General features: G+C 62.1%; 57 protein-coding genes and 2 tRNA genes (2 of these 59 cut by a window edge). 25 read left to right on the forward strand and 34 right to left on the reverse strand.

Annotated features, from left to right (window positions below):
- The 7 genes from BM019_RS06035 to BM019_RS06065 form a co-directional block, all read left to right on the forward strand.
- Window positions 1–212, forward strand: the final stretch of a protein-coding gene (locus BM019_RS06035; protein ID WP_092417837.1) for a glutathione binding-like protein. The gene continues 433 nt to the left of window position 1, outside the view; 212 of the gene's 645 nt are visible here — the last part of the coding sequence; its start codon lies off the left edge, out of view; the stop codon is at window positions 210–212.
- Between the two features lie 183 nt (window positions 213–395).
- Complete coding sequence (locus BM019_RS06040) at window positions 396–2,819, forward strand: penicillin acylase family protein (protein ID WP_092417838.1); 2,424 nt, start codon at window positions 396–398, stop codon at window positions 2,817–2,819.
- Between the two features lie 319 nt (window positions 2,820–3,138).
- Complete coding sequence (locus BM019_RS06045) at window positions 3,139–3,921, forward strand: transporter substrate-binding domain-containing protein (protein ID WP_062823488.1); 783 nt, start codon at window positions 3,139–3,141, stop codon at window positions 3,919–3,921.
- A 56-nt stretch (window positions 3,922–3,977) separates the two neighbouring features.
- Entirely contained in the window at window positions 3,978–4,706 is a 729-nt protein-coding gene (locus BM019_RS06050) for an ABC transporter permease (RefSeq protein ID WP_009042461.1), read from the forward strand.
- Window positions 4,703–5,413 (forward strand): ABC transporter permease, encoded by a 711-nt coding sequence (locus tag BM019_RS06055; protein WP_009042460.1) that lies wholly within the window; start codon window positions 4,703–4,705, stop codon window positions 5,411–5,413. The genes BM019_RS06050 and BM019_RS06055 overlap by 4 nt, the downstream gene beginning before the upstream one ends.
- 20 nt (window positions 5,414–5,433) lie before the next feature.
- Complete coding sequence (locus tag BM019_RS06060; RefSeq protein WP_092417839.1) at window positions 5,434–6,552, forward strand: succinylglutamate desuccinylase/aspartoacylase family protein; 1,119 nt, start codon at window positions 5,434–5,436, stop codon at window positions 6,550–6,552.
- A 13-nt stretch (window positions 6,553–6,565) separates the two neighbouring features.
- On the forward strand, window positions 6,566–7,330 hold the full coding sequence (locus BM019_RS06065) for an ABC transporter ATP-binding protein (protein ID WP_009042458.1): 765 nt from the start codon (window positions 6,566–6,568) through the stop codon (window positions 7,328–7,330).
- A 77-nt stretch (window positions 7,331–7,407) separates the two neighbouring features.
- Here the strand turns inward: BM019_RS06065 and BM019_RS06070 are convergent, their stop codons facing one another.
- Together BM019_RS06070 and dcd are read right to left on the reverse strand one after the other, a co-directional pair.
- Window positions 7,408–7,614: a hypothetical protein gene (locus tag BM019_RS06070; protein ID WP_007923905.1), complete on the reverse strand. Its 207-nt coding sequence runs from the start codon at window positions 7,612–7,614 to the stop codon at window positions 7,408–7,410.
- 105 nt (window positions 7,615–7,719) lie between these two features.
- Window positions 7,720–8,286 (reverse strand): dCTP deaminase, encoded by a 567-nt coding sequence (gene dcd, locus BM019_RS06075; protein ID WP_062823490.1) that lies wholly within the window; start codon window positions 8,284–8,286, stop codon window positions 7,720–7,722.
- A 352-nt stretch (window positions 8,287–8,638) separates the two neighbouring features.
- On the opposite strand from dcd, the gene BM019_RS06080 reads away from it, so the two are divergent.
- Together BM019_RS06080 and BM019_RS06085 are read left to right on the forward strand one after the other, a co-directional pair.
- A complete protein-coding gene (locus BM019_RS06080) occupies window positions 8,639–8,848 on the forward strand; it encodes a cold-shock protein (protein WP_002554837.1) in 210 nt (69 codons plus the stop codon).
- Window positions 8,849–9,008: 160 nt separating this feature from the next.
- Window positions 9,009–10,391: a toxin-antitoxin system YwqK family antitoxin gene (locus BM019_RS06085; RefSeq protein ID WP_239691048.1), complete on the forward strand. Its 1,383-nt coding sequence runs from the start codon at window positions 9,009–9,011 to the stop codon at window positions 10,389–10,391.
- A gap of 105 nt (window positions 10,392–10,496) precedes the next feature.
- On the opposite strand, the gene BM019_RS06090 is transcribed toward BM019_RS06085, so the two are convergent.
- Window positions 10,497–11,504 (reverse strand): DUF481 domain-containing protein, encoded by a 1,008-nt coding sequence (locus tag BM019_RS06090; protein WP_009042456.1) that lies wholly within the window; start codon window positions 11,502–11,504, stop codon window positions 10,497–10,499.
- Window positions 11,505–11,668: 164 nt separating this feature from the next.
- On the opposite strand from BM019_RS06090, the gene BM019_RS06095 reads away from it, so the two are divergent.
- The 4 genes from BM019_RS06095 (at window position 11,669) to BM019_RS06110 (ending at window position 16,460) form a co-directional block, all read left to right on the forward strand.
- A complete protein-coding gene (locus BM019_RS06095; protein ID WP_009042455.1) occupies window positions 11,669–12,022 on the forward strand; it encodes an MGMT family protein in 354 nt (117 codons plus the stop codon).
- Between the two features lie 44 nt (window positions 12,023–12,066).
- Window positions 12,067–13,644, forward strand: a complete 1,578-nt coding sequence (locus BM019_RS06100) for an AmpG family muropeptide MFS transporter (protein ID WP_062823492.1) — start codon at window positions 12,067–12,069, stop codon at window positions 13,642–13,644.
- A 129-nt stretch (window positions 13,645–13,773) separates the two neighbouring features.
- On the forward strand, window positions 13,774–15,489 hold the full coding sequence (locus tag BM019_RS06105) for a proline--tRNA ligase (RefSeq protein ID WP_009042453.1): 1,716 nt from the start codon (window positions 13,774–13,776) through the stop codon (window positions 15,487–15,489).
- Between the two features lie 17 nt (window positions 15,490–15,506).
- Complete coding sequence (locus BM019_RS06110) at window positions 15,507–16,460, forward strand: hypothetical protein (RefSeq protein ID WP_085529987.1); 954 nt, start codon at window positions 15,507–15,509, stop codon at window positions 16,458–16,460.
- Between the two features lie 65 nt (window positions 16,461–16,525).
- Here BM019_RS06110 and dinB read toward each other — a convergent pair whose 3' ends face one another.
- The gene (gene dinB / locus BM019_RS06115) at window positions 16,526–17,590 is read right to left on the reverse strand and encodes a DNA polymerase IV (RefSeq protein ID WP_085529986.1); all 1,065 of its coding nucleotides are present in this window, start codon (window positions 17,588–17,590) and stop codon (window positions 16,526–16,528) included.
- 299 nt (window positions 17,591–17,889) lie between these two features.
- Between dinB and BM019_RS06120 the strand changes: the two genes are divergently transcribed.
- From BM019_RS06120 to BM019_RS06135, 4 genes are all read left to right on the forward strand, one after another.
- Window positions 17,890–17,966: transfer RNA gene (locus BM019_RS06120), tRNA-Met, on the forward strand.
- Between the two features lie 187 nt (window positions 17,967–18,153).
- Window positions 18,154–18,230, forward strand: a tRNA-Met gene (locus tag BM019_RS06125).
- A gap of 279 nt (window positions 18,231–18,509) precedes the next feature.
- Window positions 18,510–21,158 (forward strand): bifunctional lysylphosphatidylglycerol flippase/synthetase MprF, encoded by a 2,649-nt coding sequence (gene mprF, locus BM019_RS06130; RefSeq protein WP_009042450.1) that lies wholly within the window; start codon window positions 18,510–18,512, stop codon window positions 21,156–21,158.
- Complete coding sequence (locus BM019_RS06135; protein WP_062823494.1) at window positions 21,158–22,453, forward strand: virulence factor family protein; 1,296 nt, start codon at window positions 21,158–21,160, stop codon at window positions 22,451–22,453. Before mprF ends, BM019_RS06135 begins: the two co-directional genes overlap by 1 nt.
- 200 nt (window positions 22,454–22,653) lie before the next feature.
- Here BM019_RS06135 and BM019_RS06140 read toward each other — a convergent pair whose 3' ends face one another.
- Complete coding sequence (locus BM019_RS06140) at window positions 22,654–24,555, reverse strand: potassium transporter Kup (protein ID WP_009042448.1); 1,902 nt, start codon at window positions 24,553–24,555, stop codon at window positions 22,654–22,656.
- Between the two features lie 331 nt (window positions 24,556–24,886).
- Here BM019_RS06140 and rimO point away from each other — a divergent pair, with 331 nt between their 5' ends.
- The 5 genes from rimO (at window position 24,887) to tsaA (ending at window position 28,884) form a co-directional block, all read left to right on the forward strand.
- Complete coding sequence (gene rimO / locus BM019_RS06150; protein ID WP_007923924.1) at window positions 24,887–26,224, forward strand: 30S ribosomal protein S12 methylthiotransferase RimO; 1,338 nt, start codon at window positions 24,887–24,889, stop codon at window positions 26,222–26,224.
- Between the two features lie 106 nt (window positions 26,225–26,330).
- Window positions 26,331–26,804 (forward strand): GNAT family N-acetyltransferase, encoded by a 474-nt coding sequence (locus BM019_RS06155; RefSeq protein ID WP_085529982.1) that lies wholly within the window; start codon window positions 26,331–26,333, stop codon window positions 26,802–26,804.
- An 82-nt stretch (window positions 26,805–26,886) separates the two neighbouring features.
- On the forward strand, window positions 26,887–27,597 hold the full coding sequence (locus BM019_RS06160) for an rRNA pseudouridine synthase (protein WP_025806691.1): 711 nt from the start codon (window positions 26,887–26,889) through the stop codon (window positions 27,595–27,597).
- 67 nt (window positions 27,598–27,664) lie between these two features.
- Window positions 27,665–28,126 carry a YehS family protein gene (locus BM019_RS06165; RefSeq protein WP_092417841.1) on the forward strand — a complete coding sequence of 154 codons (462 nt, stop codon included), beginning with the start codon at window positions 27,665–27,667 and terminating at the stop codon, window positions 28,124–28,126.
- Between the two features lie 62 nt (window positions 28,127–28,188).
- Complete coding sequence (gene tsaA, locus BM019_RS06170; protein ID WP_092417842.1) at window positions 28,189–28,884, forward strand: tRNA (N6-threonylcarbamoyladenosine(37)-N6)-methyltransferase TrmO; 696 nt, start codon at window positions 28,189–28,191, stop codon at window positions 28,882–28,884.
- 72 nt (window positions 28,885–28,956) lie between these two features.
- Here tsaA and fpr read toward each other — a convergent pair whose 3' ends face one another.
- Window positions 28,957–29,736: a ferredoxin-NADP reductase gene (fpr, locus tag BM019_RS06175; protein ID WP_007923929.1), complete on the reverse strand. Its 780-nt coding sequence runs from the start codon at window positions 29,734–29,736 to the stop codon at window positions 28,957–28,959.
- Between the two features lie 135 nt (window positions 29,737–29,871).
- On the opposite strand from fpr, the gene BM019_RS06180 reads away from it, so the two are divergent.
- Window positions 29,872–30,798: a LysR family transcriptional regulator gene (locus tag BM019_RS06180; protein WP_007923931.1), complete on the forward strand. Its 927-nt coding sequence runs from the start codon at window positions 29,872–29,874 to the stop codon at window positions 30,796–30,798.
- Here the strand turns inward: BM019_RS06180 and BM019_RS06185 are convergent.
- The 3 genes from BM019_RS06185 to BM019_RS06195 form a co-directional block, all read right to left on the reverse strand.
- Window positions 30,795–31,157 carry a diacylglycerol kinase gene (locus BM019_RS06185; protein WP_009042443.1) on the reverse strand — a complete coding sequence of 121 codons (363 nt, stop codon included), beginning with the start codon at window positions 31,155–31,157 and terminating at the stop codon, window positions 30,795–30,797. The two genes, BM019_RS06180 and BM019_RS06185, sit on opposite strands and share 4 nt — an antisense overlap.
- 75 nt (window positions 31,158–31,232) lie before the next feature.
- Window positions 31,233–31,883 carry a response regulator transcription factor ErdR gene (erdR, locus tag BM019_RS06190; RefSeq protein WP_007923933.1) on the reverse strand — a complete coding sequence of 217 codons (651 nt, stop codon included), beginning with the start codon at window positions 31,881–31,883 and terminating at the stop codon, window positions 31,233–31,235.
- Between the two features lie 332 nt (window positions 31,884–32,215).
- Window positions 32,216–32,926: a tRNA-uridine aminocarboxypropyltransferase gene (locus BM019_RS06195; RefSeq protein ID WP_009042442.1), complete on the reverse strand. Its 711-nt coding sequence runs from the start codon at window positions 32,924–32,926 to the stop codon at window positions 32,216–32,218.
- A 189-nt stretch (window positions 32,927–33,115) separates the two neighbouring features.
- Here BM019_RS06195 and BM019_RS06200 point away from each other — a divergent pair, with 189 nt between their 5' ends.
- On the forward strand, window positions 33,116–33,538 hold the full coding sequence (locus tag BM019_RS06200) for a PA3611 family quorum-sensing-regulated virulence factor (protein WP_009042441.1): 423 nt from the start codon (window positions 33,116–33,118) through the stop codon (window positions 33,536–33,538).
- Window position 33,539: 1 nt separating this feature from the next.
- Here BM019_RS06200 and BM019_RS06205 read toward each other — a convergent pair whose 3' ends face one another.
- Entirely contained in the window at window positions 33,540–33,734 is a 195-nt protein-coding gene (locus tag BM019_RS06205; protein ID WP_007923939.1) for a hypothetical protein, read from the reverse strand.
- Window positions 33,735–34,216: 482 nt separating this feature from the next.
- Between BM019_RS06205 and BM019_RS06210 the strand changes: the two genes are divergently transcribed.
- Window positions 34,217–35,332 (forward strand): LOG family protein, encoded by a 1,116-nt coding sequence (locus BM019_RS06210; RefSeq protein ID WP_062823502.1) that lies wholly within the window; start codon window positions 34,217–34,219, stop codon window positions 35,330–35,332.
- A 45-nt stretch (window positions 35,333–35,377) separates the two neighbouring features.
- On the opposite strand, the gene recX is transcribed toward BM019_RS06210, so the two are convergent.
- The 24 genes from recX to BM019_RS06330 all read right to left on the reverse strand — a co-directional run.
- Window positions 35,378–35,845 carry a recombination regulator RecX gene (gene recX, locus BM019_RS06215; RefSeq protein ID WP_007923941.1) on the reverse strand — a complete coding sequence of 156 codons (468 nt, stop codon included), beginning with the start codon at window positions 35,843–35,845 and terminating at the stop codon, window positions 35,378–35,380.
- Window positions 35,846–35,853: 8 nt separating this feature from the next.
- The gene (gene recA, locus BM019_RS06220) at window positions 35,854–36,906 is read right to left on the reverse strand and encodes a recombinase RecA (protein ID WP_007923942.1); all 1,053 of its coding nucleotides are present in this window, start codon (window positions 36,904–36,906) and stop codon (window positions 35,854–35,856) included.
- Between the two features lie 83 nt (window positions 36,907–36,989).
- Window positions 36,990–37,490 carry a CinA family protein gene (locus tag BM019_RS06225; RefSeq protein ID WP_007923943.1) on the reverse strand — a complete coding sequence of 167 codons (501 nt, stop codon included), beginning with the start codon at window positions 37,488–37,490 and terminating at the stop codon, window positions 36,990–36,992.
- 82 nt (window positions 37,491–37,572) lie between these two features.
- Complete coding sequence (locus BM019_RS06230) at window positions 37,573–38,109, reverse strand: lysis system spanin subunit (RefSeq protein ID WP_092417843.1); 537 nt, start codon at window positions 38,107–38,109, stop codon at window positions 37,573–37,575.
- The gene (locus tag BM019_RS06235; RefSeq protein ID WP_053259832.1) at window positions 38,091–38,654 is read right to left on the reverse strand and encodes a glycoside hydrolase family 19 protein; all 564 of its coding nucleotides are present in this window, start codon (window positions 38,652–38,654) and stop codon (window positions 38,091–38,093) included. Before BM019_RS06235 ends, BM019_RS06230 begins: the two co-directional genes overlap by 19 nt.
- A gap of 21 nt (window positions 38,655–38,675) precedes the next feature.
- The gene (locus BM019_RS06240; RefSeq protein WP_306299206.1) at window positions 38,676–39,275 is read right to left on the reverse strand and encodes a tail fiber assembly protein; all 600 of its coding nucleotides are present in this window, start codon (window positions 39,273–39,275) and stop codon (window positions 38,676–38,678) included.
- A 9-nt stretch (window positions 39,276–39,284) separates the two neighbouring features.
- On the reverse strand, window positions 39,285–40,349 hold the full coding sequence (locus BM019_RS06245) for a phage tail protein (protein ID WP_092417844.1): 1,065 nt from the start codon (window positions 40,347–40,349) through the stop codon (window positions 39,285–39,287).
- Window positions 40,350–40,743: 394 nt separating this feature from the next.
- Complete coding sequence (locus tag BM019_RS06250; protein ID WP_275668612.1) at window positions 40,744–41,214, reverse strand: tail fiber assembly protein; 471 nt, start codon at window positions 41,212–41,214, stop codon at window positions 40,744–40,746.
- 1 nt (window position 41,215) lies between these two features.
- Window positions 41,216–42,583 carry a phage tail protein gene (locus BM019_RS06255; protein WP_092417845.1) on the reverse strand — a complete coding sequence of 456 codons (1,368 nt, stop codon included), beginning with the start codon at window positions 42,581–42,583 and terminating at the stop codon, window positions 41,216–41,218.
- Window positions 42,584–42,885: 302 nt separating this feature from the next.
- On the reverse strand, window positions 42,886–43,527 hold the full coding sequence (locus BM019_RS06260; RefSeq protein WP_092417846.1) for a hypothetical protein: 642 nt from the start codon (window positions 43,525–43,527) through the stop codon (window positions 42,886–42,888).
- A gap of 4 nt (window positions 43,528–43,531) precedes the next feature.
- The gene (locus tag BM019_RS06265) at window positions 43,532–44,386 is read right to left on the reverse strand and encodes a glycine-rich domain-containing protein (RefSeq protein ID WP_092417847.1); all 855 of its coding nucleotides are present in this window, start codon (window positions 44,384–44,386) and stop codon (window positions 43,532–43,534) included.
- A gap of 11 nt (window positions 44,387–44,397) precedes the next feature.
- On the reverse strand, window positions 44,398–44,997 hold the full coding sequence (locus BM019_RS06270) for a YmfQ family protein (protein ID WP_092417848.1): 600 nt from the start codon (window positions 44,995–44,997) through the stop codon (window positions 44,398–44,400).
- Window positions 44,985–46,025, reverse strand: a complete 1,041-nt coding sequence (locus tag BM019_RS06275) for a baseplate J/gp47 family protein (protein WP_092417849.1) — start codon at window positions 46,023–46,025, stop codon at window positions 44,985–44,987. The genes BM019_RS06270 and BM019_RS06275 overlap by 13 nt, the downstream gene beginning before the upstream one ends.
- Window positions 46,015–46,413, reverse strand: a complete 399-nt coding sequence (locus tag BM019_RS06280) for a phage GP46 family protein (RefSeq protein ID WP_009047315.1) — start codon at window positions 46,411–46,413, stop codon at window positions 46,015–46,017. The genes BM019_RS06275 and BM019_RS06280 overlap by 11 nt, the downstream gene beginning before the upstream one ends.
- Window positions 46,413–46,922, reverse strand: a complete 510-nt coding sequence (locus BM019_RS06285) for a phage baseplate assembly protein V (RefSeq protein ID WP_092417850.1) — start codon at window positions 46,920–46,922, stop codon at window positions 46,413–46,415. The genes BM019_RS06280 and BM019_RS06285 overlap by 1 nt, the downstream gene beginning before the upstream one ends.
- 111 nt (window positions 46,923–47,033) lie before the next feature.
- Window positions 47,034–48,074 carry a phage baseplate assembly protein gene (locus BM019_RS06290; protein WP_087091406.1) on the reverse strand — a complete coding sequence of 347 codons (1,041 nt, stop codon included), beginning with the start codon at window positions 48,072–48,074 and terminating at the stop codon, window positions 47,034–47,036.
- A gap of 3 nt (window positions 48,075–48,077) precedes the next feature.
- Window positions 48,078–49,316, reverse strand: coding sequence for a DNA circularization protein (locus BM019_RS06295; RefSeq protein WP_092417851.1), 1,239 nt, complete (start codon window positions 49,314–49,316; stop codon window positions 48,078–48,080).
- Window positions 49,303–51,255, reverse strand: a complete 1,953-nt coding sequence (locus BM019_RS06300) for a phage tail family protein (RefSeq protein ID WP_092417852.1) — start codon at window positions 51,253–51,255, stop codon at window positions 49,303–49,305. The genes BM019_RS06295 and BM019_RS06300 overlap by 14 nt, the downstream gene beginning before the upstream one ends.
- 130 nt (window positions 51,256–51,385) lie before the next feature.
- Window positions 51,386–51,682: a phage tail assembly protein gene (locus BM019_RS06305; protein ID WP_007923972.1), complete on the reverse strand. Its 297-nt coding sequence runs from the start codon at window positions 51,680–51,682 to the stop codon at window positions 51,386–51,388.
- Window positions 51,679–52,026 (reverse strand): phage tail tube protein, encoded by a 348-nt coding sequence (locus tag BM019_RS06310; protein WP_007923973.1) that lies wholly within the window; start codon window positions 52,024–52,026, stop codon window positions 51,679–51,681. Before BM019_RS06310 ends, BM019_RS06305 begins: the two co-directional genes overlap by 4 nt.
- A gap of 66 nt (window positions 52,027–52,092) precedes the next feature.
- The gene (locus BM019_RS06315; RefSeq protein ID WP_092417853.1) at window positions 52,093–53,589 is read right to left on the reverse strand and encodes a phage tail sheath subtilisin-like domain-containing protein; all 1,497 of its coding nucleotides are present in this window, start codon (window positions 53,587–53,589) and stop codon (window positions 52,093–52,095) included.
- Complete coding sequence (locus tag BM019_RS06320) at window positions 53,589–53,771, reverse strand: DUF2635 domain-containing protein (RefSeq protein ID WP_007923975.1); 183 nt, start codon at window positions 53,769–53,771, stop codon at window positions 53,589–53,591. The genes BM019_RS06315 and BM019_RS06320 overlap by 1 nt, the downstream gene beginning before the upstream one ends.
- Window positions 53,768–54,352, reverse strand: coding sequence for a phage tail terminator protein (locus BM019_RS06325; RefSeq protein ID WP_092417854.1), 585 nt, complete (start codon window positions 54,350–54,352; stop codon window positions 53,768–53,770). Before BM019_RS06325 ends, BM019_RS06320 begins: the two co-directional genes overlap by 4 nt.
- A 178-nt stretch (window positions 54,353–54,530) precedes the next feature.
- A protein-coding gene (locus BM019_RS06330) for a contractile injection system protein, VgrG/Pvc8 family (RefSeq protein WP_092417855.1) crosses the window boundary here: on the reverse strand, window positions 54,531–55,222 show its 3' portion. It continues 328 nt past the right edge of the window; the window shows 692 of its 1,020 coding nt (coding positions 329–1,020); its start codon lies beyond the right edge, outside the window — the gene reads right to left on this strand; it ends in the stop codon at window positions 54,531–54,533.

The following is a 55,222-nucleotide window of genomic DNA, read 5'->3' on the forward strand; positions in this document are numbered from 1 at the left end:
ACCGGCGCCTGGCGGACCGGGATTTCGTCGCTGGCAGCGAATACAGCATTGCCGACATGGCGATCTATCCGTGGATCGTGTCCCACAAGTGGCAAAGCCAGAACCTGGAAGACTTCCCCAACCTGCACCGCTGGTTCAACCACATCCTCGATCGCCCGGCGACCGCGCGCGCCTACGCCATCGCCGCCCGTATCAACCCACCCAAATCCTGAGGCCCGACAGCCCATCGCCGGCCGAAAACCCCGATGACTGCTCCGTTTCGGGCAGCCACCGGGCAGCCGGTGCGGGCTATTTATCCGGCAACGCAGAAATACTCTCGACCCCCGCTTGCGCGGCACTCGCCTGCTCACTAACGTAGCGCCTTTATCGACGCTACCCCCCGCAGGAGCTTTGCCATGGCCTCGCCAGCCTTCTCACATTTTCTTCCCCGGTTCGGCGTTGCCGCGGCAGTGGCCGGCGTTCTCAGCCTGGCCGGTTGCCAGTCATGGAACACCCAGGACAGCCTGCCGCCGACCTCCGGCGTGCAGCCGCTCAAGGGCCTGGCCCAGAACGTTTCGGTGCGGCGCAATGCCATGGGCATGCCGCTGATCGAAAGCAACACCTTCCACGATGCGTTGTTCGCCCTGGGTTACGTGCACGCCAGCGACCGGATCAACCAGATGGTGACCCTGCGCCTGCTGGCCCAGGGCCGGCTGGCCGAGATGTCCGGCGCCGATGCGCTGGACGTCGACCACTACATGCGCGCGGTCAACCTGAAGAACAGTGCCGGCGAGCTGTACAAGGCCTCGTCCCCACGGATCAAGCGCTTCTTCGAGGTCTACGCCCGCGGGGTCAACGCCTACCTGTTCCGCTACCGCGACAAGCTGCCACCGGACCTGGCCGCCACCGGCTACAAGCCCGAATACTGGAAACCGGAAGATTCGGCGCTGATTTTCTGCCTGTTGAACTTCAGCCAGTCGGCCAACCTGCCGGAAGAAATCAACGCCCTGGTGCTGGCGCAGAAAGTCGGCGCCGACAAGCTCGCCTGGCTGACCCCGAGCTACCCGGACGAAGCACTGCCACTGGCCGAGAGCGACAAACTCAAGGGTCTCAACCTGAATGTCCCGGGCCTGAGCGAAATCAGCAGCGCCGCCGGCAAGCTCGGCGAACTCAACCCGCTGAGCGTGGCCGGCGCCAGCAACTGGGCCATCGCGCCACAGCGCAGCCGCAGCGGCAGAAGCCTGCTGGCCGCCGACAGCCACTCGCCGGCGTGGAACCTGGTGCAGATCCGCGCGCCCAAGTACCAGGCCGCGGGCGCTTCGATCGCCGGCCTGCCGATGATTGTCCAGGGCTTCAACGGCAAGGTGGCCTGGAGCATGACCTCGGTCGCCGGCGACAACCAGGACCTGTTCCTGGAAAAACTCAAGCGCCAGGGCAATGCGCTGTATTACGAAGCCAACGGCAAATGGCTGCCGGCCGTGGTGCGCAACGAAACCTACTTCGTCAAAGGCCAGCGGCCGATTCGCGAGGCGGTCTATGAAACCCGTCATGGCGCCCTGCTCAACAGCTCGAGCAACCTCAACGCCGGCTACGGCCTGGCCCTGCAACAGCCGAACCTTGCGGACGACAAGAGCCTGGATGCGTTCTTCGACCTGACGCGGGCGCAAAACGTGGAACGAGCCTCCGACGCCAGCCGCGAGATCCGCGCCATCGGCCTGAACATGCTGTTCGCCGATGCCAGCCATATCGGCTGGCAGGTCACCGGCCGCTTCCCCAACCGCCGTGAAGGCGAAGGCCTGTTGCCATCGCCGGGCTGGGAAGGCCGCTACGACTGGGACGGTTATGCCGACCCGATGCTCCACCCCTATGACCAGGACCCGGCCCAGGGCTGGCTGGGCACCGCCAACCAGCGGATCATCCCCCACGGTTATGGCATGCAGCTGTCCAACTCCTGGTACTACCCCGAGCGTGGCGAACGCCTGGCCGAGCTGGCCGGCAGCGGCAAGCACGACGGGCGCAGCATGATCGCCATGCAGTACGACCAGACCACTCCCTTCGCCGCCAAGCTGAAGAAGATGTTCGAAGCCCCCGGCATGGCGCAGCCCCTGAAGAAAGCCATCGATGCCCTGCCCGAAGCCGAGCGCAGCAAGGCCCGCGAGGCCTACAGCCGCCTGATGGCGTTCGACGGCAAACTTAGCCCGGTGTCGGCCGATGCGGCGATCTATGAGCTGTTCCTGCAGGAAAGCGCCCGGCAGATCTTCCTCGACAAACTGGGCCCGGAGTCGAGCCCGGCCTGGAAAGCCCTGGTGGCCAACGGCGCGCTGTCCTACTCGGCCCAGGCCGACCACCTGCTGGGCCAGGAAGACAGCCCGTTCTGGGATGACAGCCGCACCCCGCAGAAAGAAGACAAGGCGGCGATCCTCGCCCGCAGCCTGGCCGCCGCCATCAGCGCCGGTGAAAGCCAGCTGGGTGGCGACCGCCGGGCCTGGCAATGGGGCAAGCTGCACAGCTACAGCTGGAAGAACGCCAGTGGCCAGGTGATTCGCGGGCCATTGCAGGCCGGTGGCGATCACAGCACCCTGAACAGTTCGCCGTACCGCTGGGGCCAGGACTTCAATGTGACCCAGGCTCCGGCGCTACGGCTGATCGTCGATTTCGGCCAGAGCGAACCGCTGAGCGTGATGAACAGCAGCGGCCAGTCCGGCAACCCGGCCAGCCCGAACTACCTGAACGGCATCGACGCCTGGCTCAAGGGCCAGTACCTGAGCCTGCCGCTGCAACCGCAAAACTTCGACCGCCTCTACGGCAAGACCCGCCTGACCCTCGCGCCAGGCAAGTAACACCGGCCAGCCCGCCTCTCTCCACAAGGGGCGGGCCTGAGCCCGGTAACGCTTCAATCCCCTCGCCGATCCGGCCCTGCCACGCTCCCGGCAACCGCGCCCTTTCCTGCCCGAAATCGCCCACGCGCCCTATTGATGCAAGGCCTTGCGCACGCTCTTTTTTGGGGCGCTACCGACCCACGGCAGACTCTCGCACCACCTTTTAAAACACTTGTTCGGGACTCTGGTTCGGAAATTGCTACTTTCATTGAGTCTGACGCTTTGCAGTAACAGTACTAATGCGCCACAAGCGCTCATATTGGTTTTTAGGGATTGAATAATGAAAAAAGCATTGCTGACCCTTTCTGCACTGGCTCTCTGCTTGGCCGCCGGTTCCGCGCTGGCCAAGGAATACAAGGAACTGCGCTTCGGCGTTGACCCGTCCTACGCACCTTTTGAATCCAAGGCCGCCGATGGCAGCCTGGTCGGCTTCGACATCGATCTGGGCAATGCCATCTGTGCCGAACTGAAGGTCAAGTGCAAATGGGTCGAAAGCGACTTCGACGGCATGATCCCGGGCCTCAAAGCCAATAAATTCGACGGCGTGATCTCATCCATGACCGTCACCCCGGCCCGCGAGAAAGTCATCGACTTCTCCAACGAACTGTTCTCCGGCCCGACCTCCTTCGTGTTCAAGAAAGGTTCCGGCCTGACCGAAGACACCGCCTCGCTCAAGGGCAAGACTGTCGGCTACGAGCAGGGCACCATCCAGGAAGCCTACGCCAAGGCCGTACTGGACAAGGCCGGAGTGAAAACCCAGGCCTACCAGAACCAGGACCAGGTGTATGCCGACCTGATCTCCGGGCGTCTCGATGCTTCGATCCAGGACATGCTGCAAGCCGAGCTGGGCTTCCTGAAGTCGCCACAAGGCGCCGACTACGAAGTGAGCAAGCCAGTGGACAGCCCGCTGCTGCCAGCCAAGACAGCTATCGGTATCTCCAAAGGTAACAAAGAGCTCAAGGACCTTCTGAATAAAGGTATCAAAGCGTTACACGACGATGGCACCTACGCCACCATTCAGAAAAAGCACTTTGGCGATCTGAATCTCTACAGCGGTAAATAAGGTCCTGGCGCCCATCCTCGATGGGCGCCTTTTTTATCGCCACAGGTCTCTGATTTATGTTCGAAGAACTTCTGCAAACCCTTGGGCTTTCCGCCTTCAGCCTCAAGGGGTTCGGTCCGTTGTTGCTGGAAGGCACCTGGATGACCATCAAACTCTCGGTATTGTCGCTGTTACTCAGTGTCCTGCTCGGCCTGCTCGGCGCCAGCGCCAAACTCTCGCGGCTGGGCCTGCTGCGCCTGCCCGCCCAGCTCTACACCACGCTGATCCGCGGCGTACCGGACCTGGTGCTGATGCTGCTGATTTTCTACAGCCTGCAAACCTGGCTGACCACCTTCACCAACTTCATGGAATGGGAATACATCGAGATCGACCCGTTCAGCGCCGGGGTCATCACCCTGGGCTTCATTTATGGGGCGTACTTCACCGAAACCTTCCGTGGCGCCATCCTCGCCGTGCCGCGCGGGCAGATAGAAGCCGCCACCGCCTACGGCCTCAAGCGCGGCCAGCGTTTTCGCTTCGTGGTGTTTCCGCAGATGATGCGTTTTGCCCTGCCGGGTATCGGCAATAACTGGATGGTGATGCTCAAGGCCACCGCGCTAGTGTCGATCATCGGCCTGGCCGACCTGGTCAAGGCGGCCCAGGATGCCGGCAAGAGCACCTATCAGCTGTTCTACTTCCTGGTGCTGGCAGCCTTGATCTACCTGGTCATCACCAGCGCCTCCAACATCGTCCTGCGCTGGCTCGAACGCCGTTATGCCGCGGGCTCGCGGGAGGCGGTGCGATGATCGAGCTCCTGCAGGAATACTGGAGACCCTTCCTCTACAGCGACGGCTACAACATCACCGGCCTGGCGATGACCATGTGGCTGCTCAGCGCCTCGATCTTCATCGGTTTCCTGGTGTCGATCCCGCTGTCCATCGCCCGGGTCTCGCCCAAGCTCTACCTACGCTGGCCAGTACAGTTCTACACCTATCTGTTTCGCGGCACGCCGCTCTATATCCAGCTGCTGATCTGCTACACCGGGATCTACAGCATCGCCGCGATCCGCGCCCAGCCCGTGCTCGACGCGTTCTTTCGCGACGCGATGAACTGCACCATCCTCGCCTTCGCCCTGAACACCTGCGCCTACACCACGGAGATTTTCGCCGGGGCAATCCGCAGCATGGCCCACGGCGAGGTCGAGGCGGCCAAGGCCTACGGCCTCAGCGGCTGGAAGCTGTACGCCTATGTGATCATGCCGTCGGCCCTGCGCCGCTCGCTGCCCTACTACAGCAACGAAGTGATCCTGATGCTGCACTCGACCACCGTGGCCTTCACCGCGACCATCCCGGATGTGCTGAAAGTCGCCCGCGACGCCAACTCGGCCACCTTCATGACCTTCGAGTCCTTCGGCATCGCCGCGCTGATCTACCTCACCGTGACCTTCGCCCTGGTCGGCCTGTTCCGCCTCGCCGAACGCCGCTGGCTGGCCTTCCTCGGGCCGACCCACTAGAACAAGGCAAACCATTATCCATGCGCCAACAGACTCATGATCTGCTCGCCCCGCTGCCGGGGACCTCGCGCCAGATCCACAGCTTTCACTTCGGCCCCGAGCGGGCCGAAGGCAAGGTCTACATCCAGTCGTCGCTGCACGCCGATGAACTGCCGGGCATGCTCGTGGCCTGGCACCTCAAGGCACGCCTGGCGGAACTGGAGGCCCAGGGCCGCCTGCGCAGCGAAATCGTCCTGGTGCCGGTGGCCAACCCGGCTGGCCTGGAACAGGTGCTGATGGACGTGCCGCTGGGCCGCTACGAGCTGGAAAGCGGGCAGAACTTCAATCGCTGGTTCCTCGACCTCGGCGAAGAGGTCGGCAACGACATCGAAGGCCAACTGGGCGACGATCCGCGGCATAACCGTGAAATCATCCGCGCCAGCCTGCGCAACGCCCTGGCGCGGCAGACCGCCGGCACCCAGTTGCAGTCCCAGCGCCTGGCCCTGCAACGCCTGGCCTGCGACGCGGACATGGTGCTGGACCTGCATTGCGATTTCGAAGCCGTGGCCCATCTGTACACCACGCCCGAGGCCTGGCCGCAGGTCGAACCGCTGGCCCGTTATATCGGTTCGGAGGCCAGCCTGTTGGCCACCGATTCCGGCGGCCAGTCGTTCGACGAATGCTTCACCCTGCTCTGGTGGCAATTGCAGCAGCGTTTCGGCGAGCGCTTCGCCATTCCCCACGGCAGCTTCTCGGTCACCGTCGAGCTGCGCGGCCAGGGCGACGTCAACCATGGCCTGGCCAGCCTGGATTGCCAGGCCATACTGGATTATCTGAGCCATTTCGGCGCTATCGCCGGCGAGGCTCCGCCCATGCCCGAGTTGCCCTACCCGGCCACCCCGCTGGCCGGCGTGGAACCGGTGGCCACGCCCGTGGGCGGCCTGCTGGTGTTCACCGCCCTGCCCGGGGAGTACCTGGAAGCCGGGCAACAGGTGGCCGAAGTCATCGACCCGATCAACGATCGCGTCACCCCCATTCATTGCAGCTGCGCCGGCCTGCTCTACGCCCGCTCGCTGCGCCGCATGGCCACCGCCGGCATGGTGATCGCCCATGTCGCCGGCCGCGAAGCCTATCGCAGCGGCTACCTACTTTCGCCTTGAGGATGCATGCCCCATGTACAAACTGACCATTGAAGGCCTGCATAAATGCTACGGCGACAATGAAGTGCTCAAAGGTGTTTCGCTCAAGGCAAAGACCGGCGACGTCATCAGCCTGATCGGCGCCAGCGGCTCGGGCAAAAGTACCTTTCTGCGCTGCATCAACTTCCTGGAAACCCCGGACGACGGCGCCATGAGCTTGGACGGCCAGCCGATCCGCATGGTCAAGGACCGCCATGGCATGCACGTGGCCGACGCCGACGAGCTGCAACGGATTCGCACCCGCCTGGCCATGGTGTTCCAGCATTTCAACCTGTGGAGCCACATGACGGTGCTGGAGAACATCACCATGGCGCCGCGCCGGGTGCTGGGGATCAGCAAGAAGGACGCCGAAGACCGCGCCCGGCGCTACCTGGACAAGGTCGGCCTGCTCCCCCGTGTGGCCGACCAGTACCCGGCCTTTCTCTCCGGTGGCCAGCAACAGCGGGTGGCAATTGCCCGGGCTCTGGCGATGGAACCGGAAGTGATGCTGTTCGACGAACCCACCTCGGCCCTCGACCCGGAACTGGTGGGCGAAGTGCTCAAGGTGATTCAGGGCCTGGCCGAGGAAGGCCGGACCATGATCATGGTCACCCATGAAATGAGCTTCGCCCGCAAGGTGTCGAGCCAGGTGCTGTTCCTGCACAAGGGCCTGGTGGAAGAGGAAGGCGCGCCGGAAGAGGTGCTGGGCAATCCGAAGAGCGAGCGCTTGCAGCAGTTCCTCAGCGGTAACCTGAAGTAAGCCAGGCGCCTCTATGGACAAAGGCCAGCCCGCCGGTGGAGTCCGGCGGGCTGGCCTTTTTTATGGGTTGGCGTCAATCAGGCCACAGGAGCGGGAGGCGGTTCGTCCGGCAAGGTTGGTTCGCCAGGCTCGGTCGGCTCGGCGGGTTGTGGGGTGTCCGGGTCGGGTTGACCGGGAATGCCGCCTGCCGCGCTGGGGTGCGCCAGCAATGACCAGGCCAGGACGCCGACCTGATTGGGCTCAAGTCTGGCAAGTGTGGCGCTTATAAGCGGATCGATCTTCATGAGGCACTCCTGAGCTAAGCACGGTCCGCTGTGCGCAAACCGGGGCAGTCTCTGGTTAGAGTATCTGCCCGCTGAGGAATTCCCGCTATTTGTCAGATGAACGACTCAGGTACGCGGCAGGGTCACGCCACGCTGGCCCTGGTATTTGCCGCCACGGTCCTTGTAGGACACTTCGCACTCTTCGTCGGACTCCAGGAACAGCATCTGCGCCACACCTTCGTTGGCGTAGATCTTCGCCGGCAAGGTGGTGGTGTTGGAGAATTCCAGGGTCACATGACCTTCCCACTCAGGCTCGAGGGGGGTGACGTTGACGATGATGCCGCAACGGGCGTAGGTGCTTTTACCCAGGCAGATGGTCAGCACGTTGCGCGGAATGCGGAAGTACTCGACGGTGCGGGCCAGGGCGAAGGAGTTCGGCGGAATGATGCACACGTCGCTCTTGATGTCGACGAAGCTGCCGGCGTCGAAGTTTTTCGGATCGACGGTGGCCGAATTGATATTGGTGAACACCTTGAACTCATCGGCGCAACGCACATCGTAGCCGTAGCTCGACACACCGAAGGAAATCAGCCGCTCCGAACCTTCGCCGCGCATCTGGCGCTCCACGAAAGGCTCGATCATGCCGTGCTCTTGCGCCATGCGGCGAATCCACTTGTCCGATTTGATGCTCATGGCGGGTGTCCTGAAATAGCGAGGTGGAAAAATTCTGTCCGGCATCTTACCGGGGTGCGCCTGCGGGTTCAAAGTCTGGGCCGCTTTTCTCGCTGAAAGCCGCAATACTTGCGGGCTGGAAGGTATGTACGGCACCGCCAGTCACTAAAAGCGCGAATCCATCGCAAAGAACATTGGCAGGTTCCGGAAAAAGGGTTAAGGTGGCGCCACTGTGCTGCTTGTGTCACTGAGAATCTCTACACGATGTTGAATTTCGATCCAACCATCTCCAAGAATTTTTCCTGCTCTTTGCACTCAGTCTCGGCCAGGGCTTTTCCTGAGTCGCAGTTAACTTTGTCCAAGGAGATACACCATGTCTAATCGCCAAACCGGTACCGTTAAGTGGTTCAACGATGAAAAAGGCTTCGGCTTCATCACTCCACAATCCGGTGACGACCTGTTCGTACACTTCAAAGCTATCCAATCCGACGGCTTCAAAAGCCTGAAAGAAGGCCAACAGGTTTCTTTCATCGCTACCCGCGGTCAGAAAGGCATGCAAGCTGAAGAAGTTCAAGTTATCTAACTTGTACTGAAACAGTAAAAAGCCCCGCCCTCAAAGCGGGGCTTTTTTGTGCCCTGATGTTTTTGCTTAATGGCACCCAGGCTATATGATCCGCCCCCTCGGACAATCATATGGAAACTGCAGGATGCCGTTCAGACACCGGAAGTTGTTGAGCGCAGCGGTGCTCACACTCGCCCTCCCTCTCGCACTCAACGCCACACCTCGCCCCGACCATCCAACGATCATCCTCGGCATGGACAGCGGCGCCAGCTACATCGCCAAGGACTCGCAACAACAACCCGAGTTGCGACGCGCGGTACTGCTGGAGCTTTCCAGCGCCCATCGTTGCGGCAGCAACGAGGTTTACCTCACGCCGGAATCCTCAGGCATCCCCGCTGAGTCGTTCGGCCAGGTCCTGGAAGAAATCCAGCAACTGATCGATGACCAGACCCCACTCCTGCTGACCCTCTCGGACTGTGACGGAAAACGAGCCTTTTTCGAAAAGGTCCGGCCCTGCACCGCCCAGGAATGCGGCGAGCTGACCGCATCCCTGGTCGACGGCAAGCTCTACCTCGACGAGCGCTATGCGCCGACGGGCCAAGGCCAGGCCTCGTACTTCCTGACGATGCCGATGAGCTACGACAAGCGGCAAAAAGCCTGGAACGCGAAAATCTTCTATGTCGAATCAGGCACCCTGCGCCGGGACTATTTCGTCAGCGCCGAGGACTTCGTTTCGGGCAAGGCTGTTCACGCCTCGAAAACCTACTATCCGGACGGTCAGGTCCGCCACAGCGCTGCCTATGACCTCAATGGCAAACGCCAGGGAGAGGCGCTGACCTACTCCGAGAACGGTGTCGTGGTTAAACGCTCGAACTATCGGGATGGCCTCCTTGAGGGCTGGCAGAGCACCTACCACGACAATGGCAAAGTCGCCGAGTCCTACAACTGGCGCCAGGGCAAACGCGTCGACGGCGAATACCTGGAGTACGACGAGAACGGCAAGCGGGTCGGGCGCATCACCTACCGGGCGAATCTGCCGGACGGCCCGATCACCAGCTATTACCCGGATGGCAAGATCAAAGACAGCGGACAGTTCGTTGCCGGCAAGAAAGTCGGCCCCAGCCCGTCCTATTACCCTGACGGCACACTGGAAAGCACCGTCGATTACGTGGACAACCAGCCCGTGGGGTGGCAAATCCAGTACCACCCCAACGGCAAGGTAAAACAGAAACAGTTCAACGACGAACACGGCACCCAGCGCAGTTATGCCCTCTGGAACGAACAGGGCGTGCAGACGCTTCAGTGGCAATGGGATGAACAGCACCGCGAGCAGGGCGACTTCAAGGCGTGGTACGACAACGGCCAGCCCAAGGAGCATAAGGTCTACAAGGACGCGAAACTCGAAGGCCCTACCGTTACCTGGTACGAAAACGGTCAGATGGAATCATCTACCGATTACCTGGATGGCAAAGAGCATGGCTGGATGCGCCTCTGGAACAAGGACGGCAGCCTGCAGAGCGAATGCCAGTACCAGACAGGCGCCCGTCAAGGCGCATGCAGTTGAGCCGGGCATAATCCAGCGCTATTGAGACCGCCCTCTTCCCGCAGCCAAACAAAAAAGTCCCGCCGGTGCAAACCGCGGGACTTCTTCATTTCAGGGCCTGCGAGCTTACCAGGCGACGCCAAACCCCGCGGTATAACGGGTCTTGTTGAGATCGCTGTCCTTGGTGCCACTGATGATGTCCCGTTCGGCCTTGAGGTTGAGCGACGCCCATTCCGTGACCTTGTAGCGCAGGCCGATCTCGGCATCCAGGGCGTAATCGGCAATATTGGACAGCGGCCGCCCCACCTCGCCATTGGTAAACAACTCGACCCGCTTGCCAATCAGGTAACGGTTGTAGTCCCACTTCATGGCCAGGGAATAGAAGTTGTCCTTGCCGCCATCCTTGTACTCGTAGTCGGTGCGGTTGAGCAGCGACCCCAGGGAGAACGCACCCAATTCGTTATCCCAGAACTGGTAACCCGGACCGGTACCCACCACGCGCTGACGAGCCAGGACCTCGACCTTGTCACGCTTGTAGTTCAACCGCCCTTGCCAGAACCATTTATCGGTAAGGAAGCGATCCAGTGCGTATTCGCCGCGCCAGTTGTCGGTGGTGACCACATCGTTCTGGAATTCGCGGTTGTACTCGCCTTCCGCCGTGTGCCGCCATTTGCCGTGGCGCGCCGAGGTCTTGAAGTCGATGTCGTAGTCGTCGGTGTCCTTTTCCGCCCGCTGATAATCCAGCGCCATGTCGACATTGCCCTTCCACACCAGATCCTCGACCACCGGCTTGGGCTTCATGATCTGCTGGATGCTCGCCAGCTCGACAGTCTTCGGCGCCTCGCCATTGGCCAGGGTGACCTTGCCGTCTTCCGCCGCGTGCAGGGACTTGGCCTTCTCGCCGGTGTAGGCATCCTGCTTGACCAGCAGTTCCTGATCGCTCTCCAGCGTCTTGACCTGCTTCCAGTCGATCGGGATGGCTCCGGCATACTCGGTCTGGATCAATAACTTGCCACCGTCGAACACTTTGATCTTGCCGCTCAGACGGTCACCGTTCTTCAACCAGACGGTATCGGCGAGCAAAGGCGTGGCAGTACTGAAAACGGCAAGGCACAGCAGGGTTCTGGACAACATAAACAGATACAAGGCTCGAGTTCGCGAAAAAAACCGGCATTATCCACATGAATAAAACCTCAGGTAGGGACTGACTCGACTATCTATAGTGAGTTCAATTCTCAACGGTTAATAAACCCTTTGTCCTACAGACGGTTTACAGGCCTGCATCAGGAAACCCGAACGTGATCGAACCGCTCGACGCCGACCAAAGCCCCGCCGAAATCCGACGCACGGCGCTCTACCTGACCCTGGCCCAAGTCCCGGAAGGCAAGGTAGTCAGCTATGGGCAACTGGCGGAAATGGCGGGCCTGGGTCGCGCGGCGCGCTGGGTGGGACGTACCCTCAGCCAGTTGCCCGCCGACACCACCCTGCCCTGGCACCGCGTACTGGGCGCGGGCGGGCGCATCAGCCTGCCCGTGGGCAGCGCTTCGGGCGACGAACAGCGCGCGCGACTGCGTATGGAAGGTGTCTCGATCCTGAACAATCGTGTGGATATTCGGCGCCATGGCTGGCGTCCGGTAGAGCACAGCGGTTAGAGTGCGCGCTTTGTTTCCGTAATTCTTGAGGCAGACTCCAGCCCATGCCCCGTAAAACCTGGCGCGCCGCGCTCGCCGCCTATGCCAGCCCCTCGACGCTCGTGCTGTTGCTGCTTGGTTTCGCCGCCGGCCTGCCCTACATGCTGGTGTTTTCGACACTTTCAGTCTGGTTGCGCGAAGCCGGTGTGGCTCGCGAAACCATTGGCTACGCCAGCCTGATCGGTCTGGCCTACGCCTTCAAATGGGTCTGGTCGCCCTTGCTCGACCAATGGCGCCTGCCCCTGCTGGGCAAGCTCGGGCGCCGCCGCTCCTGGCTGGTCCTGTCGCAATCGCTGGTGCTGCTCGGGCTGATCGGCATGGGGTTCTGCGATCCGCAAAAGCACCTGTCCTGGCTGATCGCCATTGCCGTTATCGTTGCCTTCGCCTCTGCCACCCAGGACATCGCGGTGGACGCCTACCGCCTGGAAATCGCCGAAGACAGCCGCCAGGCCGCCCTGGCCGCCGCCTATATGTCCGGCTACCGCGTCGCCGCCCTGCTGGCCACCGCTGGCGCCCTGTTCTTCGCCGAAGGTTTCGGCTCCACCGGTTTCAGCTATAAACACGCGGCCTGGACCGGCACCTACGTGCTGTTCGGCGTGCTGATGATCCCGGCCCTGCTGACCACCCTGTTCATGCGCGAACCGCCGGTGCCGCTGCGCACCCAGCTGTCGGCCGGGCGCTACAGTTTCGTGCACCAGCTGGTGTCGGTGTTCGTACTGATCGTGCTGCTGGTGTCCGTGCCGGCGATGTTCACCCAGCTGTACAACACCGACTTCGCCAGCGTGCTGTTCGAAGGCGCCAGCCTGCTGGACCTGTTGCTGGAAGACCGAGCGTTCCTGCGCGCCATTCTCTACATCATCCTGACCTCGCTGTGCCTGTCGGCCATGGGCCGCCGCGGCCTGGCCCCGGTGCTGACGCCGGTCAATGACTTCATCCTGCGCTACCGCTGGCAAGCCTTGCTGCTGCTGGGCCTGATCGCCACCTATCGGATGTCGGACACGGTGATGGGCGTGATGGCCAACGTGTTCTACATCGACCAGGGCTTCACCAAGGACCAGATCGCCAGCGTCAGCAAGATTTTCGGCCTGATCATGACCCTGGTCGGCGCCGGCATGGGCGGCCTGCTGATCGTGCGCTTCGGCATCCTGCCGATCCTGTTCATCGGCGGCGCCGCCTCGGCCGGGACCAACCTGCTGTTCCTGATGCTGGCCGACATGGGCCCCAACCTGCAGATGCTGGTGGTGACCATTTCCCTGGACAACTTCAGCTCGGGCCTGGCCACCTCGGCCTTCGTCGCCTACCTGTCGAGCCTGACCAACCTGAAGTTCTCGGCGACCCAGTACGCCCTGCTCAGCTCGATCATGCTGCTGTTGCCGCGCCTGATCGGCGGTTATTCGGGGGTCATGGTGGAGAAGTTCGGCTATCACGACTTCTTCCTGATCACCGCCCTGCTCGGCGTGCCGACCCTGGTCCTGATCGCCTTGCACTGGTTCCAGGAAAGCCGCCGCGCCGAACCGCCGCAAGCGCCCGAAGCCACACCTCCGGCCACTCCACCCGCAGCTGCTGCCAGCGAAGAACCCTAGGAAACCCCGGGGCACGCCGGCCTTCATCCGGCGTCCCGACCTCCCCCGGCCGCAATCCTGTACGCCAACGGTTCTCGCCCGTACAATGCTTCGTCATTTCTAGCCTTCAGCAACCGACAACGGCCTACCATGCGCACCAGTCAATTTTTGCTCGCCACACAGAAAGAAACGCCTTCCGATGCGGTCGTGATCAGCCATCAGCTGATGCTGCGCGCCGGCATGATCCGCAAACTGGCCTCGGGCCTGTACACCTGGCTCCCGATGGGCCTGCGGGTGATGCGCAAGGTCGAAGCCATCGTTCGTGAAGAAATGAACGCCGCCGGCTCGCTTGAAGTGTTGATGCCGAGCACGCAGCCGGCTGAACTGTGGCAGGAGTCCGGTCGCTGGGAGGAGTACGGCCCTGAACTGCTGCGCTTCAAGGATCGCCACGGTCGCGACTTCTGCGCCGGCCCGACCCACGAAGAAGTGATCACCGATCTGGCCCGCAACGAGCTGAGCAGCTACAAACAGCTGCCGATCAACCTGTACCAGATCCAGACCAAATTCCGCGATGAAATCCGCCCACGCTTCGGCCTGATGCGCGGTCGCGAGTTCATCATGAAGGACGCCTACTCCTTCCACGCCGACCAGGCATCGCTGCAGGTCACCTACGACCGCATGCACCAGGCCTACTGCAACGTGTTCACCCGCCTGGGCCTGAAGTTCCGTCCGGTCGAAGCCGACAACGGCTCCATCGGCGGCGCCGGCTCCCACGAATTCCACGTGCTGGCCGAGTCCGGCGAAGACGACATCGTTTTCAGCAACGGCTCCGACTACGCGGCGAACATCGAGAAAGCCGAAGCCGTGCCACGGGAAACCTCGCGTCCGGCGCCGAGCGAAGAGCTGCGCCTGGTCGATACCCCTGACGCGAAAACCATCGCGCAGCTGGTGGAAGGCTACAACCTGCCGATCGAAAAGACCGTCAAGACCCTGGTGGTGCACGCCGAGGAAGCCGGCAAGCTGATCGCCCTGATCATCCGTGGCGACCACGAGCTGAACGAAATCAAGGCCGCCAACCAGCCTGGCGTCGCCAGCCCGCTGGTCATGGCTTCGGAAGCCGAACTGCGTGATGCCATCGGCGCCGGTGCTGGCTCCCTGGGTCCGCTGAACCTGCCGCTGCCAATCATCGTCGACCGCTCGGTGGCCCTGATGAGCGACTTCGGTATCGGCGCGAACGTCGACGACAAGCACTATTTCGGCTTCAACTGGGAACGCGACATGCCGGTCCCGACCGTCGCCGACCTGCGCAACGTCGTCTCCGGCGACCCAAGCCCGGACGGCAAGGGCACCCTGGAAATCAAGCGCGGCATCGAAGTCGGGCACATCTTCCAGCTGGGCAACAAGTACAGCAAGGCGATGAAGTGCGAAGTGCTGGGCGAGAACGGTAAGCCAGTCACCCTGGAAATGGGCTGCTACGGCATCGGTGTTTCCCGCGTGGTGGCCGCGGCCATCGAGCAGAACAACGACGAGAACGGCATCATCTGGAGCGACACCCTGGCCCCGTTCCAGATCGCCCTGGTACCGCTGCGCTATGAAACCGAGCAGGTTCGCGAAGCCACCGACAAGCTGTACGCGCAACTCACCGCCGCCGGCTTCGAAGTACTGCTGGACGACCGCGACAAGAAGACCAGCCCGGGCATCAAGTTCGCGGACATGGAGCTGATCGGCATTCCACACCGGATCGTGGTCAGCGACCGCGGCCTCGCCGAAGGCAACCTGGAATACAAGAGCCGTACCGAAGCCGAGGCGCAAGCGCTGCCGGTGGCTGACGTGCTGTCCTTCCTCCAAGCCCGTATCCGTCGCTGAAACCAGATAGAGAAGTCATGTTCAAGCGAAACACCTTAAGCCTCGGTGGCGCCGCCTTGTGCGGCGCCCTGTTGCTCAGCGGCTGTGCCAACCAGATGTCGCAACGCAGCGAGCACGAGGAACGTGTCGAGCGCAAATTGCTCGATCACAGCCTGCAGATCGATGTCGGTGAGCCTAAGGTGCTTGAGCTGCCGCAACGCCGGGTACGCATCCACGAGCAGAAGACCTTCGAAGTCACCGAGTTCGAAGTCACGCGTCGCTACGATCGCTATACGCCCTATCAACCCTGGCGGGAGATCTACGAGATCCCGCTGGGCGCGGTAGCCGTGGTCGCGGGTGTCGGCGCCAACGTGGTCAATGTGTTTGCCCTGGGCAACCTGCCGGACAGCGTCACCAAGGACTGGATCAGCTACGGCGTGGCCGGGCTCAACCCGTTCATGAACGTGCAGTCCCACGGCCGGGCGCAGCAGAACCTGGCAGGGATCGATGAAGTCCAGCGCGACAAGCGCGTGGAGTATTCGAGCCTGCCCTGGAGCGAACGCCCGGTGCAGGTCAAGGCCGGCAAGGAAACCCACGAGCTGAGCACCGACCGCAACGGCGTACTGCGCCTGAACCTGTTGGACAGCCCGTTTTCCGAACAGGACCTGAACCACATCGGCAAGCTGCAGATCAGCGTCGCGGATGCCCAGGACGACGTGCATTCCGATTCGTCGCTGGCCATCAGCAACACCCTGCGCGGCAAGCTGCTGGAAGCGCACAATCTGATCTACGACGACCTCGAAGATGACGAAGTGAGCCAGTGGGTGCACCGGGTCAAGCGTCTCTCCGAATTGGGTCTGGAAGAAGAAGCCAGCGAACTGGAACAGAGCCTGATCGAGCTGACCCGCAACGATCCGGAACTGCAAAGCGAATTTCTCAAGTCGCTGACCAAGAACGCCGGCCGCCTGGTCGCCGACCCCGGCGCCCACTGACCGGATAACCATCGCGAGCCAGCCTGTTTCCGCACTGCGGGGGTGGGCTGGCTCGCGATGCTGTTTCAGGAACGGCTGAACAACTCCAGTTGCTCATGCCCGCCACGCAAATCCTGCAAACGCACACCAATCCCCAATAGCCGCACCGGCCTGTCCCCGCGCTTGAACGCCTGGGTCAAAAGCTGCCGGTAACTCTCCAGGTCCCGCCCTGCCCCCGCCTGTTCGAGCGTGGTCTGGGTGAAATCGTGAAACTTCACTTTGACGAAGGGCTTGCCCGGACGGTAGCTGCTGTCGATTCGCTCGATCCGGCCGGCCAGGGTCTGCATCAGCTCCGGGAGTTTATCCAGGCAGCTCTGCAGATCGGGCAGATCGACGTCGTAGGTGTTTTCCACGCTGATGGACTGCCGGCGACTGTCGTTCTGCACCGGCCGCTCATCGATGCCCCGGGCGAGATTCCACAACCGCTCGCCAAAACTGCCGAACTCGCGCACCAGCGCCAGCTTGCCCCATTCGCGCAATGCCTCGCAGCTGACGATGCCCAGGCGTCCCAGCTTGTCGGCCGTGACCTTGCCCACGCCATGCAGCTTGTTGACCGGCAAGGCCGAAACGAAGTCCTCGACCTGGTCCGGGGTGATCACGAACAGGCCGTTGGGCTTTTTCCAGTCGCTGGCGATCTTGGCCAGGAACTTGTTCGGCGCCACCCCGGCCGACACCGTGATATGCAGCTGGTTGGAGACCCGGCGACGAATGTCCTGGGCGATTCGCGTGGCGCTGCCGGCGAAGTTGGGGCTGTCGGAAACATCCAGGTAGGCCTCATCCAGGGATAAAGGCTCGATCAGGTCGGTGTAGTCGCGAAAGATCGTATGGATCTCTTTCGACGCTTCCCGGTAGGCCTCCATGCGCGGCTTGACGATCAGCAGGTCGGGGCACAGCGTCAGCGCATGCCGCGAGGACATGGCCGAACGCACGCCAAAAGCGCGGGCCTCATAGTTGCAGGTGGCGATCACCCCACGTCGCTCCGCCGAGCCGCCCACCGCCATCGGCCTGCCGGCCAATTGCGGGTCGTCGCGCATTTCGATGGCGGCGTAGAAGCAATCGCAGTCGATGTGGATGATTTTGCGCTGCGTCATATAAAGGCAGAGTTCATGGAAGCAAGAGGTCGATCACAAGACAGGGCGACAGTATCTCACCGAGAACTGTATATAGCACCAGTAGTTTGATTTCTCCCGCCTGCCGCCAGAAAAATCGGAAGATGAATTTATTTTCTCAATCGGTCAAAGCCCCTCAATAGAGCTGAAAGCCTTATGCAGCATGCCTTCAGGGCCGATCCAGGGGCTGCATTTTCACGCTAAGCAATTGAACGAAAACAGTTTTTTTCGGTTAATCGGTTGACAGGCCGGCGATCCTCTGTAGAATGCCGCCACACAGACGCGGGATGGAGCAGTCTGGTAGCTCGTCGGGCTCATAACCCGAAGGTCGTCGGTTCAAATCCGGCTCCCGCAACCAAACATCAAAAAAGGCTACTCGAAAGAGTGGCCTTTTTTGTGCGCGCTCGTTTTGTTGTCACGCCAAACAAAACCCTTTGCAGTACCGGGACTTAACCCGCCTTGCGAGTCATTCAACACTTATTTGACTCAATGGACCATTAACGGTTGACACTCCAGCATTCGTCTGTAGAATGCCGCCACACAGACGCGGGATGGAGCAGCCTGGTAGCTCGTCGGGCTCATAACCCGAAGGTCGTCGGTTCAAATCCGGCTCCCGCAACCAAACAACAAGAAAGGCCACTCGAAAGAGTGGCCTTTTTTGTATCTGTCGAAAAAATCTTTTCGCAACAATGACCTGGCAACCTCCCGTGAACCGTCAGTCACCTCCCCCACTCTTTCCAACCCGCTATGCTCATTGCCAGGCCGCCGCTTGAAAACGCTGGCCGTCCGGGCTCGCAGGGCCATGGTGAGACGCGTTAATATTTGAAACTATTTTTTCTGCAGGGATTGGTAACTTGGCTGGATACCCCCATCCTGTCGCGCACAATCCACGAGGTGATTGATGCGCGCCAACTCGTCTGACTCACAAGACACCGATACCGTTACAGCGAACCAACCGGTTGCGGCCACCCGCTTGCGCTGGCTGGAGCTATTGAGCAAATACCGCCAGCCGATCGGCATGGTGGTGACCCTGCTGCTGTTCGGCATCGCCCTGATTGCCTGTCGCCACCTGCTCAGTGAGCTGGATCTGTATGCCCTGCATGATTCGATCCTCGACGTGCCCAAGCCGGCCCTGCTCGGCGCCCTGGCCGCGACCGTGGTCGGTTTCGTCATCCTGCTCGGCTACGAATGGTCCGCCAGCCGCTACGCCGGGGTGAACCTGCCGCCGCGCACCCTGGCCCTCGGGGGCTTTACCGCCTTTGCCATCGGCAACGCCATCGGCCTGTCGCTGCTCTCCGGCGGCTCGGTGCGTTACCGCCTCTATGCCCGGCATGGCGTGGGTGCCGGCGACGTCGCCCATATGACGCTGTTCGCCAGCTTGTCCCTGGGTTGCGCCCTGCCACCGCTCGCAGCCCTGGCGACCCTGAGCAACCTGCCCGCCGCCTCCGCCGCCCTGCGCCTCTCCGAAGGCCTGCTGGCCAGCATTGCCGGCGCCGTACTGCTGCTCTGCGCGATCCTGGCCATCGGTATCTACCGGCGCCGCCTGCCTGAACAGCCACTGCCGGACAACCTGCTGGTCAAGGCCGGGCGCCGCACCCTGCGCCTGCCTGGACGTCGCCTGACGCTCCTGCAACTGCTGATCACCGCCCTCGACGTCGCCGCCGCCGCCACCGTGCTGTATCTGCTACTGCCCGAGGCACCGCCCTTCGGCGCCTTCCTGCTGGTCTACCTGCTGGCCCTGGCGGCCGGCGTGCTCAGCCATGTACCCGGCGGCGTCGGGGTGTTCGAAGCGATTCTGCTGGCCGCCTTCGCCGACAAGCTCGGCGCGGCGCCACTGGCCGCCGCCCTGCTGCTGTACCGGCTGATCTACGTGATCCTGCCGATGCTGGTGGCCTGCGTTCTGCTGCTGATCAATGAAGCCCAGCGCCTGTTCCAGACCCGTCAATCGCTACGGGTGGCCTCGGGCCTGGCCGCACCGATCCTCGCGGTGCTGGTGTTCCTGTCCGGCGTGGTGCTGCTGTTTTCCGGCGTGACCCCGGAAATCGACACCCGCCTGCAACACATCGGTTTTCTGATCCCGCACCGCCTGGTGGATGCCTCGCACTTCGGCGCCAGCCTGGTCGGGGTGCTTTGCCTGCTGCTGGCCCAGGGCCTGCGCCGGCGCCTGTCCGCAGCCTGGATATTGACCACCATCCTGCTGCTGGTCGGTGCCGTGCTCTCGCTGCTCAAGGGTTTCGACTGGGAAGAAGCCAGCCTGATGACCCTGACCGCCAGCCTGCTGGCGGTCTTCCGACGCTCCTTCTACCGGCCGAGTCGCCTCACCGAACTGCCGTTCTCGCCGCTGTACCTGGTGGCCAGCGTCTGTGTGCTGGGCGCATCGATCTGGCTGCTGCTGTTCGCCTATCAGGACGTGCCCTACAGCCATCAGCTGTGGTGGCAGTTCACCCTCGACGCCGATGCCCCACGGGGCCTGCGCTCGCTGCTGGGCGCCGCGGTGCTGCTGGTGGTGGTGTCCCTGACCTGGCTGCTGCGCACCGCGCGCCCGGTGATTCACCTGCCCAATGGCGAGGAGCTGGACCGCGCGGCGAAGATCCTCATGGCCTCTTCCCAGCCCGACGGCGGCCTGTCCCTGACCGGCGACAAGGCCCTGCTGTTCCATCCCAACGACGACGCCTTCCTCATGTATGCCCGGCGCGGCCGCAGCCTGGTGGCGCTGTACGACCCGATCGGGCCGACCCAGCAACGGGCCGAGATGATCTGGCAGTTCCGCGACCTGTGCGACGTCCACCATGCGCGCCCGGTGTTCTATCAAGTGCGCGCGGAAAACCTGCCGTACTACATGGACATCGGCCTGACCGCGATCAAGCTTGGCGAAGAAGCCCGGGTCGACCTGAACCGCTTTGACCTCGAAGCCAAGGGCAAGGAGATGAAGGACCTGCGCTACACCTGGAACCGCGGTACCCGCGACGGCCTGTCGCTGGAAATCCATGAGGCCGGGCAGGCGCCGATGGACGAGCTGAAAGTCATTTCCGATGCCTGGCTGACCGGCAAGAATGTCCGCGAAAAAGGTTTCTCCCTCGGGCGTTTCAGCGAGGATTACCTCAAGCATTTCCGTATCGCGATCATCCGTTTTGAAGGACGCCCGGTGGCCTTCGCCAACCTGCTCGAGACCTACAGCCATGACCTGGCCAGCCTCGACCTGATGCGCGCCCACCCGGAGGCTCCCAAGCTGACCATGGAATTCATGATGGTCGGCCTGATCCAGCATTATAAAAACCATGGGTATGCCCGCTTCAGTCTGGGCATGGTGCCGTTGTCGGGTCTGCAACCCCGGCGTGGCGCGCCACTGACCCAGCGCCTTGGATCGATGGTTTTCCGTCGGGGTGAGCAGCTGTACAACTTCCAAGGGTTGCGCCGTTTCAAAGACAAATTCCAGCCTGACTGGGAACCTCGTTACATGGCCGTGCCCGCCGGACTGGATCCGCTGGTGGCACTGGCCGATACCGCCGCCCTGATTGCGGGCGGCCTGACTGGATTGGTGAAACGCTGATGATTCAACGCTCCTGGCGGTATGTATTAGCCACTCTGGTGGTGTTTGCCCTGATAGCGGGAGGCGGCTACTGGTACTGGAATCGTCCGGCACCACAACCGACCCTGGAACACCTGGCCCAGACCGATGGCTCGACCCTGACCCGGGTCACCCCGGCCGCCCAGGCCAAGGCCCGGGTCGCCGTGGCCGTCCTCGCCGACGAAGCCCTGACCGATACCCAACTCCTGGCCTTGAGCCGCGGCGGCGCGGCGCAGATCGTCCAGGTGATCCTGCCCAAGGACGACTGCAAGCTGCAGGAACAAGCCCTGCAGACCGCCCTCGGCCAACTCGCGGGCCCGGCGACCCTGGTCAGCGGTATCGGCCCTGGCGCCGCCCTGGCCTGGCGCTGGATCGCCACCCAGAACGACGACAAGGCCCAGGCCGTGTCGGTGGGCTTTACCATCAACCCGGCCCCGGGCTGCACCGACCCGTTGCCCAAGACGCTGGCCCACGGCCACTGGCTGGTGGCCTGGAACGACAACCCGGATGACGAAAGCGCCGGCTTCGTGCGTGACACCCCCAATGCCAGCACCAGCATCAGCGACTACGACATTCACCTGCCCCAGGTGCTGAACAACGAGCTGCGCAAGCTGCTGGTGGGTTCGGACAACGGCGGCCTGAACATCCCGGTGGTCGAAGTGCCGGCCGGCCAGGCCAAGGACACCGTGACCCTGTTCCTCTCCGGTGACGGCGGCTGGCGCGACCTGGACCGTGACGTGGCCGGCGAGATGGCGAAGATCGGCTACCCGGTGGTCGGCATCGACACCCTGCGCTACTACTGGCAGCACAAGACCCCGGAACAGAGCGCCACCGACCTGACCGAACTGATGCAGCACTACCGGCAGAAATGGGGCACCAAGCGCTTCGTGCTGACCGGCTATTCGTTCGGCGCCGACGTGTTGCCGGCCATCTACAACCGCCTGCCGGAAGCCGAGCAGCAGCGGGTCGACGCCATTATCCTGCTGGCCTTCGCCCGCACTGGCAGCTTCGAGATCGAAGTCGAAGGCTGGCTGGGCAACGCCGGCAAGGAAGCCGCCACCGGCCCGGAAATGGCCAAGCTGCCAGCCGCCAAGGTGGTGTGCATCTACGGCGAGGAAGAAGTCGACGAAAGCGGTTGCACCGACAAGACCGCCGTCGGCGAAGCCATGAAACTGCCGGGCGGCCATCACTTCGACGAAAACTACCCGGCCCTGGCCCAGCGCCTGGTCAACGTCATCGAGAAACGCCAGGGCAAGGACAAGGTCGCCGAAGAGTGATCTGATGCCCAGACAAGGCCCCCGCTGCCAACCGGCACCGGGGGCTTTTTCATGCCCCTGGAAACGCGCTTGCAGTGAGTTCAAAGGCACTCAGGAGCATCAGCCAACCCACCCCGGCAGGCAGCGGCGAGAGAACCTTCCCCCAACAAAAAAGCCCCCGTCACCGCTAAGGTGACGAGGGCTTCTGCTGTTGCGCCCGCTTACATCTCGATCTGCGTACCCAGCTCGATCACGCGGTTCACCGGCAGCTTGAAGAAGCGCAGGTTGCCGTTGGCGTTCTTGAGCATGAAGGCGAACAGCGTCTCGCGCCAGCGCGCCATACCGACGATCTTGGAGGTGATGACCGTCTCGCGGCTGAGGAAGTAGGTGGTGCGCATCGGGCTGAAGTCCAGCTCGTCCAGATGGCACAGCTTCAGCGCTTCAGGCACGTCCGGCTCGTCGGTGAAACCGAAGTGCAGGATCACCCGGAAGAAGCCTTCGCCATAGGAATCCACCTCGAAGCGACGCTGGGTCGGCACCCGCGGGATATCTTCATAGACCACGGTCAGCAGCACCACTTGCTCGTGCAGCACCTGGTTATGCAGCAGGTTGTGCAACAGCGCATGGGGCACGGCGTCGGAGCGCGCAGTGAGGAACACCGCGGTGCCCTGGACCCGATGCGGCGGCTGCACACGGATGCTGTTGATAAAGATCGGCAGCGGCAATGCGCCCTCGCCGAGGCGGTCCATCAACAGTTCCTTGCCGCGTTTCCAGGTGGTCATCAGGGCGAACAGCACAATCCCCGCCAATACCGGGAAAGCACCGCCCTGGAAGATTTTCGGCACGTTGGCGGCGAAGAACAGCCCGTCCACCAGCAGGAAGCCCAGCAGGATCGGCACCGTCAGCACCGGCGACCATTTCCACAGCAACAGCATCACCGCCGACACCAGGATGCTGGTGATCAGCATGGTCCCGGTCACCGCCACGCCGTAGGCCGAAGCCAGTGCGCCGGAAGACTCGAAGCCCAGTACCAGGAGGATCACCCCGACCATCAGCGCCCAGTTCACCGCACCGATGTAGATCTGCCCCTGCTCCGCGCTGGAGGTGTGCTGGATGTACATGCGCGGGATATAACCCAGCTGGATCGCCTGGCGGGTCAGGGAGAACGCGCCGGAGATCACCGCCTGGGAGGCGATCACGGTAGCCAGGGTCGCCAGGACCACCAGTGGGATCAGGGCCCAGCTCGGTGCCAGCAGATAGAACGGGTTACGCGCCGCTTCCGGGTTCTCCAGGAGCAAGGCGCCCTGGCCGAAATAGTTGAGCACCAGCGCCGGCAGCACCAGGGCGAACCAGGCACGAGCGATCGGCTTGCGCCCGAAGTGGCCCATGTCGGCGTACAGCGCTTCGGCACCGGTCAATGCCAGCACTACCGCGCCGAGAATGGCCACGCCCATGCCCGGATGCACGATGAAGAACCGCACGCCCCAGACCGGGTTCAGCGCCTGCAGCACTTCCGGATGCTGGGCGATGCCGTAGATCCCCAGCCCGCCCAGGGTCACGAACCACAGGACCATTACCGGTCCGAACAGCTTGCCGATGCGATCGGTACCGTGTTTCTGGATCAGAAACAGCGCCACCAGCACGATCAGCGCCATCGGGACGACCCAGTGCTCGAGCCCGTCGAAGGCAATCTCCAGCCCCTCCACCGCCGACAATACGGAAATCGCCGGGGTGATCATGCTGTCGCCGTAGAACAAGGCCGCACCGATCAGGCCCAGGATGACCAGGACCACCCGCAGCCTCGGATAGGGCGTCGACGCCCGCCGGGCCAGGGCGGTCAAGGCCATGATGCCGCCCTCGCCCTGGTTGTCGGCCCGCAGGATGAACAACACGTACTTGATCGAGACCACCCAGATCAGCGACCAGAAGATCAATGCAAGGATGCCGAATACACCGTCGTGGTTGACCGGAACCCCGTAATGCCCCGCGAATACCTCCTTCAAGGTATAAAGCGGGCTGGTCCCGATGTCGCCATAAACCACCCCGACCGCCGCCACCAGCATCCCCAGGGGCCTGGCCCTGGAATGCTCGCCGCCTACCGCCTGACTACTTGCCTGACCCATCCACCACTCCTACTACCCAGATCGGGGCTTCTTATAAAAGGCATGACATTCAAGACAACGCCAAGCTTGCAAGACTCTCGTGAATGCCAATGCAGCATGCGCCCTTTTACTTACAGTTACAGACGTTCTGTTGACTATAAGAATTCACCTGGGCGCAACGGCGCGAAGCATAGCGCAGCACTCGTCGTATTTCCCTGCATAAAGCTGGTCAAGTGCGTCGGCCATCGCTAGAATTGCGCACTTTTTGATCAGAGGCGCCCCTAGCGCCCGTTCGTCGCCAGCGGTTTTATCCAGATCGCCGAGCGGCCCGACACCTATACCGAGGTTAGACATGTCCACCCCTACCGCGCCAGCCAACCCCAAGGTCGGCTTCGTTTCCCTGGGTTGCCCAAAAGCGCTGGTCGATTCCGAGCGCATCCTCACGCAACTGCGTATGGAAGGTTATGACGTGGTGTCCACCTACCAGGACGCCGACGTCGTGGTGGTCAACACCTGCGGTTTCATCGACTCGGCCAAGGCCGAGTCCCTGGAAGTGATCGGCGAAGCCATCAAGGAAAACGGCAAGGTCATCGTCACCGGCTGCATGGGCGTGGAAGAAGGCAATATCCGCGACGTGCATCCGAGCGTGCTGGCCGTGACCGGCCCGCAGCAGTACGAGCAAGTGGTCAGCGCGGTGCACGAAGTGGTGCCGCCGAAACAGGACCACAACCCGCTGATCGACCTGGTGCCGCCACAAGGCATCAAGCTGACTCCGCGCCACTACGCGTACCTGAAGATTTCCGAAGGCTGCAACCACAGCTGCAGCTTCTGCATCATCCCGTCGATGCGCGGCAAGCTGGTCAGCCGCCCGGTCGGCGATGTACTGGACGAGGCCCAGCGCCTGGTCAAGTCCGGGGTCAAGGAACTGCTGGTGATCTCCCAGGACACCAGCGCCTACGGCGTCGACGTCAAGTACCGCACCGGTTTCTGGAACGGCGCGCCGGTGAAAACCCGCATGACCGAGCTGTGCGAAGCCCTCAGCACCCTGGGCGTCTGGGTCCGCCTGCACTACGTCTACCCGTACCCGCACGTCGACGAGCTGATCCCGCTGATGGCCGCCGGCAAGATCCTGCCGTACCTGGACATCCCGTTCCAGCACGCCAGCCCGAAAGTGCTCAAGGCCATGAAACGCCCGGCCTTCGAAGACAAGACCCTGGCCCGGATCAAGAACTGGCGCCAGATCTGCCCCGAGCTGATCATCCGCTCGACCTTCATCGTCGGCTTCCCTGGCGAAACCGAAGAAGACTTCCAATACCTGCTCGACTGGCTGACCGAAGCCCAGCTCGACCGCGTCGGCTGCTTCCAGTACTCGCCGGTGGAAGGCGCGCCGGCCAACGATCTGGACCTGGAAGTGGTCCCGGACGAGGTCAAGCAGGACCGTTGGGAGCGCTTCATGGCGCACCAGCAGGCCATCAGCTCGGCACGCCTGCAACAGCGCATCGGCAAGGAAATCGAAGTGCTGATCGATGAAGTCGACGAACAGGGCGCCGTGGGCCGCTGCTTCTTCGACGCTCCGGAAATCGACGGCAACGTGTTCATCGACGGTGCCGGCGACCTCAAGCCAGGCGACAAGGTCTGGTGCCGGGTCACCGACGCCGACGAATACGACCTGTGGGCCGAAGTCCTGTAAGGCGTAAAAAACCGCAAAGCCCCGCTCTCTTCGCGAGATGCGGGGCTTTTTTACGTCTATCGTTTGCTCAGGACCACGGATGCGTCACCACACAGGAGCAGGCGGCATGCGCCATCATTCGGTCATCCACACCCCGAAACACAGCGACTACCCGGAACTGACCCGGGTCTGGGAGGCCTCGGTGCGCGCCACCCACGACTTCCTGCCGGACAGCTACATCGAACTGCTGAGAAACCTGGTGCTGAACCGTTATCTGGATGCGGTGATGCTGATCTGCACCCGGGACCAGCGCCAGCACATCACCGGCTTCGCCGGGGTCGCCGCCGGCAAGATCGAGATGCTCTTCATCGATCCCGCCCATCGCGGCCAGGGCCTGGGCAAGCAATTGCTCAGGTACGCCATCGAACACCTGAACGCCGACGAACTCGACGTCAACGAGCAGAACCCGCAAGCCCTGGGCTTCTACTTCAAGCAGGGCTTCGAGGTTATCGGTCGCTCCGAGCACGACGGCATGGGCCAGCCCTATCCGCTGCTGCACATGCGTTTGAAACAGCCCCAGCAGCAAGCGCTGCGCGGCTAAAAGCCACAGCGGGCAAATGGACCCGCGATTAACCGGCGCCGGGCAGGTACAATGCCTGCCCCCTTTTGCTACGGCCCCTGTCATGACTGACCCGATTCGTCTCTCCAAACGCCTCATCGAACTCGTCGGCTGCTCCCGCCGGGAGGCTGAGCTGTTCATCGAGGGCGGCTGGGTCACCGTGGATGGCGAGGTCATCGACGAGCCGCAGTTCAAGGTCGACACCCAGAAAGTCGAGCTCGACCCGCAGGCCAAGGCCACCGCGCCGGAGCCGGTGACCCTGCTGCTGAACGTACCGGCCGGCCAGGACGTCGACAGCGCTATGCAGTCGCTGAGCGCCGCCAGCCTGTCCGAGGAACACCGCTTCGGCAAACGGCCGCTCAAGGGCCACTTCCTGCGCCTGACCGCCAGCGCCGATCTGCAAGCCAATGCCAGCGGCCTGCTGGTGTTCACCCAGGACTGGAAGATCCTGCGCAAGCTGACCGCCGACGCGGCCAAGATCGAGCAGGAGTACGTGGTCGAGGTGGAAGGCGAGATGGTCGCCCACGGCCTCAACCGCCTGAACCACGGCCTGACTTACAAGGGCCGCGAACTGCCGCCGGTCAAGGCCAGCTGGCAGAACGAAAACCGCCTGCGCTTCGCCATGAAGAACCCGCAACCGGGCGTGATCGCCCAGCTCTGCGAAGCGGTAGGCCTGAAGGTGGTCGCCATTCGCCGCATCCGTATCGGTGGGGTTTCCATCGGCAAGGTGCCGGTCGGGCAATGGCGCTACCTGTCCGCCAAAGAGAAATTCTAGGCCGACACCCCATTCAGACGCCGCGCGTGCATGCGGCGCTCAACGTGAACAGACCAGGACTGTAGACATGATTCATAACGATGTACTGCGCAGCGTGCGCTACATGCTCGACATCAGCGACAAGAAGGTCGTCGAGATCATCAAGCTCACCGGCTTTGACGTGAGCCTCGACGACATCGTCGGCTACCTGAAAAAGGACGAGGAAGAAGGTTTCGTGCATTGCCCGGACGAGGTCATGGCGCACTTCCTCGACGGCCTGGTGATCTTCAAGCGTGGCAAGGACGAAAGCCGTCCGCCGCTGCCGATCGAACTGCCGGTGACCAACAACATCATCCTGAAGAAGCTGCGGGTCGCCTTCGAGCTGAAGGAAGACGACATGCACGCCATCCTCAAGGCCGCCGGCTTCCCGGTGTCCAAGCCCGAGCTGAGCGCACTGTTCCGCAAGTTCGGCCACACCAACTACCGCCCGTGCGGCGACCAGTTGCTGCGCAACTTCCTCAAGGGCCTGACCCTGCGCGTCAGGGCTTAAGACAGCTACAAGCTGCAAGTTCAAAGCTTGTAGCTCGAAGCTTGCAACTTGAGGCTTGCAAAATGACCTACAGCGTTTCCCCCATCGGCTTCGTGCGTTCCTGCTTCAAGGAAAAGTTCGCCATCCCGCGCCAGCCGCAACTGGCCCCGGCGGCCCGTGGCGTGCTGGAGCTGGTGGCGCCCTTCGACCAGGGCGACGCGGTGCAGGGCCTGGAACAGGTCAGCCACGTCTGGCTGCTGTTCCTGTTTCACCAGGCGCTGGAAGACAAACCACGGCTCAAGGTCCGTCCGCCGCGCCTGGGCGGCAACAAGTCCATGGGGGTCTTCGCCACCCGCGCCACCCACCGGCCCAACGGCATTGGCCAGTCGGTGGTCAAGCTGGACAAGGTCGAGGCCAATCGCCTGTGGATCTCCGGCATCGACCTGCTGGACGGCACGCCGATTCTCGATATCAAGCCCTACGTGCCTTACGCCGACATCATCGACAGCGCGAGCAACAGCATCGCCAGCGCGGCACCGCAGCTGATCCCGGTGCGGTGGAGCGACAACGCTCTGCAACAGGCTCATACGCACGCTCAACGCCTGCAGGAGCCACTGGTGGAGCTGATCGAGCAATGTTTGGCCCAGGACCCACGCCCGGCCTACCAGATGCCCACCCCGGAACGCGAATACGGCGCGCAGTTCTGGGATCTGGACGTGCGCTGGCACTACCCGCAGCCGGGCCTGATCCAGGTCCTGGAAGTGGTCCCCGCGCGCTGACCGGCAACCGGAAACGAAAAAGCCCGCGCTGCCTTCTCAGGCAACGCGGGCTTTTTCTGTGCTGCGAGTCGCTTACTTCTCGACGAAGGCGCGCTCGATCAGGTAGTCACCCGGCTCGCGCATGCGTGGCGAAACGGTCAGGCCGAAGCTGTTGAGCACTTCGCTGGTCTCGTCGAGCATGCTCGGGCTGCCGCACAGCATGGCGCGGTCGTCCTGCGGGTTGATCGGCGGCAGGCCGATGTCGCTGAACAGCTTGCCGCTGCGCATCAGGTCGGTCAGGCGGCCTTCGTTCTCGAACGGCTCGCGGGTCACGGTCGGGTAGTAGATCAGTTTTTCACGCAGCGCTTCGCCGAAGAACTCGTTCTGCGGCAGGTGCTCGGTGATGAATTCGCGGTAGGCGACTTCGTTGACGTAACGCACGCCGTGGCACAGGATCACTTTCTCGAAACGCTCGTAGGTTTCCGGATCCTGGATGACGCTCATGAACGGCGCCAGGCCGGTGCCGGTGCTGAGCAGGTACAGGTGCTTGCCAGGCTTCAGGTCGTCCAGTACCAGGGTACCGGTAGGCTTCTTGCTGATGATGATCTCGTCGCCTTCCTTCAAATGCTGCAGCTGGGAAGTCAGCGGACCATCGGGAACCTTGATGCTGAAGAACTCGAGATGCTCTTCCCAGTTCGGGCTGGCAATCGAGTAAGCGCGCATAAGCGGGCGGCCGTTGGGCTGTTGCAGGCCGATCATCACGAACTGACCGTTCTCGAAGCGCAGGCCCGGATCGCGGGTGCACTTGAAGCTGAACAGAGTGTCGTTCCAGTGATGAACACTGAGGACACGCTCGTGGTTCATGTTGCTCATGTACGGGGGACTCCTGGAAAGTTGTCGGCGCCTGCTCTGCGACAAGCGAGCCGAGCGCAATTGCACAGCATTCTAATGGCGGCGACAATATCTGTTAACTGGATTATTAAGATAAGGGTTATCGGTTATATCGATATGCGATTTACTCTCCGTCAACTGCAAGTATTCGTCGCCGTCGCCCAGCAAGAGAGCGTTTCTCGTGCTGCCGGCCTGCTGGCCCTTTCCCAATCCGCGGCAAGCACTTCGATCACCGAACTGGAACGGCAATCCAGTTGCCAGTTGTTCGATCGCGCTGGCAAGCGCCTGAGCCTCAACGCCCTGGGCAAACAGCTGCTGCCCCAGGCGGTGGCGTTGCTGGACCAGGCCAAGGAAATCGAAGACCTGCTCAACGGCAAGTCCGGCTTCGGCTCGTTGTCGGTGGGCGCGACCCTGACCATCGGCAATTACCTGGCGACCCTGTTGATCGGCAGCTTCATGCAGGTCCACCCGGAGAGCCAGGTCAAACTGCATGTGCAGAACACTGCGCATATCGTGCAACAGGTCGCCCACTACGAAATTGACCTGGGTCTAATCGAAGGCGACTGCAGCCATCCGGACATCGAAGTGCAAACCTGGGTCGAGGATGAGCTGGTGGTGTTCTGCGCCCCGCAGCACCCCTTGGCCAAACGCGGCCATGCGAGCATGGAGGAACTGACCCACGAAGCCTGGATTCTGCGCGAACAAGGCTCGGGCACGCGCCTGACCTTCGACCAGGCCATGCGTCATCACCGCAGCGCGCTGAATATCCGGCTCGAACTGGAACACACCGAAGCGATCAAGCGCGCGGTGGAGTCGGGATTGGGGATTGGTTGCATTTCCAGGCTGGCGCTGCGCGACGCCTTCCGGCGTGGCAGCCTGGTGCCGGTAGAGACGCCGGACCTGGACCTGGCCCGGCAGTTCTACTTCATCTGGCACAAACAAAAATATCAGACCTCGGCCATGCGCGAGTTCCTCGAACTTTGCCGCGCCTTTACCGCCGGGGTGCAGCGCAGCGACGAGATCGTGCTGCCGAGCATTCCTTAGATAAGGATCACTGCCCAGACCACGCTAATCATGCTCAAGGCCACGAGTTGCGCGGCGCTGCCCATGTCCTTGGCATTTTTCGACAGTGGATGTCGATCCAGGGAGATGCGGTCGATCGCCGCCTCGACCGCGGAATTGAGCAGTTCGACAATCAGCGCCAGCAAGCAGACAGCAATCAGCAACGCCCGCTCGACCCGGCTGACATTCAGCAGGAAAGACACGGGGATCAGAATCACGTTGAGCAACACCAGCTGACGAAACGCAGCTTCGCCGGTGAAGGCGGCCCGCAGGCCATCGAAGGAGTATCCCGAGGCATTGAGGATGCGTTTAAGACCGGTTTGACCTTTGAAAGGCGACATAAATAGGCAACTAGAACAATAAGGAATGGGAAAGCTAGTTCAACAAAAGTCAAAAAAGCGTGAAGAAAGAGCCAGTTACTGGCTGGAAATTGACTCAAGTTGTTGCAGGAGCAGCGCCGCCTGAGTGCGGGTCCGCACCCCCAGCTTACGAAAGATTGCCGTCACATGGGCCTTGATGGTGGCTTCCGAAACGCTCAGCTCATAAGCGATCTGCTTGTTCAGCAAACCCTCGCAGACCATGGTCAGCACGCGGAACTGTTGTGGCGTCAGGCTCGCCAGGCCTTCGCTGGCCGCCTTGGCCTCGGCGGAGACGCTGACCTCTTCGAAGGCCTGTGGCGGCCACCAGACATCGCCGTCGAGCACGCTGCGCACGGCCTGTTGAATGACTTCGAGAGAACTGGACTTGGGAATAAAACCGCTGGCGCCAAATTCGCGTGAACGCACCATCACTGATGCTTCTTCCTGTGCCGACACCATCACCACCGGAATCTGCGGGTACTGACCGCGCAACAGCACCAGGCCGGAAAAGCCGTAAGCGCCCGGCATGTTCAGGTCCAGCAGCACCAGGTCCCAATCGGCCTTTTCGGTCAGGCGGGCTTCCAGTTCGGCAATGCTCGCCACTTCCACCAGACGGACATCCGGGCCGAGGCCCAGGGTCACCGCTTGATGCAGTGCGCTACGAAAGAGGGGGTGGTCATCGGCAATCAGGATTTCGTATGTGGCCATTTTTCAAATGATCCTGTTTTTTATGGGAGCACCGATGCATTCGGTCCTCGCCAAGGCAACACAGGTGTCAGCCAGAATGCTGCACCCAAAGAGCACGATCAACGCCAAGAGCCCGGAAATGCGGCGTTTCAAAGATCGGTCGCGCCCTAATCGGCGCCAAGCATGCCCAGCGAAGCCGGGGTGGTCAAGCTTCGGGCTGTGCGGCATCTTAGCTTGCTAACTAATAACAGTGCCATCATGCAAAGCCACGCCCGCACGGCTGCGCCTCGATGCTGAGCGGGATGCTGGTGGCGCAGCTCTGGCCGAAAAATTCCAGTCCCTTGCCTCAGCTCTTACAGAAAAGGCTTGAGGCGCGTGTGCGTCTCATCATCGGGATCGATCTCAAGCTGGAACTTGGCCGACAGATAATGGGTGCTGAACACATCCAGATAAGCATCCAGCACTTCGCCGGCCTGCCGGTCCGCGGCCAACTCCAGGCACAGCGCCGCAACCTCCGCGGTACAGAAATGGTCATCGCGCTTGGAGCGCCGCAGCTTGTAGCGCGACAACTGCTCGGGCTCCAGGCTCAATACCGGCAAATGCTCAAGATAAGGGCTTTTGCGAAACATCTTGCGCGCTTCGCTCCAGGTCGCATCCAGCAGGATAAACAGCGGGCGCTTGCCCGCCTCCAGGCGGACTTCGTTCACCACCCGCTGTGGCGCGACGAACTCTCCGGGGAACACCACATAAGGCTGCCACTGGGGATCGGCCAGCAAGGCCAGCAATTGTGGGTCGACTTCTGTTCGCGACCAGGGGAACGCCATGGTGTCTTCTATGACATCGGCGATCAGCCAGCCGGTATTGCTCGGCTTCATGGGTTCGACGTCATGCATGATCAGGCACATCGCCGACTGCGCGGAAACCTTGGGGCGCCAGGCGCACATGCAGTGGCTGGGAATCACCCGACAGCCCGCACAGCGCTCCGCCCGGGAACCTCGTGCAGTAAAAGGTCTGACGGCACGCGCAAGACGTTGAGCACGCAGGCGGGATACGGCATGACTCATTAGAAGCCGCCCTGGCAGAAAGAAGGAATCGACACGAAAAGAACTCGGAAAGCTGAAAATTCGCACAAGTTTATCAGAGCTCTCTGCTCAAACCTGTACCACCTACCCTCGCTCCCCTATAATTCGCCGCCACTGAACGCACAGTCGCGTGACTGGTCGAAGCATCAGTCACTGAACCAGGAGAGTTTCATGTTGCGCTTTATCGTTCCCACCGCCGCCCTTCTGCTGGCCTTGCCGTTCAGTGCTCAGGCTGCATCGCTGCAAGACTTCGAACTGAACAAGACCCTGCAGAAAACCGCCGAGGAAAGTAACGTCGGCACGCCTCGGGAAGTCAACGAGAACATCCTCGACCAGGGTTATACCGTCGAAGGCAAGGAGCTGATCAACCACCTCAGCGTCCAGGCCGAACACGCGGAAAAAATGCGCGCCAACCCCAAGGCGGTCTACCTGCAACTGGGCGCCAGCGTTTGCCGTGACCCGAACTACCGCAAGCTGATGGCCAAGGGTGCGATCATGCGCTACGAATTCACCGAGAACCGCACCAACCGCCCGGTCGCCTCGGCACGCTTCCAGGAGTCGGACTGCCCGGCCCCGACGAAGAAGAAAAAGTAATTCAGTGCCCTGCTGCGTGCCGCTGTTGATCATCGGCCCGCAGCTCCGCCAACAGGGCCTGCAAATAGCTCGAACGGCGTTCCCCACCTTCAAGCCGGCGTCGGCATTCCTCTTCAAGAGTCAGATGATTGGCGTCTGCCGCTGACTTCAGCAGTTGATACAGCTGCGCATCTATTTCCAGTACGACTTTGTGCATGACCAGCCTCCGTGCCCCACTCGCCATTACCTGCGCGACAACCCCGACCTGTGCATCCTGCCCTTTGACGCCAAGCTGTCTTGCTAGCGCTGTAACTTAGTAAATCAGAGCCTCCACCGGTCGACATGCGTTCAGACAGGCGGTGAATACGCTGCACGCCACCGCTAATAAGTGATTGCCAGCCCCGACTTTCAAGGCCCATGATCAAGTCAGCGCGAATCATCATGAAGGTCTAGATTTCAAAGTGTTCATGCTGAATTTTCCTGGGTGGATCCGGAGGCCGCCCAAGCGCGTCTTGCAGTGCACATGCTTTCTAAATCAAGGAATAGCAGAACCTGTATGGATGGCCCGCTGGCCACGTCAGGGTTTTTCCACCCTGGCGAATCAGCCGCCAAAGCCGGGCTGACAGCGACACATGCAGTGTCGTGATACCAACGAATGCTTCGTTCGTGTCAAAGGTTCTGTGCAGAAGGAGAAGTTGAATGCCTTACGAACCGAATGACCTCCTCAGTCGTCATTTTCAGAGCAACGGTATCGACCTCAGCAAGGTCGAAGAACAACTCAACCTGATCGCTCCCAACAGCCCCAACATTCCTCTTTATCGCGACATGATTCTCACCGTCCTGCGCATGGCCCAGGACGATCTAAACCGCTGGAACGCAAAAATCACCCTGCAGGCCCTGCGCGAACTGGAACATGCTTTCCGCGTGCTGGAACAGTTCAAGGGGCGACGCAAGGTGACGGTATTTGGCTCCGCGCGTACCCCGATCGAACACCCGCTGTATGGCCTGGCACGAGAACTCGGCGCGGCCCTGGCCCGCTCCGACCTGATGGTCATCACGGGCGCCGGTGGCGGCATCATGGCCGCGGCCCACGAAGGTGCCGGTCGCGATCACAGCCTGGGGTTCAACATCACCCTGCCCTTCGAGCAGCATGCCAACCCGACGGTGGACGGCACGGAGAACCTGCTGTCCTTCCACTTCTTCTTTACCCGCAAGCTGTTCTTCGTCAAGGAAGCCGATGCCCTGGTGTTATGCCCGGGTGGCTTTGGCACGCTTGATGAGGCGCTGGAAGTACTGACCCTGATCCAGACCGGCAAGAGCCCGTTGGTACCGGTGGTGCTGCTGGATGTCCCGGGAGGAACCTTCTGGCAAGGGGCGCTGGACTTTATCCACAATCAGCTCGAGAACAACCGCTACATCCTGCCAACCGACATGAAGCTGATGCGCCTGGCGCACAATACCGAGGAGGCGGTCGAAGAAATCAACCAGTTCTACAGCAACTTCCACTCCAGCCGCTGGCTGAAACATCAGTTTGTCATTCGCATGAATCACAAACTCAGCGAACCGGCGCTCGAGCAGATGCAGACGGCTTTCGCCGACCTGTGCCTGAGCGATCGCTTCCATCAACATGCCTACAATGTCGAGGAGCACAACGAACCGGAGTTCAGCCATCTGGCACGCCTGTCGTTCACCTTCAACGCCCGCGACAATGGCCGCCTGCGCGAACTGATCGACTTCATCAACCTGCCGGAAAACTGGGCGGTGAATCAGGCCAAGGCGCAACAACGCACGAGAGAACCGATCAAGGTCACTTGAGCCCAAAAGCAGAGGCCCGCGCATTCGACTCGCGGGCCCTACAGGTCAATCGTCCACCCTTCGGCCGCTCAGCAAGCGGCCGATCATGTCCATCGAATATCCCCGATACCCCAGAAAGCGGCCTTGTTTGGCACGCTCCTTGGCATCTATCGGGAAATGCCCGGCAAACTTGCGCCGCCAGACATCCTCCAGTTGTGCTTGCCAGTCGATGCCGCTCTCACGCAAGGCGAGTTCGATATCGGCACGCTGCAAACCGCGCTGGCTGAGTTCTTCGCGAATACGCATGGGACCGTAGCCGGAACGGGCACGATAGGAAACGAAACTTTCGAGATAGCGGGATTCGGATAGCAGCCCCTCTTCCGTCAAACGGTCAAGGGCTGTTTCGATCATCTCGGGAGAGGCGCCGCGCTGACGCAGTTTACGCGTCAGCTCGACTCGACCGTGCTCGCGTCGCGCGAGCAGGTCCATTGCGGTTCGCCGCACCGCGACGAGGGTATCGAGTACGGCGGTCATCGGATCGATCAGATATCCGCGTCGGCCATGTCATCGATGGTCTCGTTGACCGGCGAAGCTTTGACATCAGCAGTCGGAGCCAGCAGCTTGTCGCGAATCTGCTTCTCGAGGGCGTTACCGATTTCCGGGTTGTCCTGCAGGAACTTGGCCGAGTTGGCCTTGCCCTGACCGATCTTGTTGCCCTGGTAGCTGTACCAGGCACCGGACTTCTCGAGGAAACCGTGCAGCACGCCCAGATCGATGATCTCGCCGTTCAGGTAGATACCCTTGCCGTACAGGATCTGGAATTCAGCCTGGCGGAACGGTGGAGCCACCTTGTTCTTGACGATCTTGACCCGGGTTTCGCTACCGACGACTTCGTCACCTTCCTTCACCGCGCCAGTACGACGGATATCCAGACGAACCGAAGCGTAGAACTTCAGCGCGTTACCACCGGTGGTGGTTTCCGGGCTGCCGAACATCACGCCGATTTTCATACGGATCTGGTTGATGAAGATCACCAGGCAGTTGGCGTTCTTGATGTTGCCGGTGATCTTGCGCAGCGCCTGGGACATCAGGCGGGCCTGCAGGCCCACGTGCATGTCGCCCATCTCGCCTTCGATCTCGGCCTTGGGCACCAGTGCCGCCACGGAGTCGATCACGATCACGTCGATGGCATTGGAGCGCACCAGCATGTCGGTGATTTCCAGTGCCTGTTCACCGGTGTCCGGCTGGGAAACCAGCAGGTCGTCAACGTTGACCCCCAGCTTGCCGGCGTATTCCGGGTCCAGTGCGTGCTCGGCGTCGACGAAGGCGCAGGTGGCGCCCATCTTCTGTGCCTGGGCAATCACGGACAGGGTCAGGGTGGTTTTACCGGACGATTCCGGACCGTAGATTTCAACAATACGGCCCTTTGGCAGGCCGCCGATGCCGAGTGCGATGTCCAGACCCAGAGAGCCAGTGGAAATGGCCGGGATCGCCTGGCGGTCGTGATCGCCCATACGCATTACGGCACCCTTGCCGAATTGACGTTCGATCTGACCCAGGGCCGCAGCCAAGGCTTTCTTCTTGTTGTCGTCCATTAAAGTCCTCACGTAATCAATAAGGCCTGACGGCCAACACCTGTATAAGTAGCCAGTATTATTCCACAGCGTTCGTGGATCGCCTACCCCTGTTTTGAGATTTCTGCCGCGGCATGTTGCAGCAAGCCCTCTAGCGCGGCCTTCACCGTTTGTCGGCGGACGTCGTCCCGATTCCCGGCAAAGTGTCGGCACTCGGCCGTTACCGCCTCTCCCACGCCCCAGGCCAGCCATACGGTGCCCACCGGTTTCTGCGGCGAGCCGCCGTCCGGGCCGGCCACGCCGCTGACCGCCACGGCAAAACGCGCCCTGCTTTTGCCTTGCGCGCCCCGCACCATCGCCTCGACCACCTCGCGGCTGACCGCGCCGACGGAAGCGAACAGCGCTTCCGGCACCGCCAGCTGTTGGGTCTTCTGCCGATTGGAGTAGGTCACATAACCCGCTTCGAACCAGGCCGAACTCCCGGGAATGCGGGTGATGGCCTCGGCAATCCCGCCACCGGTACAGGATTCGGCCGTGGTGACGTGGGTATTCAGAATCTGCAAGCGCCTGCCAAGTTCAGCGGCAAGCTGGGTGATTTCGTTCACGGTCCTCTCCTGATCGGGTTGGCGGAGGTCTTACCGTACACGAGCGATACGCGCTTGCAAGGCACGGAGCGGATCAAAATGTTTAGCGGTTCAACGCCCTGACGTAGGCCTGGCACGCCTGCAGGGCGATCAGTCCCCGGTCGCCGGCATCGGTGATGCCGATAATTCGTTGAGCATGCGCCGGGTCAAGTCGGGCTCGCGGGGCTCCATGAACCAGGCCGCCGGCGGTGGGGGTGGCAGGCACTGTGCAGCCGGCGGCGCGGTCATGGGCGTCGAGGAGGACTGACAGGCGCAGATCAGCAGTGGCAAGACGGTCGCGCAGGCGACCTTGATCACGTTGGGCATCGCTCAAGGCTCGGTAATGGGTTTGGTCGCTGGCTTGCAGCTGTTGCTCCAGGGCCAGGCGTTTGTCCTGCTCGTCCCGCTGCCGGGCAGCGGCCGCCAGGTTCAACTGATTCAGCGCTTCGCCGTGCAGCCTGGCCTGCTCCGCCAGTTGCCGACCAAAACGCCACTCCTGAACCTGCCAGGCCAGCGTCCCCGCGATGCCGGCCACCACGGCCAGCAGCACGACGACAGCCATTGCCCGGTAAGACAGAGGCATCAGGCCGAAGGCTGGCATAACACCTCCCGTGCCCGCGCCCAGAGCTGCAGGCGGTCCTCCAGCCCGTTCAAGCCGCCGTTGATACGACGGGTGATGCTGTTGAACTGGTCGCGGTCGGCCAGTTCGTTAAGGCCGTTCTGCTGCCAGAACCAGGCGGCCGACTCGGCGGCCCACTGCGGCTGTTCCAACAATTCGGGCAACGCCAGTAAACGCTCGTCACCGAACAGCCCGAGGCTGCATTGCCGGTAGTTGTCGCGACCGGTGACCTGGATCAGACCACGGCCACGGTATTTCTGGCCGTCGCCATCGGCCTCCGGGGTATTGCCCAGACGGGCCGCCAGGCTGCCGGTGTCGTATTTGCTCAGGTACTGGTCATTGCCCAGCTCCCGCACATAACGCAACTGCCCCGACTCATGACCGACCTGCGCAAGAAAGGCGGCCATGCGTTTGGGCGTGTTGATATGGCGGTTCAGCATGGCGGTGTTAAGCGCAGAAACAAAAACGCCCGCTTGGGAGCGGGCGTTGGGCATGATTTTGAGGAGTTGTCCCTCGGTCACAGACATTAGTGTCTCCCTGACTTGGGTTCATTTGGCACGGAAGAAAGATCGCAAGGCATTCAACCGGCCACGGGGGGCATCCAGAGTTAGCACTGGCCACTCAATTTCAAGCGGATAACCCGGCTGCTGCTCGATACGGTTCAAGGCAACGCAATAGCGCTTCCACTCTAGTAAGGCAGATTGTTCCTCGGATGAGGCTTCTCCCAGTTCAAGGGCGTATTGAAGTGGCGCCATGCGCAACGTCGCCTCAGCCAATTGTTTGTCCCGCTCACTTTGAGCGGCGAGTGTTGCCGCTGCCTGTTGTGCTTTTACATCAAGCTGCCAGGAACCCTCGCTCCAACTAAAGTACGGTCCCGGAGGCGCCGTTTTCGTAAATCCTTCTGGCAGGTCACCCACCTCGGACCACTCCACGGATTCACCTGTATCGGTGCTGTAGACCACACCACGCAAATCAAGAACTTGTTGAGGCCAGCCTCCGATAAGGGCCCATACATGACCAGACATTGGCTCATCGAGCTGCTGGTCCAGAGTTACAGCATTATTTGGCAACTGAATGCCCAAGCCAGGAATAAGGGGAAACTCAACAGGGCCGATCAGAGCCCCCGATGCATCAATCAGGTAGTTCATCATTTCGTCTCAGATCAGTTTCAACCGGCCAGGATAGGCAACGTTATGGGGACGCGCCTCTGCGCCTCCTTCGTTGGATAAACCGGTCCCCACAGGTGTGGTCCCAACCAACTGGTAGGGCAGCGTGTATCTCAGAGACCAGACCGAAGTCTGGAAGACCGCTCCATTCGCAGCTCCCTCCCCCACTGCCACGGCCGTCGGCGTATGGATGTGCGCCCGATTCTGGTCTCGCTGGACAACGCCAGGATTACGACCCGGATCGATTCCGCGCCCTTCGTCCAGAACCCGCAGGAACTCACCCCGCCCTTCGGGCCCCCGAAACGTCAGTGTTCCATCACCGCTGCTCCAGCCACCTTCTGCACCGACTCGCGTCGCCTCGGTCCACATCATTCCCGACACCTTGGCGTGATCCCACAGCCAGGGCCATTCGGCCCGACTGAGAATCGCCCCGTTCAAGGCGCCATAACCACCGGGGCTGAAAGCAGTCGTCGTTTCAAAGACCGGGCGCCCCAGAGGCGTGCTATCGAACCGACCTACCGGCCACCAACTTCCAGCACCATCACTGCGTAGGTGCCACCAATCCCCTGCCCCCATAAGCACCAGGAAGGGATAACCAGCAGGACGCAAATGGGTGTGGAACTTGATGTTGTCAGTCCCCGAACATTGCACTACCAGGCGGTTACCGCTGTTATCCACGCGACGCACAATAACGTCACGCACACCTAAACCTTCGTTGCAGGGAGGAAGTGTTATCGACACTGTATCTGCCGCACCATTGATGAGTAACAAACCCAGTTCGTCAGACTCCAGCAATCTGGAAACTGCAATATTTTTCACGACTGAAAGCATCGGGCTTGCTTTACCAACAATAACCTGCAATGCCTTCAGCAACTGAGCGTTGTCGTTCTCATCCGGTGCTATTCCTGCGCTTTTTACTACCGCCAGTATCTCTTGAGTTACACCATTGCCCCATGCTGCAGGAATCAGTGATCCTGGAACACCAGAAATGACATTTTCATCGATAAATCGGCCATCTACCAAGCCAACACTTGGAACACTACTCGGATAATCCATTATTTAACCTTCTGCCTCGAATATGACTGATATTACCCAGACAATTCCCCTCCGTTAGGGCTAGTACCTATAAAACATCCTTCACCCAACAATGCCATCGGATAAAAACGATTCAACCAGTACATCTGGGTAGAAAGGCCAGCAATCATTCCTAATAAAAACACTAATATTCCGGTAATCACTCGGGTGGCGCTGGACGACTTTCTGGATTTGGAAAAATGGGGAGTGGGGCCAGTCACGTAAAGACTGAATACAATTCAGAAACTCATAAAGCTGAGCCTCGGAAAGCGTTGTATTTCGATTAATCAGCTGTTCATCGATATGGCGTTCGCAAAGCGGGTTCAGTAATCAGCATGGATGAAAGTCCTCGAACGCAAACGTCTGCAAACTGACCTCACTCACCGGGAGCCTCGGGCCACTCGACAACCGTTGGAAACCCTTCTTGCTCCTGTACTCGCGACAGCAGCACTCGGTACTTTTTCCAGGCACTCAGGGAGACTTTCTTGGTGGCCAAGGCCGCGATTTCCTTATCCGTGGCAATTTCAAGCTCCACGGAGTCCTGCAGGATATTCAGGTCAGCCTGCAACTTCTCTATTACGGAGTTGGCAACTGCGGTCAGCTCGGCGCGTTGCAACAGAACATTGCTCTTTATCATTTCCACCCCCGGCTCGGCGATATCACCAAATTCCAAAGCGACTGCACGTTCAAACAACTCCCGGCCATGAGGTTCCGGATCTTCAGGAGAGGCGGTGAATATGATTTCGCCAAGTGTGTCCTTGGTGTCTTCGAATATCACATGCAAGTTGAGCGTTGTATGAGCCTGGTCATTCCAGCAAGGTGTGCGAGCACTTAGTACTTTCATCATGTCAAGAAACCCTCAAGCACAGAGTTGTAGAGTCGGAACTGGCGCCGTCCGTATTTCTGACGCCCCCCATAATTCGCCAGGTGCCAGCAGGCGCACCGCCCCAGTCATTGCCATCCGAAGCGGCGTACCTGCAATTCACACCCGCCACGAGAGAGCTAGGCCCGGTGCCGCCACCGCCGCCAAGAAGCAGGAGCGCATAGGAGCCAACCGCGCCCGTACCGGCCGTAGACTGCGCAGCTACTGCCCTTCCGTTACCGATGTGATCGGTCCAGATGGTTCCCAAATCGAAAGCATCTACTTGCGCCCTGAGACCCGAGCCGTCAGTAGCCCAGCCCAGCATGACCTGATTGGAGCCCTGAGCATTCCCTCCACCTTGGCGCACGGGAGTGAAACCGAGCCTAAGTTGGAGATGGTAAACGCCGTTATCAGAGGCCCTTCTGAAGTAAGGGTAATCCGGGTTATTGCTGGCAAAACCGGCATAAGTAATCGCGTCTCTTAATACCCGCTCACTTAAAAACGAATTAATTTGAGTAGCCGTGTACGCATCGTTAATGCCATAACCACCCAGAGTGGTCGCAGCCCTGGCCAGCCCCACATACTCATTATTGTTTCTATTGCGCATATAAGGAGCTGCCGAGTTACCACTGGCAAAACCGGCAATGGAGCAGGCATCCGAACTGATCTTGGCGTCCAGCAACCCATTGGTCGCCGTCTTGCTGTAAGCATCAGCAATCGCATAACCATCCAGGGTCGTCGGGTTCGATCCCGAAGTGACCTGACCACGCGCATTGACCACTACTTTCCGATACTCCCCGGCAGCTACACCGGTAGCCCCGGCCATCAGTTCGAAAACCTGAGGCGTGGCCCCGACGGTAATCGGCCCCGTGGTGGTCATTTGCCAGATACGCGACTTGTTAACCTGTCCTTCATCCGTCCCGACAATAAAGTTGGACGTCACCTGATAATCCAGCGCCGCATCCGGTGCTCGTGACCAGGAATCGGCCGAAACGATATAAAGCCCGTTCTGCGCCGCATTAGGCTGGTCCTTGACCAGTACACGATCGGCGACCGTGAGCTGCACGCCATCGATGGCTTGCAGACCGCTCAAGGCAACGGAGCCGGTGGTGGCAACACGTACGGAGTCCTTGAAATCCCGGGCAGCGAAACTCTGGATCGCCTGCAGCAACTGAGTGGTCGATGCCTCGTCGGGGACCAGGCCGGCCGATTTGATGACGTTCAGGATTTCCTGGGTAACCGCATTGCCCCAGGTAGCGGGAATCAATGATCCCGGGGTACCTGCCACCGGGTTTTCGTCGACAAACTTCCCATTCAGCAACCCGACACCGGGCACGCTCTTTGGATAATCCATTGCTCTATTCTCTAGTCATAATTGATGTTCGCCAGCCCATGGGCCGGAGCACTGGAGCCGACACGTCGCCCCAGTGGCAGCGTCCGCCGGCGTTGAGGGGTCAAGGGAATTGCGCCTTCCAGGTACCGAATTGAGCGTCCCACGCGAGGCGCATGGAACCCGACAACAGAAGTGCTCGGCTGCGGGCTATTTCCGTGCTCTGGCTACCTATGGCGAGCAAGCCATAGCACTGAAGCTCGGCGAACCGCTGGCCACCTGGGCGACCTTGGACGGCTGCTTGAAACGCAACACGGTGTTCCCGTTCAGTCGCCGGCAACCTTGCGAATCGCCTCGATCGCTGCCTCGCAGGCGTCTTTCGCAGCTTCCTGCTTGCCCTTGCTGGCCTGAGCCCGGATGCGCTCTTTTGCCTGCAAGCGCAGCGTGCGAAGTGCGAGCAGCTTGCTGCCGAGCTCGGCGGCCTTGGCGAGAATCTGGTCGGCCGCTTCCCTGGCGGTACGGCCTTTCACCACCCAGGCGCTTACCGCGAGAGGCACTGCTTTTTTCGGGTAGCCGGCCTCCTTGAAAGCCTGGGCTTCACTGGCGGCCTGGGCATACTCCGCGGCCTTGAGCGGATCGCCACTGATCATCTGCCGGGCGGTGTCAGCCTCTGCATCCACTCGCTGGCACAGTTGTTCCGCCTCTTGCTCCGCGGCTGCCGCGGCCTGCTGGGAGTCCAGCGACCACTGGCTACCGTCCCAGTAGTGAGCCGCGGAGGGTGGGGGAACATCGACCCGGGTCAGTTCGCCATCCAGCACATAGTGCAGAGCGTCTTTGCGCTTCCATTGTTCGGCAGTGACCGGTAGTACCTTCATGGTCGGCGCAGGAGCGGCATAGGCGAATTGATCGAGGTCCTGCCAATCGATGACTGTTCCCGAGGTCACGCAATAAAGAATCTGTTTGCTCATGTTTTCACCACTCGATCAGCATGAAACCGGGCACGCCATTGCCGCCAGGCTGGGCAAGTCCGGTACCCGCGATGTAATAGCCTCCCGCGCCGCTGCCACCCGCGCCATAACCGTAAGCGGGCTTTCCTGCTCCCCCAGAGGTCGTGCCTGACCTGGGGATACCGCCACCAGCCCCGAATGGTCCGCTGGCCCCGGCCCCACCCACACCGGCAACGGTATTGGACGAGACATCCGTCGCATCTCCGCCCTCCGGAAAACCCGCCCCACCCTTAGCGCCAGGGACATAGCCAGAAAGATTGACCCCAGACCCTCCTCCACTCCCGCCAGACAGCGACAAAATCGCCCCCGCCGAGCCGACCAGCGTGTTACCACCACCGGTGGCGAGAACCGCCGCGCTGGCACCCACCCCGGCCGCCCCGATCACCACAGGAATGACCTGTCCCGGCGTCACGGAGACAGGAAAGCGGATAACCGGCTGCCCGGCACCGCCTCCACCGCCACCGGAAGACGTCGCACTCGTGCCTCCCGGGCAGGCGCCGCCACCGCCCCCACCCGCACACCCACTCAACCAGATCTTCGTCACGCCCTCCGGCACGGTGAAGCTGCCATTGGCGGTGAAACGCTGAATGCCGAGCCCCGCGCTCTTGCGGCTGATGCTGCGAATCGCGCTCAACAGCTGCGTCAGGTTCGCCTCGCTGGGCGTCAGGTCGGCCGCCGTGATCACGGCCAGCAGTTCCTGGGTCACCCCATTGCCCCAGTCCGCCGGAATCAGCGATCCCGGGGTGCCGGTCAGCGGGTTCTCATCGACGAACCTGCCATTGACCAACCCGGCACTGGGCACACTCTTCGGATAATCCATCGGTCTATCCCCTAGTCATAATTGATATGCACCCGCGTATGGGCCGGCGCGCTGCGGTGGATCTGGCATTCCAGGGCCGAGCCCGGGTTCATGCCGAAACGCTCGCCCCAGTAACTCGCGCCAAAGCGCCGGCCCAGGAGCAGTCGTCCACCGGTGTTGAGCGTCCACATGAATTGCGCCTGCCAGGTGCCGAAATGCGCGTCACCAAAACGTGCGCGGCCCATGCGCGGGGCTTCGTGCTCGGTGATGGTGGCGTTCGGATAGCCCTGGCTGCGGGCGATCTCGATGTAGTAGGCGAGCGCCTGGCTGCCGACGGCCAGCAGTCGCCGGCGCACGGCCAGGCGGCGGTCGTCGAACAGCGGGGTCGGGCCCAGGCAGGGGTCGGGCAGGTTCATCACCCGCTCCCAATCCGGTACCAACTCGCTGGCACCGGTCGGGTCCATTTCGTTGAGCAGGTCGGCGGCGCGGGCGTCGAGGCGGGCCAGTTCCTGGGACACGCCTTCGAGCACCTCCTCGAGCTCCGGCACCCGCTCCGGGTCCCAGGCCGGGCCGCTGGGCAGCAGGCTGCGCAGCTGGCTCTGGTATTGCGCGGCGGTTCTTACTCCAGCCATACGCAACCTCCGAACGTCAGCAACTGGTTACTGGCGGCGGGAACATCCGCGGTCGGCGCGCTGAGCCGGTGATCGTTCTCGCCGGCGGCACTGCTGATGGCCTCGCGGATATGGCTGATCAGCAAGGTGTCGCCCAGGCCGGCCTCGCGGTTGTGCAGATCGCGCAACTGGGCCTCGACCGCCGCGCGCACCGCGCTGGTGTCCGGCGACAAGCGCAGGCTGTAGGTCACGGGCGACTGCTGCGGCGCCAGCACATGCAACTCGGCCGTCACCGGACGCAAGGGTTCGATGTAGGCCTTTACCTCCGCCAGCTGCTCGGCATTCGGGATCGGTTGCGCATCGTCGTCGCGCATCACGAACAGACCCACGGTGCCCGGCCCCAGGTAGCTGCCTCGGCACCAGGCCCGGGTAATCCCCGGGCACTCCAGCGCCCAGGTTTCATAGTCCTGGGCCGAGCCGCCGTGGGGGATGATGCGGTAGGAGCGGATCACCCGGGCACGCAGCGATTCCAGGCTTTCCGCGGCGACGCCACCGCTCAGGCCGGGGGCGAGCACGGTGAAGGTATTGCCGATGCCCTGGATCGGTTGCACCGGAATCAGGTTCAGGCCGGCCTCGGCATTGCCCAAGGTGCCGGCGTCGAGGGCCTGGACGGTGGTGCTGTTGCTGCCGGCGCTGGTGGTGCGGGCGGCGGTGACTTTGTAGGTGCGGCCGTCACTGGCCTGCAGCAAGGTATCGACGTCCAGCACCGCGCCTGCCGCCGCCGTGAAGCTCACCGAACCGCTGGCCGCCTGGGCGGCCTTGCGCGGCTGGTTGAGGCGCAGCGCGGCGATGCGTTCCAGGGTCGACTCGTCGGCCTTGTCCGGCAGGATCTGATCGGCGATCCAGTCCAGGTAGCCGTAGAGGCCATAGGCGGCGCCACCGAGGGTACGGGCCAGCACTTGCGCATCGGACTGGCGCAGCGCATCGCTGGCCAGGTCGCTTTGGGTGCGCTTGATCAGCACCGGCAGCGAAGGGGTATCAAAGGGCATAGGTCACCTGCCAACTGTTATCGGGGTTGATGTCCAGGCGTTCACCGTTGGCCAGGACCAGCGTCGTGCGCAGGTTCAGGCGCTGGTCGTCGAGACGTTCGCTGATGATCTCGACCGCGCTGCAATGGCCATCGTCGATCAGCCATTGCAGGGCTTCGCGGGCATAGAACTCGGCGTCGAGCTGGGTCTGGCGGGTCAGCTTGACCCGCCGCAGCAGCCACAGCCGCGAGCCGATGCGGTCGTCGGCCACGGTGGGAAAGCTGTCGCCCCACCAGCCGAAGCGCTCCTCGTCGTCCAGCGGGTCGTCGTCCGCCGCGCGGCGCCAGGTGAACAGGCTGATCAGCACGGCACGGGTCAGTGCGCGGTGCAGGTCTTGGCTGATAAACATCATTGGCCTCCCGCCGGCGCGCCGGTCTGCCCACTACCCGGCTGCACGCCACCATGCACGTGCTTGATCTGGCTGATGCCGCCAGCGACCTGGTCGCCCTGGGAGACGATCTTGCCGGTCTGGGTCAGGGTCGGGGTGTCGATATGCACCGCGCTGCTGGCGCGGATATTGAGGGTGGCGGTCTCGATGTCGATGATCCGCCCACGCTTGAAATGAATCTTGTCGCCTTCGTCGGTGTAGATCGCCACTTCGCCGGGGGCCAGGGCCTTGAGGCGAAAACGGCGGTCGGCGACCACCAGCACGATGGCATGGGAGCGGTCGCCGCCAAGAAAGGTGGCGATGCCTTCGGCGCCGGCCAGCGGGTTGCTGGTGAAGCCGTAGGGTTCGAAGTGCTCCATGTCGTCGTTCACTTCGCCGGCGGTCAGGCGCATTTGCAGCGATTGCAGTTTGTTGGCCGAGTTGGCGAGCACGACGGTGCCGCGCGCCAACAGGCGTGTCAGTAGGCTCATGGTTTTTTCCTTGCCCCTGTGCAGGAGCGAGCTTGCTCGCGATAGCGGCCTTACAGGCACACCGTGTCGCCCCCATCGCGAGCAAGCTCGCTCCTACACTACCGGGGGGTTTTAGGCTTTCGGCGGCACCGGACTGGCGTCGAAGGTATGGGGCGGCGCCACCTGCAGGGTGGTGATCGAGCCCTGCTCGGAGAGCGAGTAGGTGACCTTGGAAATCAGCAGGTCCTGGTCGAAACCCAGCACCGGGTCGATCACCCGCACCAGGGTGTTGTGGCGCCACAGCTCGCCGTTGCTCTGGCGCCAGCCCTGCACCTTGTAGGTGCTGGTCAGGGCCTTGCCGGTGCGAATGGCGCTTTCCCAGTCGGCCCGTTGCTGGGCCAGCTCCTGGGTCAGCTGGGCTGGTTCGTTGATCACCGTGACCCGCTTGCGCTTGGCCGTGCCGTCGCTGGCCACGCCCGACACTTCGCTGACCGCGGCGCCGCTTTTCTGGTCGTTGCCCTTGTGCTGGCCGATCACCCGGTACTCGGAAAACACCTGGCTGAAGTCCATCGGCGCGCTGGCCGAGAGGATGTTCTTGCCCAACTCCAGCACATCCACCGCACGCCCGCCGCTGCCCGGCCGGGCCAACAGCACCCGGCCTTCGGCGTCGTCGGTGGAGAACACCCGGAACAACGTCAGCAGGCGGTCGATGGACTGGAACACGGTTTCCCCGGGCACGATGCTGTGGCTGCTCAACCGCGTGGTTTCCGCGATCTCGCTGACCACCCCGACGCCGTAGGACGCGGCCAGGGCCTGGACGATTTTCAGCAGGCTCTGCTCGCGCCATTGGCCGGGCTGGTTGATCGCCGCGCAATCCACCAGGTCCTGGGTCAGGGAGCTGCCCTCGATGCTCAAGCCGATCTGCCGACCGTCATAGCTGATCGGCGCCTTGAACACATGGCCGCTGAGCAACAGGTCGGCGCCGATGCGCACCTGGCACTTGGCGCCGGGACGAATGCGCTGGTCCAGAGTCTGGCCCGGCCATTGCCAGGTCACGTCGAGCTTGAAGGTGCGAAACTGCCGCTCCAGGTCGGCGCTGATTTCCACGCTTTTCCAGCCGCCGTAATCCTGGCCGTCCACCGTCAACAGCACCCGGTTATCGAAGTTGCCCATGGCTCACTCCCCCGCCACTTTGACGTTGGTCGGCGGCAGGAAGCCGGGATGGGCCACGCCGTTGCGCTGCTGCACTTCGGCCGCCCGGGTGGCATCGCCAAACAGCCGATAGGCGAGCACCACCGTCGGCAGGCTCTGCATCGGGTTCTTGACCACCAGCCGCACGCCGGACGAGGCCACCGCGGTGAGGTGGCCGTAGACCAGCTGGCGCAGGCCGTTGAGCACCTCGTAATGCAGGGCGTCGGCTTTTTCCGCGGCCTGCCAGATCGCCTCGTTGATCGCGTTGCGCAGCGCCAGCACCTCGTCGGCCACCGGCACTTCCGCGCGGGTCACCGGCTGGATCGCCTGCTTGGCCAAGGACGGCGTGCCACTCAGCTTGACCGCCGGGGTTGCCACCGGCAGCGAGGCCACGGCCTGGGCAATCCGCACCAGCACGGCGTCCTGCACCAGGTCGGCCATGGCTTGCGCCGCGGCGGTGGTGTCCTTGCCGGTGGTGAGTTTCGGCGTGTCGATCTTCTTCACCGCCTCGACCTGCTGCGAGACATTGGCCAGCACGCCGCGGTAACCGTTGCGCGCATAGTCCTTGAGGTCCTTGATGTCCCCCAGCAAGCCCTTGAACTCGGCGCTCACTTCCTTGGGCAGGTCCTTGATCGCCCGCACCAGCAGGTTGAGATCGCGGTAGGTGTCGATCAGCGGCTTGAGCTCCTGCTCGATGGTCTGGTAGACCTCCTTGAGGCTGTTGCGCAGGTCGGCGATGCCGATGCGCGCGGCCTTGACCAGGGTCATGGCCTCCTCGAAGCGGCGCACCGCCGAGCCGATAAGGCTGTCGGCCGACACCAGCAACAGCTGGCGGGTGTTGACCGTGGCGCTGGGGAACTGCAACGGCTGGTCGGGGTAGAACTTCAGGGTGAAGGTCACCAGGCCGCCGTCCTGGCGGCTCTGGGTCATCTCGCATTCGCCGACCTTGACCTGCAGGCGCCCCAGCCACGGGTGCACCAGTTCACCGCTGCCCTCCTCCAGCGCCTTGAGCAGCTTGTCGCGCTGCTCCAGGCAATCGGCGCCGACGATGAACGCCGTCAGGTCGTGGGTCCGCGCCTGCCGCCCCAGGCTCTCGTAGAACGGCAGGTCACGCTGCGGGTACTCGTGCAATTGGCCCTTGTGGCCGACCGGGGTTTTCGCCTGGTCGACCCAGAACCCGACGCCACGAAACGACGCCGGCAACAAACGATCACGCCAGCTCATTGGAACCTCCTAGCGAAAGTGAGCGGTAGCCGACACGCGACGACAGCGCCACGCCGGGTTGGTTGATTTGCGGCGCGCTGGTACGCAGGCCCGCCGGGGCGTTTTCGAAGCTCACCGTCAGCCCGCCCTGCAATTGCGTGCGGTTGTTGGCCGCGCTCTGCTGCAACAGCGAGGTGGAGCTTTGCGGCAGGCCGGCGGAAAGCGCCGAAGAACCCGGCGCCGGCTGGCCACCACCGAAGAACGCCGGCGCCAGCGCGCCTTTGCCTTCGGCATTGGTTTGCCGCTGCGCCTCGGTGAGGTTTTCCACCTTGCCGGTGACGCGGGCGACGAAACCGGCGAAACCACCGTCGAACAGTTCCCTGATCGGTGCGATCACCGCCTGCAGCCGTTGCCACAGGCCACTGAACCACTCGGTGATCGGCTCCCAGTTCTTGATGATCTGCCCCAGGGGCGACCACTCGAACATACCGCGCATGAATTCGATGGCCGGCGCCGCCAGGGCTTTCAACACCTCCCAGAGGGCCGCGAACACATCGCTGATGGGCTGCCAGTTGGCGATGATCTGCCCCACGGGCGACCACTCGAACAGGGTGACAAAAAAGTCCTTGATGACCTGCGCCGCGCTTTTCAGGGTTGCCCAGATGGCGTCGAAGTAGGTGCCGATCGTGCCCCAGTTATTGATCACCATCCCCAGTGGCGAGGTGTCGAACAACATGACGAAGAAGTCCTTCACCTGTTGCGCCGGACCTTGCAGGCCGGCCCAGAGCGAAGCGAAGTAAGCGCTGATCGCGCCCCAGTTGTTGATCACCATCCCCAGCGGAGAGCTGTCGAACAGCCCGATGAAGAAGGCCTTGACCCGCTGCGCCGGACCTTGCAGGCCGGCCCAGAGCGAGGCGAAGTAAGCGCTGATCGCGCCCCAGTTGTTGATCACCATCCCCAGCGGTGTCCAGGCGAACAGGCCTTTGAGGAAGTCCATCGCCGGAACGGACAGCGCCTTGAGCAACTCCCACAACGCGGAAAACAGGCCGCTCAGCGGCGTCCAGTTTTCAATCACCAGCCCCAGCGGCGTCCAGGAAAACACCTGCTTGAAGAAGTCGACCACGGACGCGGCCATCGTCTTGAGCTGTTCCCAGAGGCCGGCAAAAAAGCCGGTGATCGCTCCCCAATTAGCGATCACCATCCCCAGCGGGGTCCAGCCGAAGACAATTTTCAACCCCGCCATCAGTTGCACGGCGGCGTCCTTGATGCTTGCCCAGAGGGTGACAAAAAACGCCGACAGCGGCTCCCAGTTGGCCACGATCAGGCCCGCCGCTACCGCGATCCCCAGGGCGATCAGGCCGATGGGCGAGGCCAGCAGGCCGCTGCTGAACAGGGTCACCGCGGACGAGGCCAGGGTCATGGCGCCGCGGATCGCGGTGAAGGCCAAGGCGCCGGCGGCGAGGCCCTGGACCAGCTGCGGGTTGCTTTCAATGACCTTGGCCACAAAGCCCAGCAGCGGTTGCACGGCGGTCACTACCGAGTTGACCGCCGGCAGCAGCGCGCTGCCGAACTTTTGCGAGATGTCGTCGACGCTGTCGCTGAACGCCTTCAAGTTAGTGCCCGTCTCGCCCAGCACATCCTTGGGCGGTTCGATGCCCTGCGCCACCAGCTTGGCCCGCGCCGCCTGGTTCTCGAATTCGATGGCGGAGTTGACCCCCGCCACGAAAGGCGCGGCCAGGCCACCGCCCTTGATCAGGCCGGAAAAATCCAGCCCGCCCAGGCCGCTGTCTTCGATGCTTTTCTTGAAGCGGCTGACTTTCGAACGCACCTCGCCCAGCTCGGCGTCCAGTTTCTGCATGCCTTGCATGACCACCAGCATGTTCACCGTGGTCTGCACGTTGGTCACGCTCAGGCGCTGTTTGATGCTCGTCTGATTCAAGCTTTGATTGATGTTCACCATCACTGCACCTGCTGCATCGCATTGATCCGTTGCGCGTGCTCCAGGGACTCCCGGAGCACATCCAGTGGCCTGGCCATCATCTGTTCGGGGTCAACCTTCCAGAACCAGGCCAGGTCATAGGCAACCGCGATCAGGTCGCTGATGGCTCCGATGCCGCACTCATGAAAAAACTCGCGACCGCCCAGCTCAGGGCGTTGAGATCAGCCAGGTCGAGCTGGTTGACCGAGGACGGAGGGATGCCGGCACAGACCGCGATGTACTTGGCCGCGACGTCCATGTCGAGGCTGACTTCTTCGCTCTTGTCGATCTTGTACGGCAGCGCCTTGATCGCCCGCACCTCCTGCACCGTCGGGCGGCGCAGGGTCAGTTCGGTCAGCGGTTCGCCGTGGGCTTCGATGGCCACACGCAGCTTTACGCTATCGCTCATTGCCAGGTCCCCTTGATGCCTTCGAACTTCAGTTCGATGCTCGCGTCGTCGCCTTTGGAAACCGGCTCTTCCACCAGGTAGGCGCCGGCCAGGACGTAGACCTTGCCGTTGCTGAATTCGCAGGTGACGGTCATGTCGGAACCGGCCACCAGCTGCTTGAGCGGGAAGTCCGGGGTGTGCAGCGCCGTGACCTTGAAGGACGGGGCAATATCGGTTTCCTTGTAGAAACCCGGCACGATGGTTTCCCGTTTCACGGACATCAGCGGCGCTTCGCAGCCGCCGTTGATGGTCAGTTGAGCGCCGTCCACTTTGACGTAGCAGGTGCCCGCAATCAGTTGACCCATGGTGTTTCTCCCAAAAAATGAGCCCGCACCAGGCGGGCTGGAAAAGCGCAGTGAAAGAGGCTCGGCTTAGGCCGCCGCGTCGTACTGCAGACGGAATTGGTTGAGCAGCGCGAACACACGCAGGCCGTTGATGTAGTCCGGCGGGAACAGCACGTTGACCCGGCTCGGGTCCTGGCTGTCGCGCTCGACGATCAGGTGCTCGGCGAACAGCTCGGCGTTCTCCACGTGGCCTTCCAGTTCGAGCTTGGCGTACTGGGCGATCAGCTCGCCGCGAATGGTGCTCGGGGTGACGATCGGCTGGCCGGCACCGAAGCGGGTACCGTCGGCGGCCAGTTTGTGGCGCCCGTACTTGCTGGTGATCACGCTTTGCAGGCGGCGCACGATAAAGGCCGACTGGTGCATGGTTTCGCTGTCCAGGTAGGAGTTATCGGCCTGGCCGTAGGCGTTCTTCTGGTAGGTGGTGATCGAACGCTGGATGCGCACATAGCCGCCTTCGTAGTAGGCGGTGGCGATGCCGTAGCTGAGCAGCGATTGACGCTCGGTCAGGGTGAAACGCTCGCTGGCCGGCGCCGGATCGACGCCCGGCAGGCTGCCGCTCTGGGTCGGACGGCTGGCATCGGCGGAGATGAACACCGAGGTGCGCGCGGCCAGTGCGGCGGCCTGCACCCAGAACGGCTGCGGTACGCCCGGCTCCAGGGCCTGGATGGTGATGTGCTGGTCATTGCGTGCTTGCCCTGCCGCCACCAGGGTGCCGACGGTGCCGCGCTTGGCGCTGTAGACGTGACCGAACAGTTGCTTGGCCCAGGACCAGCGACCGGTGCTGTCGTCCATGACGGCTTGCCAGGCGTTGAGGGTCGCAGTGTCGGTCCACGGCATGCAGATGAACTCGAAAGGTTCATCGCCCAGGGCCGCCAGTGCGGCAACCTGATCCGGCACGCCGGCGCCACCAGCCATTTTGCCGACCGTCACGCTCAAGCCAGCCGGGGTTTCTTCGCCATTGCTCTTGCCCAGGCGGTTGAGCTGCAGGCTGATGTCGTTTGCGCTGTCACCAGTCCATTTGGCGGTCAGGGTCAGGGTGCCTTCGACCGCCTCGGCGCTCACTGGCAGGTCGGCGGCGGCATTGATTTTCAGCGCCAGCGCGCTGGCGGCCTGAGCCGCGGTGGCGGCATTGACAATGGCGGCCTGAACCCGCACACCACCGACATACAGGTTGAGCACGCCGCTGGCGCTGGCGGTGCCGGTGAACTTCATCTCGGCCTTGGCCACGCTGCCTTCGACGTTGTGCAGCGGCAGGCACCAGATTTCACCAATCGGATCGGTCTTGCGCCAGGTCTCGTACATGGAGGCGAGCATCGAGCCCTGACCGCCGATGCTCTTGGCCAGCGCGACGCTGGACACCAGCACCAGCTTGCCGGTTTCGGCCGGCGCGACGTTGTCGTTGACCTGGGCCACGATCAGTCGGCGCATCGCCGAAGACGCGCTATTGGCCGCCGAATTGTCCATCTCGGCGTAGAACAGCGGCACACGAATGTCCGCCGGAATATTGCTGAATCCGATCGCCATTATTTGGCTCCTTGTGGTTTGGCCGCCTTCGCGGCCTTGAGGGTGATATCGCCATCGGCCAGACGCCGGCGCCACCAGGCGTTGTCGTCGACTTCACGGCCTTCCAGCGGCAGCAGGTCGCCGGCTTCGGGGTCCGGCACGGCGCGGCCCGCGGCCGGCAGCACAGTGATGCGTTTGCTCATTGCGTTACGTCTCCAGAGAAAGTCAGTTCCAGGCGCCCGTCGGGCCCCGGGTGTTGCAGGTTGGGGTCCGCCGGATCGATGGCATCGACCCGCACCGTGACCCCGGTAAAGGACGGCAGGCCGTCCAGTTCACGCTCGCGCCAGGTTTCCGCCGGCTGGCTGGCCAGGTTGCGTCCCAGTTGGAACTCAGCGAAAAAGCGCAGCTGATAGAACAACCGCGTGGCGCTGAGCGAAACCAGCTCGCCGCCGTCGTATTCGATCGGGTTGTAGTCCGCGCCCGGCTTGAACCCCACCAGCGCCCGCCACAACTCGGCCCGCAGGTTTTCGAGTTGCTCCAGGGCCTGCCGGCCGTCGCTGGCGTCCAGCACCAGGGTGATCACCAAGCGGTCGCGGATGGCCTGGCGGGTAACGTTCTGCCCGGTGCTCGGGCTGGCCAGATCGGCGATCGGCATCACATGGGCACTGGGGGTGGGCAACGCGGTATTGCTTTGCAGCAGCGCGAGATCGACGCCGACGGCCACCTGATTGGCCAGGCCGGGGCAGTGATCGCGCAGTTGCGTGAGGATCGGAGTGATCTTCATGAAGAAGCTCCAGAATCGAATGAGATAAGAAAACCTGGGGGCTACCCGGCAGCCCTTGGCGGATGCACAAAGGGCGAACGCTCCCCTCCCCCACATACGCTTGAGCTTTATCAGGGGCTGACAGAGGAGAAGGTTGCGGACGGCCAGAGAGATCAGGCCGCCGTTGAGCCGGGCAAACTCAGTCCGGCTGGGGCTCCAGGCATTTGGCCGAGAGGGTGCAGCGATAGCCCTGGGTGCGGGAGCCGCTGGAGGTCACCTTCTTGATCGACCAGCGTCCCCGCATGAAGCCGGGCCAGGTGTCGTCGAGCAGGACCAGCCCCTCGGCCGACAACGCCGGGTTGCCAGGGCATTCGATCTGGATATTGCGCGCCTCACGCTCCTGCCTGCGCATCTCGCTGACGGCCGCGGCCAGGGCTTCCTGCTCGCTGGCCCGACGCTGGCCCAACTTGTTGAAGGGTGCGGTACCGACCTGCACCACTCGCTCCTTGGCGGCGGCGCTGTCCCACCAGGTGCTTTGGCAACCCTGGAATTTCGAGCGGCTTTCCTCATCGACCTTGGCCGAGATGAAGGCCGAATCCCCCGGGCGGTTATCCCGGGTCACCGACAAGCGCACATCCGGCAGCGTTTGTCCCGACAGGGACTTGACCTGACCGCTGCGAGCCAGCACATACAGGCCGTTCACCGGTTTGGTCACCGCGCCGTACTCCCTGGCCAGGCGCGTCAGAAAACTCATGTCGGTTTCGTTGGACTGATCGACATGAGCGATCTGTACCCCATCGAGCTCCGGCGCTACCCGCGGCGAAAACCCGTGGCGGGTGACCAGTTGACGAAACAGCGCGCCGAGGGTGATCGGCCCGTAGCTGGCGGATC

Origin of the sequence: Pseudomonas sp. NFPP07 (assembly GCF_900115645.1) — a bacterium.
GTDB classification, from domain to species: Bacteria; Pseudomonadota; Gammaproteobacteria; order Pseudomonadales; family Pseudomonadaceae; genus Aquipseudomonas; species Aquipseudomonas chlororaphis.

What these genes read in the sequence shown, in the direction of transcription:
- BM019_RS06040 (WP_092417838.1), top strand. Translation starts at nt 396, where the DNA reads ATGGCCTCGCCAGCCTTCTCACATTTTCTTCCCCGGTTCGGCGTTGCC.
- BM019_RS06045 (WP_062823488.1), top strand. Translation starts at nt 3,139, where the DNA reads ATGAAAAAAGCATTGCTGACCCTTTCTGCACTGGCTCTCTGCTTGGCC.
- BM019_RS06050 (WP_009042461.1), top strand. Translation starts at nt 3,978, where the DNA reads ATGTTCGAAGAACTTCTGCAAACCCTTGGGCTTTCCGCCTTCAGCCTC.
- BM019_RS06055 (WP_009042460.1), top strand. Translation starts at nt 4,703, where the DNA reads ATGATCGAGCTCCTGCAGGAATACTGGAGACCCTTCCTCTACAGCGAC.
- BM019_RS06060 (WP_092417839.1), top strand. Translation starts at nt 5,434, where the DNA reads ATGCGCCAACAGACTCATGATCTGCTCGCCCCGCTGCCGGGGACCTCG.
- BM019_RS06065 (WP_009042458.1), top strand. Translation starts at nt 6,566, where the DNA reads ATGTACAAACTGACCATTGAAGGCCTGCATAAATGCTACGGCGACAAT.
- BM019_RS06070 (WP_007923905.1), bottom strand. Translation starts at nt 7,614, where the DNA reads ATGAAGATCGATCCGCTTATAAGCGCCACACTTGCCAGACTTGAGCCC.
- dcd (WP_062823490.1), bottom strand. Translation starts at nt 8,286, where the DNA reads ATGAGCATCAAATCGGACAAGTGGATTCGCCGCATGGCGCAAGAGCAC.
- BM019_RS06080 (WP_002554837.1), top strand. Translation starts at nt 8,639, where the DNA reads ATGTCTAATCGCCAAACCGGTACCGTTAAGTGGTTCAACGATGAAAAA.
- BM019_RS06090 (WP_009042456.1), bottom strand. Translation starts at nt 11,504, where the DNA reads ATGTTGTCCAGAACCCTGCTGTGCCTTGCCGTTTTCAGTACTGCCACG.
- BM019_RS06100 (WP_062823492.1), top strand. Translation starts at nt 12,067, where the DNA reads ATGCCCCGTAAAACCTGGCGCGCCGCGCTCGCCGCCTATGCCAGCCCC.
- BM019_RS06105 (WP_009042453.1), top strand. Translation starts at nt 13,774, where the DNA reads ATGCGCACCAGTCAATTTTTGCTCGCCACACAGAAAGAAACGCCTTCC.
- BM019_RS06110 (WP_085529987.1), top strand. Translation starts at nt 15,507, where the DNA reads ATGTTCAAGCGAAACACCTTAAGCCTCGGTGGCGCCGCCTTGTGCGGC.
- dinB (WP_085529986.1), bottom strand. Translation starts at nt 17,590, where the DNA reads ATGACGCAGCGCAAAATCATCCACATCGACTGCGATTGCTTCTACGCC.
- mprF (WP_009042450.1), top strand. Translation starts at nt 18,510, where the DNA reads ATGCGCGCCAACTCGTCTGACTCACAAGACACCGATACCGTTACAGCG.
- BM019_RS06135 (WP_062823494.1), top strand. Translation starts at nt 21,158, where the DNA reads ATGATTCAACGCTCCTGGCGGTATGTATTAGCCACTCTGGTGGTGTTT.
- BM019_RS06140 (WP_009042448.1), bottom strand. Translation starts at nt 24,555, where the DNA reads ATGGGTCAGGCAAGTAGTCAGGCGGTAGGCGGCGAGCATTCCAGGGCC.
- rimO (WP_007923924.1), top strand. Translation starts at nt 24,887, where the DNA reads ATGTCCACCCCTACCGCGCCAGCCAACCCCAAGGTCGGCTTCGTTTCC.
- BM019_RS06155 (WP_085529982.1), top strand. Translation starts at nt 26,331, where the DNA reads ATGCGCCATCATTCGGTCATCCACACCCCGAAACACAGCGACTACCCG.
- BM019_RS06160 (WP_025806691.1), top strand. Translation starts at nt 26,887, where the DNA reads ATGACTGACCCGATTCGTCTCTCCAAACGCCTCATCGAACTCGTCGGC.
- BM019_RS06165 (WP_092417841.1), top strand. Translation starts at nt 27,665, where the DNA reads ATGATTCATAACGATGTACTGCGCAGCGTGCGCTACATGCTCGACATC.
- tsaA (WP_092417842.1), top strand. Translation starts at nt 28,189, where the DNA reads ATGACCTACAGCGTTTCCCCCATCGGCTTCGTGCGTTCCTGCTTCAAG.
- fpr (WP_007923929.1), bottom strand. Translation starts at nt 29,736, where the DNA reads ATGAGCAACATGAACCACGAGCGTGTCCTCAGTGTTCATCACTGGAAC.
- BM019_RS06180 (WP_007923931.1), top strand. Translation starts at nt 29,872, where the DNA reads ATGCGATTTACTCTCCGTCAACTGCAAGTATTCGTCGCCGTCGCCCAG.
- BM019_RS06185 (WP_009042443.1), bottom strand. Translation starts at nt 31,157, where the DNA reads ATGTCGCCTTTCAAAGGTCAAACCGGTCTTAAACGCATCCTCAATGCC.
- erdR (WP_007923933.1), bottom strand. Translation starts at nt 31,883, where the DNA reads ATGGCCACATACGAAATCCTGATTGCCGATGACCACCCCCTCTTTCGT.
- BM019_RS06195 (WP_009042442.1), bottom strand. Translation starts at nt 32,926, where the DNA reads ATGAGTCATGCCGTATCCCGCCTGCGTGCTCAACGTCTTGCGCGTGCC.
- BM019_RS06200 (WP_009042441.1), top strand. Translation starts at nt 33,116, where the DNA reads ATGTTGCGCTTTATCGTTCCCACCGCCGCCCTTCTGCTGGCCTTGCCG.
- BM019_RS06205 (WP_007923939.1), bottom strand. Translation starts at nt 33,734, where the DNA reads ATGCACAAAGTCGTACTGGAAATAGATGCGCAGCTGTATCAACTGCTG.
- BM019_RS06210 (WP_062823502.1), top strand. Translation starts at nt 34,217, where the DNA reads ATGCCTTACGAACCGAATGACCTCCTCAGTCGTCATTTTCAGAGCAAC.
- recX (WP_007923941.1), bottom strand. Translation starts at nt 35,845, where the DNA reads ATGACCGCCGTACTCGATACCCTCGTCGCGGTGCGGCGAACCGCAATG.
- recA (WP_007923942.1), bottom strand. Translation starts at nt 36,906, where the DNA reads ATGGACGACAACAAGAAGAAAGCCTTGGCTGCGGCCCTGGGTCAGATC.
- BM019_RS06230 (WP_092417843.1), bottom strand. Translation starts at nt 38,109, where the DNA reads ATGCCAGCCTTCGGCCTGATGCCTCTGTCTTACCGGGCAATGGCTGTC.
- BM019_RS06235 (WP_053259832.1), bottom strand. Translation starts at nt 38,654, where the DNA reads ATGTCTGTGACCGAGGGACAACTCCTCAAAATCATGCCCAACGCCCGC.
- BM019_RS06240 (WP_306299206.1), bottom strand. Translation starts at nt 39,275, where the DNA reads ATGAACTACCTGATTGATGCATCGGGGGCTCTGATCGGCCCTGTTGAG.
- BM019_RS06245 (WP_092417844.1), bottom strand. Translation starts at nt 40,349, where the DNA reads ATGGATTATCCGAGTAGTGTTCCAAGTGTTGGCTTGGTAGATGGCCGA.
- BM019_RS06250 (WP_275668612.1), bottom strand. Translation starts at nt 41,214, where the DNA reads ATGATGAAAGTACTAAGTGCTCGCACACCTTGCTGGAATGACCAGGCT.
- BM019_RS06255 (WP_092417845.1), bottom strand. Translation starts at nt 42,583, where the DNA reads ATGGATTATCCAAAGAGCGTGCCCGGTGTCGGGTTGCTGAATGGGAAG.
- BM019_RS06260 (WP_092417846.1), bottom strand. Translation starts at nt 43,527, where the DNA reads ATGAGCAAACAGATTCTTTATTGCGTGACCTCGGGAACAGTCATCGAT.
- BM019_RS06265 (WP_092417847.1), bottom strand. Translation starts at nt 44,386, where the DNA reads ATGGATTATCCGAAGAGTGTGCCCAGTGCCGGGTTGGTCAATGGCAGG.
- BM019_RS06270 (WP_092417848.1), bottom strand. Translation starts at nt 44,997, where the DNA reads ATGGCTGGAGTAAGAACCGCCGCGCAATACCAGAGCCAGCTGCGCAGC.
- BM019_RS06275 (WP_092417849.1), bottom strand. Translation starts at nt 46,025, where the DNA reads ATGCCCTTTGATACCCCTTCGCTGCCGGTGCTGATCAAGCGCACCCAA.
- BM019_RS06280 (WP_009047315.1), bottom strand. Translation starts at nt 46,413, where the DNA reads ATGTTTATCAGCCAAGACCTGCACCGCGCACTGACCCGTGCCGTGCTG.
- BM019_RS06285 (WP_092417850.1), bottom strand. Translation starts at nt 46,922, where the DNA reads ATGAGCCTACTGACACGCCTGTTGGCGCGCGGCACCGTCGTGCTCGCC.
- BM019_RS06290 (WP_087091406.1), bottom strand. Translation starts at nt 48,074, where the DNA reads ATGGGCAACTTCGATAACCGGGTGCTGTTGACGGTGGACGGCCAGGAT.
- BM019_RS06295 (WP_092417851.1), bottom strand. Translation starts at nt 49,316, where the DNA reads ATGAGCTGGCGTGATCGTTTGTTGCCGGCGTCGTTTCGTGGCGTCGGG.
- BM019_RS06300 (WP_092417852.1), bottom strand. Translation starts at nt 51,255, where the DNA reads ATGGTGAACATCAATCAAAGCTTGAATCAGACGAGCATCAAACAGCGC.
- BM019_RS06305 (WP_007923972.1), bottom strand. Translation starts at nt 51,682, where the DNA reads ATGAGCGATAGCGTAAAGCTGCGTGTGGCCATCGAAGCCCACGGCGAA.
- BM019_RS06310 (WP_007923973.1), bottom strand. Translation starts at nt 52,026, where the DNA reads ATGGGTCAACTGATTGCGGGCACCTGCTACGTCAAAGTGGACGGCGCT.
- BM019_RS06315 (WP_092417853.1), bottom strand. Translation starts at nt 53,589, where the DNA reads ATGGCGATCGGATTCAGCAATATTCCGGCGGACATTCGTGTGCCGCTG.
- BM019_RS06320 (WP_007923975.1), bottom strand. Translation starts at nt 53,771, where the DNA reads ATGAGCAAACGCATCACTGTGCTGCCGGCCGCGGGCCGCGCCGTGCCG.
- BM019_RS06325 (WP_092417854.1), bottom strand. Translation starts at nt 54,352, where the DNA reads ATGAAGATCACTCCGATCCTCACGCAACTGCGCGATCACTGCCCCGGC.